The 56634-nt window shown below is 40.0% G+C and carries 71 protein-coding genes, 1 rRNA gene and 2 other annotated features (1 of these 74 only partly in view); of the genes, 2 read left to right on the forward strand and 70 right to left on the reverse strand.

What is annotated here, in order from left to right; genetic code table 11:
• Window positions 1-109 (reverse strand): 16S ribosomal RNA (locus GD441_RS08455); the annotation flags it as partial.
• Window positions 110-522: 413 nt separating this feature from the next.
• Window positions 523-765, reverse strand: coding sequence for a hypothetical protein (locus GD441_RS08460; protein WP_153125691.1), 243 nt, complete (start codon window positions 763-765; stop codon window positions 523-525).
• Between the two features lie 153 nt (window positions 766-918).
• Here GD441_RS08460 and pdaB point away from each other — a divergent pair, with 153 nt between their 5' ends.
• Entirely contained in the window at window positions 919-1671 is a 753-nt protein-coding gene (pdaB, locus tag GD441_RS08465) for a polysaccharide deacetylase family sporulation protein PdaB (protein WP_153125694.1), read from the forward strand.
• Window positions 1672-1707: 36 nt separating this feature from the next.
• On the opposite strand, the gene GD441_RS08470 is transcribed toward pdaB, so the two are convergent.
• Window positions 1708-2331, reverse strand: coding sequence for a KinB-signaling pathway activation protein (locus GD441_RS08470; protein ID WP_153125696.1), 624 nt, complete (start codon window positions 2329-2331; stop codon window positions 1708-1710).
• 142 nt (window positions 2332-2473) lie between these two features.
• Between GD441_RS08470 and gerD the strand changes: the two genes are divergently transcribed.
• Window positions 2474-3109 (forward strand): spore germination lipoprotein GerD, encoded by a 636-nt coding sequence (gerD, locus tag GD441_RS08475; RefSeq protein ID WP_153125698.1) that lies wholly within the window; start codon window positions 2474-2476, stop codon window positions 3107-3109.
• A 170-nt stretch (window positions 3110-3279) separates the two neighbouring features.
• On the opposite strand, the gene GD441_RS08480 is transcribed toward gerD, so the two are convergent.
• The 67 genes from GD441_RS08480 to clpC all read right to left on the reverse strand — a co-directional run.
• Window positions 3280-4338 carry an Mrp/NBP35 family ATP-binding protein gene (locus tag GD441_RS08480; protein WP_153125700.1) on the reverse strand — a complete coding sequence of 353 codons (1059 nt, stop codon included), beginning with the start codon at window positions 4336-4338 and terminating at the stop codon, window positions 3280-3282.
• Window positions 4339-4594: 256 nt separating this feature from the next.
• Window positions 4595-5317, reverse strand: a complete 723-nt coding sequence (gene cwlD / locus GD441_RS08485) for an N-acetylmuramoyl-L-alanine amidase CwlD (RefSeq protein ID WP_153125701.1) — start codon at window positions 5315-5317, stop codon at window positions 4595-4597.
• A 77-nt stretch (window positions 5318-5394) separates the two neighbouring features.
• Entirely contained in the window at window positions 5395-5838 is a 444-nt protein-coding gene (locus GD441_RS08490) for a YbaK family protein (RefSeq protein WP_153125703.1), read from the reverse strand.
• 231 nt (window positions 5839-6069) lie between these two features.
• Window positions 6070-6462 (reverse strand): 30S ribosomal protein S9, encoded by a 393-nt coding sequence (gene rpsI / locus GD441_RS08495; protein WP_153125705.1) that lies wholly within the window; start codon window positions 6460-6462, stop codon window positions 6070-6072.
• Window positions 6463-6482: 20 nt separating this feature from the next.
• Window positions 6483-6920: a 50S ribosomal protein L13 gene (rplM, locus tag GD441_RS08500; RefSeq protein ID WP_153125707.1), complete on the reverse strand. Its 438-nt coding sequence runs from the start codon at window positions 6918-6920 to the stop codon at window positions 6483-6485.
• Window positions 6921-7038: 118 nt separating this feature from the next.
• Window positions 7039-7821, reverse strand: a complete 783-nt coding sequence (gene truA, locus GD441_RS08505) for a tRNA pseudouridine(38-40) synthase TruA (protein WP_153125709.1) — start codon at window positions 7819-7821, stop codon at window positions 7039-7041.
• Window positions 7822-7836: 15 nt separating this feature from the next.
• Window positions 7837-8634: an energy-coupling factor transporter transmembrane component T family protein gene (locus GD441_RS08510; RefSeq protein WP_153125711.1), complete on the reverse strand. Its 798-nt coding sequence runs from the start codon at window positions 8632-8634 to the stop codon at window positions 7837-7839.
• Window positions 8631-9500 (reverse strand): energy-coupling factor ABC transporter ATP-binding protein, encoded by an 870-nt coding sequence (locus GD441_RS08515; RefSeq protein WP_153125713.1) that lies wholly within the window; start codon window positions 9498-9500, stop codon window positions 8631-8633. The genes GD441_RS08510 and GD441_RS08515 overlap by 4 nt, the downstream gene beginning before the upstream one ends.
• Complete coding sequence (locus tag GD441_RS08520) at window positions 9476-10315, reverse strand: energy-coupling factor ABC transporter ATP-binding protein (protein WP_153125715.1); 840 nt, start codon at window positions 10313-10315, stop codon at window positions 9476-9478. The genes GD441_RS08515 and GD441_RS08520 overlap by 25 nt, the downstream gene beginning before the upstream one ends.
• A gap of 357 nt (window positions 10316-10672) precedes the next feature.
• On the reverse strand, window positions 10673-11035 hold the full coding sequence (gene rplQ / locus GD441_RS08525; RefSeq protein WP_153125717.1) for a 50S ribosomal protein L17: 363 nt from the start codon (window positions 11033-11035) through the stop codon (window positions 10673-10675).
• Between the two features lie 79 nt (window positions 11036-11114).
• A complete protein-coding gene (locus tag GD441_RS08530; RefSeq protein ID WP_153125719.1) occupies window positions 11115-12059 on the reverse strand; it encodes a DNA-directed RNA polymerase subunit alpha in 945 nt (314 codons plus the stop codon).
• Window positions 12060-12242: 183 nt separating this feature from the next.
• A complete protein-coding gene (gene rpsK, locus GD441_RS08535) occupies window positions 12243-12632 on the reverse strand; it encodes a 30S ribosomal protein S11 (protein WP_153125721.1) in 390 nt (129 codons plus the stop codon).
• A gap of 22 nt (window positions 12633-12654) precedes the next feature.
• The gene (gene rpsM / locus GD441_RS08540) at window positions 12655-13020 is read right to left on the reverse strand and encodes a 30S ribosomal protein S13 (protein ID WP_153125722.1); all 366 of its coding nucleotides are present in this window, start codon (window positions 13018-13020) and stop codon (window positions 12655-12657) included.
• Between the two features lie 21 nt (window positions 13021-13041).
• Complete coding sequence (gene rpmJ / locus GD441_RS08545) at window positions 13042-13155, reverse strand: 50S ribosomal protein L36 (protein WP_000868344.1); 114 nt, start codon at window positions 13153-13155, stop codon at window positions 13042-13044.
• Between the two features lie 40 nt (window positions 13156-13195).
• Complete coding sequence (gene infA / locus GD441_RS08550) at window positions 13196-13414, reverse strand: translation initiation factor IF-1 (RefSeq protein WP_075980338.1); 219 nt, start codon at window positions 13412-13414, stop codon at window positions 13196-13198.
• Between the two features lie 66 nt (window positions 13415-13480).
• Entirely contained in the window at window positions 13481-14227 is a 747-nt protein-coding gene (gene map / locus GD441_RS08555) for a type I methionyl aminopeptidase (protein WP_153125724.1), read from the reverse strand.
• On the reverse strand, window positions 14224-14877 hold the full coding sequence (locus tag GD441_RS08560; RefSeq protein WP_153125726.1) for an adenylate kinase: 654 nt from the start codon (window positions 14875-14877) through the stop codon (window positions 14224-14226). The genes map and GD441_RS08560 overlap by 4 nt, the downstream gene beginning before the upstream one ends.
• 57 nt (window positions 14878-14934) lie before the next feature.
• On the reverse strand, window positions 14935-16227 hold the full coding sequence (secY, locus tag GD441_RS08565; RefSeq protein ID WP_153125728.1) for a preprotein translocase subunit SecY: 1293 nt from the start codon (window positions 16225-16227) through the stop codon (window positions 14935-14937).
• Window positions 16227-16667, reverse strand: coding sequence for a 50S ribosomal protein L15 (rplO, locus tag GD441_RS08570; protein WP_153125730.1), 441 nt, complete (start codon window positions 16665-16667; stop codon window positions 16227-16229). The genes secY and rplO overlap by 1 nt, the downstream gene beginning before the upstream one ends.
• Before the next feature lie 31 nt (window positions 16668-16698).
• Window positions 16699-16881 carry a 50S ribosomal protein L30 gene (gene rpmD / locus GD441_RS08575; protein WP_153125732.1) on the reverse strand — a complete coding sequence of 61 codons (183 nt, stop codon included), beginning with the start codon at window positions 16879-16881 and terminating at the stop codon, window positions 16699-16701.
• Window positions 16882-16894: 13 nt separating this feature from the next.
• A complete protein-coding gene (gene rpsE / locus GD441_RS08580) occupies window positions 16895-17395 on the reverse strand; it encodes a 30S ribosomal protein S5 (RefSeq protein ID WP_153125734.1) in 501 nt (166 codons plus the stop codon).
• A 24-nt stretch (window positions 17396-17419) separates the two neighbouring features.
• Complete coding sequence (gene rplR, locus GD441_RS08585) at window positions 17420-17782, reverse strand: 50S ribosomal protein L18 (protein WP_153125736.1); 363 nt, start codon at window positions 17780-17782, stop codon at window positions 17420-17422.
• Window positions 17783-17813: 31 nt separating this feature from the next.
• Window positions 17814-18353, reverse strand: coding sequence for a 50S ribosomal protein L6 (rplF, locus tag GD441_RS08590; protein WP_153125738.1), 540 nt, complete (start codon window positions 18351-18353; stop codon window positions 17814-17816).
• 29 nt (window positions 18354-18382) lie between these two features.
• On the reverse strand, window positions 18383-18781 hold the full coding sequence (rpsH, locus tag GD441_RS08595) for a 30S ribosomal protein S8 (RefSeq protein WP_153125740.1): 399 nt from the start codon (window positions 18779-18781) through the stop codon (window positions 18383-18385).
• Window positions 18782-18811: 30 nt separating this feature from the next.
• Window positions 18812-18997, reverse strand: a complete 186-nt coding sequence (locus GD441_RS08600) for a type Z 30S ribosomal protein S14 (RefSeq protein ID WP_050613643.1) — start codon at window positions 18995-18997, stop codon at window positions 18812-18814.
• A 24-nt stretch (window positions 18998-19021) separates the two neighbouring features.
• A complete protein-coding gene (gene rplE / locus GD441_RS08605) occupies window positions 19022-19561 on the reverse strand; it encodes a 50S ribosomal protein L5 (RefSeq protein ID WP_153125742.1) in 540 nt (179 codons plus the stop codon).
• Window positions 19562-19588: 27 nt separating this feature from the next.
• Window positions 19589-19900, reverse strand: a complete 312-nt coding sequence (rplX, locus tag GD441_RS08610) for a 50S ribosomal protein L24 (RefSeq protein ID WP_153125744.1) — start codon at window positions 19898-19900, stop codon at window positions 19589-19591.
• A 42-nt stretch (window positions 19901-19942) separates the two neighbouring features.
• A complete protein-coding gene (rplN, locus tag GD441_RS08615; protein WP_153125746.1) occupies window positions 19943-20311 on the reverse strand; it encodes a 50S ribosomal protein L14 in 369 nt (122 codons plus the stop codon).
• Window positions 20312-20355: 44 nt separating this feature from the next.
• Window positions 20356-20619 carry a 30S ribosomal protein S17 gene (gene rpsQ, locus GD441_RS08620; protein ID WP_153125748.1) on the reverse strand — a complete coding sequence of 88 codons (264 nt, stop codon included), beginning with the start codon at window positions 20617-20619 and terminating at the stop codon, window positions 20356-20358.
• Between the two features lie 19 nt (window positions 20620-20638).
• Window positions 20639-20842, reverse strand: a complete 204-nt coding sequence (rpmC, locus tag GD441_RS08625) for a 50S ribosomal protein L29 (RefSeq protein ID WP_153125750.1) — start codon at window positions 20840-20842, stop codon at window positions 20639-20641.
• Window positions 20832-21266 (reverse strand): 50S ribosomal protein L16, encoded by a 435-nt coding sequence (gene rplP, locus GD441_RS08630; protein ID WP_153125752.1) that lies wholly within the window; start codon window positions 21264-21266, stop codon window positions 20832-20834. Before rplP ends, rpmC begins: the two co-directional genes overlap by 11 nt.
• Window position 21267: 1 nt before the next feature.
• Entirely contained in the window at window positions 21268-21924 is a 657-nt protein-coding gene (gene rpsC, locus GD441_RS08635; protein WP_153125754.1) for a 30S ribosomal protein S3, read from the reverse strand.
• 3 nt (window positions 21925-21927) lie between these two features.
• Complete coding sequence (gene rplV, locus GD441_RS08640; protein WP_153125756.1) at window positions 21928-22269, reverse strand: 50S ribosomal protein L22; 342 nt, start codon at window positions 22267-22269, stop codon at window positions 21928-21930.
• Between the two features lie 17 nt (window positions 22270-22286).
• A complete protein-coding gene (rpsS, locus tag GD441_RS08645) occupies window positions 22287-22565 on the reverse strand; it encodes a 30S ribosomal protein S19 (protein ID WP_153125758.1) in 279 nt (92 codons plus the stop codon).
• Window positions 22566-22625: 60 nt separating this feature from the next.
• Window positions 22626-23456, reverse strand: coding sequence for a 50S ribosomal protein L2 (gene rplB / locus GD441_RS08650; RefSeq protein ID WP_153125760.1), 831 nt, complete (start codon window positions 23454-23456; stop codon window positions 22626-22628).
• A gap of 26 nt (window positions 23457-23482) precedes the next feature.
• On the reverse strand, window positions 23483-23767 hold the full coding sequence (rplW, locus tag GD441_RS08655) for a 50S ribosomal protein L23 (RefSeq protein WP_153125762.1): 285 nt from the start codon (window positions 23765-23767) through the stop codon (window positions 23483-23485).
• The gene (gene rplD / locus GD441_RS08660; protein ID WP_153125764.1) at window positions 23767-24390 is read right to left on the reverse strand and encodes a 50S ribosomal protein L4; all 624 of its coding nucleotides are present in this window, start codon (window positions 24388-24390) and stop codon (window positions 23767-23769) included. The genes rplW and rplD overlap by 1 nt, the downstream gene beginning before the upstream one ends.
• Before the next feature lie 29 nt (window positions 24391-24419).
• Window positions 24420-25049, reverse strand: a complete 630-nt coding sequence (gene rplC / locus GD441_RS08665; RefSeq protein WP_153125765.1) for a 50S ribosomal protein L3 — start codon at window positions 25047-25049, stop codon at window positions 24420-24422.
• 35 nt (window positions 25050-25084) lie between these two features.
• Window positions 25085-25393, reverse strand: coding sequence for a 30S ribosomal protein S10 (gene rpsJ / locus GD441_RS08670; RefSeq protein ID WP_019244375.1), 309 nt, complete (start codon window positions 25391-25393; stop codon window positions 25085-25087).
• Between the two features lie 468 nt (window positions 25394-25861).
• The gene (gene tuf, locus GD441_RS08675; protein WP_153125767.1) at window positions 25862-27049 is read right to left on the reverse strand and encodes an elongation factor Tu; all 1188 of its coding nucleotides are present in this window, start codon (window positions 27047-27049) and stop codon (window positions 25862-25864) included.
• Window positions 27050-27173: 124 nt separating this feature from the next.
• Window positions 27174-29252, reverse strand: a complete 2079-nt coding sequence (gene fusA, locus GD441_RS08680; RefSeq protein ID WP_153125769.1) for an elongation factor G — start codon at window positions 29250-29252, stop codon at window positions 27174-27176.
• A gap of 54 nt (window positions 29253-29306) precedes the next feature.
• On the reverse strand, window positions 29307-29777 hold the full coding sequence (gene rpsG / locus GD441_RS08685; RefSeq protein ID WP_153125771.1) for a 30S ribosomal protein S7: 471 nt from the start codon (window positions 29775-29777) through the stop codon (window positions 29307-29309).
• Window positions 29778-29829: 52 nt separating this feature from the next.
• Entirely contained in the window at window positions 29830-30252 is a 423-nt protein-coding gene (rpsL, locus tag GD441_RS08690) for a 30S ribosomal protein S12 (RefSeq protein ID WP_153125773.1), read from the reverse strand.
• 99 nt (window positions 30253-30351) lie between these two features.
• Window positions 30352-30600: a 50S ribosomal protein L7ae-like protein gene (locus tag GD441_RS08695; protein ID WP_153125775.1), complete on the reverse strand. Its 249-nt coding sequence runs from the start codon at window positions 30598-30600 to the stop codon at window positions 30352-30354.
• A 167-nt stretch (window positions 30601-30767) separates the two neighbouring features.
• Complete coding sequence (gene rpoC / locus GD441_RS08700) at window positions 30768-34367, reverse strand: DNA-directed RNA polymerase subunit beta' (protein WP_153125777.1); 3600 nt, start codon at window positions 34365-34367, stop codon at window positions 30768-30770.
• A gap of 76 nt (window positions 34368-34443) precedes the next feature.
• Window positions 34444-38019, reverse strand: coding sequence for a DNA-directed RNA polymerase subunit beta (gene rpoB / locus GD441_RS08705; protein WP_153125779.1), 3576 nt, complete (start codon window positions 38017-38019; stop codon window positions 34444-34446).
• Window positions 38020-38263: 244 nt separating this feature from the next.
• The gene (locus GD441_RS08710) at window positions 38264-38869 is read right to left on the reverse strand and encodes a class I SAM-dependent methyltransferase (protein ID WP_153125781.1); all 606 of its coding nucleotides are present in this window, start codon (window positions 38867-38869) and stop codon (window positions 38264-38266) included.
• A gap of 113 nt (window positions 38870-38982) precedes the next feature.
• Window positions 38983-39345, reverse strand: a complete 363-nt coding sequence (gene rplL, locus GD441_RS08715) for a 50S ribosomal protein L7/L12 (RefSeq protein ID WP_153125783.1) — start codon at window positions 39343-39345, stop codon at window positions 38983-38985.
• Window positions 39346-39409: 64 nt separating this feature from the next.
• On the reverse strand, window positions 39410-39910 hold the full coding sequence (gene rplJ / locus GD441_RS08720; protein ID WP_153125785.1) for a 50S ribosomal protein L10: 501 nt from the start codon (window positions 39908-39910) through the stop codon (window positions 39410-39412).
• A 40-nt stretch (window positions 39911-39950) separates the two neighbouring features.
• Window positions 39951-40097: a sequence feature (ribosomal protein L10 leader region), on the reverse strand.
• 65 nt (window positions 40098-40162) lie between these two features.
• The gene (gene rplA, locus GD441_RS08725; RefSeq protein ID WP_153125786.1) at window positions 40163-40864 is read right to left on the reverse strand and encodes a 50S ribosomal protein L1; all 702 of its coding nucleotides are present in this window, start codon (window positions 40862-40864) and stop codon (window positions 40163-40165) included.
• Between the two features lie 113 nt (window positions 40865-40977).
• Window positions 40978-41403 (reverse strand): 50S ribosomal protein L11, encoded by a 426-nt coding sequence (gene rplK, locus GD441_RS08730; RefSeq protein ID WP_153125788.1) that lies wholly within the window; start codon window positions 41401-41403, stop codon window positions 40978-40980.
• A gap of 178 nt (window positions 41404-41581) precedes the next feature.
• On the reverse strand, window positions 41582-42115 hold the full coding sequence (nusG, locus tag GD441_RS08735; RefSeq protein ID WP_153125790.1) for a transcription termination/antitermination protein NusG: 534 nt from the start codon (window positions 42113-42115) through the stop codon (window positions 41582-41584).
• Window positions 42116-42294: 179 nt separating this feature from the next.
• Complete coding sequence (secE, locus tag GD441_RS08740) at window positions 42295-42474, reverse strand: preprotein translocase subunit SecE (protein ID WP_153125792.1); 180 nt, start codon at window positions 42472-42474, stop codon at window positions 42295-42297.
• Window positions 42475-42517: 43 nt separating this feature from the next.
• Entirely contained in the window at window positions 42518-42667 is a 150-nt protein-coding gene (rpmG, locus tag GD441_RS08745) for a 50S ribosomal protein L33 (RefSeq protein ID WP_153125794.1), read from the reverse strand.
• A gap of 230 nt (window positions 42668-42897) precedes the next feature.
• On the reverse strand, window positions 42898-43548 hold the full coding sequence (sigH, locus tag GD441_RS08750; protein ID WP_153125796.1) for an RNA polymerase sporulation sigma factor SigH: 651 nt from the start codon (window positions 43546-43548) through the stop codon (window positions 42898-42900).
• Window positions 43549-43619: 71 nt separating this feature from the next.
• Window positions 43620-44132, reverse strand: a complete 513-nt coding sequence (locus GD441_RS08755) for an NYN domain-containing protein (protein ID WP_153125798.1) — start codon at window positions 44130-44132, stop codon at window positions 43620-43622.
• A gap of 2 nt (window positions 44133-44134) precedes the next feature.
• Entirely contained in the window at window positions 44135-44878 is a 744-nt protein-coding gene (gene rlmB / locus GD441_RS08760; RefSeq protein WP_153125800.1) for a 23S rRNA (guanosine(2251)-2'-O)-methyltransferase RlmB, read from the reverse strand.
• A complete protein-coding gene (locus GD441_RS08765) occupies window positions 44875-45300 on the reverse strand; it encodes a Mini-ribonuclease 3 (RefSeq protein ID WP_153125802.1) in 426 nt (141 codons plus the stop codon). Before GD441_RS08765 ends, rlmB begins: the two co-directional genes overlap by 4 nt.
• 2 nt (window positions 45301-45302) lie before the next feature.
• Window positions 45303-46703, reverse strand: coding sequence for a cysteine--tRNA ligase (cysS, locus tag GD441_RS08770; protein ID WP_153125804.1), 1401 nt, complete (start codon window positions 46701-46703; stop codon window positions 45303-45305).
• Window positions 46704-46707: 4 nt separating this feature from the next.
• Window positions 46708-47352 (reverse strand): serine O-acetyltransferase, encoded by a 645-nt coding sequence (cysE, locus tag GD441_RS08775; RefSeq protein ID WP_153125806.1) that lies wholly within the window; start codon window positions 47350-47352, stop codon window positions 46708-46710.
• A gap of 65 nt (window positions 47353-47417) precedes the next feature.
• Window positions 47418-47655: a binding site (T-box leader), on the reverse strand.
• Between the two features lie 57 nt (window positions 47656-47712).
• A complete protein-coding gene (gene gltX, locus GD441_RS08780; protein ID WP_153125808.1) occupies window positions 47713-49170 on the reverse strand; it encodes a glutamate--tRNA ligase in 1458 nt (485 codons plus the stop codon).
• A gap of 107 nt (window positions 49171-49277) precedes the next feature.
• Complete coding sequence (ispF, locus tag GD441_RS08785; protein ID WP_153125810.1) at window positions 49278-49775, reverse strand: 2-C-methyl-D-erythritol 2,4-cyclodiphosphate synthase; 498 nt, start codon at window positions 49773-49775, stop codon at window positions 49278-49280.
• A 12-nt stretch (window positions 49776-49787) separates the two neighbouring features.
• Complete coding sequence (gene ispD / locus GD441_RS08790; protein WP_153125812.1) at window positions 49788-50474, reverse strand: 2-C-methyl-D-erythritol 4-phosphate cytidylyltransferase; 687 nt, start codon at window positions 50472-50474, stop codon at window positions 49788-49790.
• A gap of 25 nt (window positions 50475-50499) precedes the next feature.
• On the reverse strand, window positions 50500-51591 hold the full coding sequence (locus GD441_RS08795) for a PIN/TRAM domain-containing protein (protein ID WP_153125814.1): 1092 nt from the start codon (window positions 51589-51591) through the stop codon (window positions 50500-50502).
• Window positions 51592-51754: 163 nt separating this feature from the next.
• Entirely contained in the window at window positions 51755-52810 is a 1056-nt protein-coding gene (gene disA / locus GD441_RS08800; RefSeq protein WP_153125816.1) for a DNA integrity scanning diadenylate cyclase DisA, read from the reverse strand.
• Window positions 52811-52812: 2 nt separating this feature from the next.
• Entirely contained in the window at window positions 52813-54198 is a 1386-nt protein-coding gene (gene radA, locus GD441_RS08805) for a DNA repair protein RadA (RefSeq protein WP_153125818.1), read from the reverse strand.
• Window positions 54199-54531: 333 nt separating this feature from the next.
• Window positions 54532-56634, reverse strand: partial view of an ATP-dependent protease ATP-binding subunit ClpC gene (gene clpC, locus GD441_RS08810; protein ID WP_153125820.1) — the 3' portion only. Its footprint extends 339 nt past the window's final position; the window shows 2103 of its 2442 coding nt (coding positions 340-2442); its start codon lies beyond the right edge, outside the window — the gene reads right to left on this strand; the stop codon is at window positions 54532-54534.

Genomic DNA, 56634 nt, shown 5'->3' on the forward strand with positions numbered 1-56634 from the left:
CGTCCGCCGCTAACTTCTCAAAAGCAAGCTTTTAAGAAGTCCGCTCGACTTGCATGTATTAGGCACGCCGCCAGCGTTCGTCCTGAGCCAGGATCAAACTCTCCAAAAAGTTTTATAAGCATCGAATCTCTTCGTCAGCTCCGCTCGCTCACGTCCTCATTTATCAATAATAAACTCCGGCGTTCGCTCGCTTTGCTTCCTCGACCTTCTCGCTTCTAAAACTTTTTTCGCTTTAAAAGAGAGAAAATCCGATTCTCAACTTCATCCTTTTCGAGCTTGATTTGCTCATAAATTGTGTTGCTTAAAAGCAACTAGAATTAACGTTGACGTATTGTTTTGTTTAGTTTTCAAAGTGCAATTCCAAGTTCCTGTCGCTCAGAAGCGACTTTTATATAATACCAAGTAATCAAGTTGAAGTCAACAACTTTTTTTAAATTTTTTAAGAACATTTCACAGTGTTAACAACAACGATATTTAATATACCAGCCGTTTTTAACACCGTCAACACTTTTTTAAAAAAAATTATTTTACGTCATTTTTATTCTTTCTTGTTCGGCTTTTTGTTTTCATATATTTTATACATTCCCTAGCAGGAGCGACTCTTTTGAAAAGATTAAACAATATTTTATACCTTTCATCCATTGATCTTTTTACAATATGGTCAATGCGATCATCTTGAAGATCGAATAAAATCTCGTCCATCTCTCGTTTTAAGAGATATTCTATTTCTTTTTGTTCTTTAACATTTATTAAAAAACCAAGCATATATTCACCTCAAACATTTTTTACTATTTTTACCTTAATGCATAACTTTATGTGAGTAGAAGTCGATTTATTTATTATTTTCCTATTAGCATGTCATAACTCAAGATATTAAGCATAGTATGAGACAAGAAGCAGTTGGACGAGGTGATAAATTTGGATTTTTTTTTCGTATGGAGTGGAAGAAAAATAAAGCAATATACTTTTATTGTCCTGATCGCATTTTTCACGGCATGGTTTTTCTATTTGCAAAATCTTGTTAATGAGCCCGTATTTTCAACACCAAATGGACCAAAAGCAATATACAAAGGGGAAAAAGATATTGCCCTTACTTTTAATATTGGATGGGGTGATGAAAAAGCTGTACCGATTTTGGATGAATTAAATAGACTTAACGTAAAAGCAGCCACCTTTTTTCTCTCGGGTTCTTGGGCTGAACGACACCCACATATAGTAGAGCGTATTATAAAAGATGGCTACGAAATTGGAATGCTTGGCTACAATTATAAAGACTATTCCCAACTAGAGGACAAAGAAATAATTCGGGATATTTCTAAAGCACAGGAAGTATTTAAAAAATTAAATTTAAAAAACATCGATCTACTTCGTGCACCTACCGGTCATTTTGATAAGAGGCTATTGAAAATAAGTGAACGGTTTGGATACACGGTTGTCCATTGGAGCATTGATTCGAAAGATTGGACAAATCCAGGTGTTGAACAAATCACAGCTAACGTAAATCAGGCGAAAAAAGGGGACATCATCCTTCTTCATGCCTCTGATTCAGCTAAACAAACCGCTCAGGCTCTTACATCCATTATTCAATCCATCAAAGCAAAAAACCTAAAAATGATTACAGTTTCTGAAATGATTGCAAACTCCACTTCAAGTAGTGAAGAAATAAAATAACAACCGCACACAAAAATGACTACCCAAAACGGATAGTCATTTTTGTTGTTTTTTCATAGCCAATTCTTGAGCTGATTTTTCATTTAATTTTGATAAAATCAATAACTGATAAGCATTACATAAGAGAAGAGGTATTAACATAAAATACATCCAGCTTTTATCATTTACACGTAAGACCGGTACCCACTCAACGATCGTTACTACTGTCATAAAGAATAAGGCAGGAATGAAAGCATGATGATTTGTTTGCTTCATTTTCAAATACGCAACAATTAGCCCCACAAAAAGAAGCAATAAAGCAACCAATACAAAGGAGACAATACTTTCTCCTTCTCCAAAGCTTACAAAACGGAAATAAACTAAATCAAATAATACAAATGCAATTAATACAACCTGAACGGAATTCCATAATTTAACTGATTTAAAAATACCAAGTCCAAACCGATGGACAGTTAAGTATGCAAAAAAGCCCATCTGACTAATAACACTAAAGATTAGACCAACACCAAAATACCAGAAAAATGAAGACAAAATACCACTAACCGATAAAGCTACCTGCTCCGATTCTCCCATTGGAGCTAAAAATCCTACAACTCCCGCTGTCAATCCTCCAATTAATAAAGTCGAAAAAAATAATCTGACTAAATTCCTACTATTCACGTGTGTTCCCCCAATAATTATTCTCACTCTTCTGATTGTACCAACCGATATTTTAAAAATCTACATTTTCTAACAAGAGGTATAATTTTTAGTCACAGAATCATATTAAGACTAGATATAGGTGTGAAAGGAGCTTTTCGTCATGAAAAAAAGCGCCATATTAATCCTTATTAGCATATTTGTTCTTTCTGGTTGTGCTCAAAATGAAGCCGGTGAAGAAAAAGTGAATTACGAAGAAACAAAAAAAATGGTTGTCGATATATTAAAAACAGATGACGGAAAAAAAGCAATTGAAGAAGTAATGTCTGATGAGAAAATGAAAAGTAAGTTCATTTTGGATCAGACCGTTGTAAGTGAAAGTATTGAAAAGACAATCATATCCGATAAAGGAAAGAAATTTTGGAAAAAAACATTTGAAGATCCAAAATTTGCTTCCGCCTATGCTAAAAGCATGGAAGATGAGCATAAAAAATTATTAAAAGACTTAATGAAAGATCCGACTTATAGGAAGCTGTTAGCCGAAATATTTCAAGACCCTGAGATGGAGAAAGAAATCATTTCAATCATTAAAAGCAATAAAGTTCGAGATGAAATGAAAAAAACTTTACTCGAAACAATGGATAGTCCACTGGTAAAAGTAAAGATGCAGGATATTCTTTTAAAAGCTGCAGGAGAGATGCAGCCCCAACCTCAAGAAAAAGGAGGAGAACAAGGCGGGGGTGATGGCGGAGACGGAGGTGGAGGTGAAGATGGAGAAGGAGGATCTACAGGACCATAAATAACAACAAGAGGTTGTCTTAATAAAAGAAAAGCATAAATAAAACCGGATTTTGACGATTTAAAAAATCACATTTGTGGAACCGAGTGCTGGCGCTAAAAACTGAACAACAAATACAATAGGGTGACCGTTTTTACGGTCACCCTTGATCTAATACACCATGCAACCCATTACTGTGCTTCTAAAATATTCACTACCTTCTGAGCAATTTCTTTATAAATCTTGCCCAACTTATGGTCCTCTGCGTATATGGACGGAGCAAAATCGTCTTCATTCCAGTCTGGCTGCTGTAACGGAAGTTGGCCAAGCAACTCGGTACGTAATTCTTCAGCAAGCTTCTCTCCGCCGCCTTTTCCAAAAACATATTCCTTTTCACCTGTTACTTTACTTTCAAAATAGGACATGTTTTCAATAACACCGATTACCTCATGATCTGTTTTTAGAGCCATCGCTCCTGCACGAGCCGCAACAAATGCCGCTGTAGGATGAGGTGTTGTTACGATAATTTCCTTACAAGATGGAAGCATAGAATGAACATCTAACGCCACATCTCCTGTACCTGGAGGAAGATCAAGAAGCAAGTAATCCAACTCGCCCCACTCAACCTCTTGGAAAAAGCTATTCAACATTTTTCCAAGCATCGGTCCTCTCCAAATGATTGGAGCATTATCTTCCACAAAGAATCCCATAGAAATGACCTTTACCCCAAAACGCTCTACTGGAATGATTTTGTCCCCTCTTACGACAGGTCTTTTTGTAATTCCCATCATATCTGGTACACTGAATCCATAGATATCCGCATCAATAAGACCCACTTTTTTTCCGATTCTCGCTAAAGAAGTAGCAAGGTTAACGGAGATCGTAGATTTACCTACTCCACCCTTTCCGCTTGCAATAGCTATAAAGGCTGTCTTGCTATTAGGAGAAAGCAAACCATTATCTTCTGAAGTACCTGCCACGCGATGTTTCGCCAGCTCTTCTTCCGGTAAATCTGTAAAGCGGATGCCTACCGATTCTGCTCCAGCGTTTTTTAGCAATTCTACCACTTTTGTTTGTAGTTGCAGCTGTTCTGCCGTTCCAGTCTTAGCAATTGCAAGCTTCACACTAACATGATTTTTTTCCGGTTTTACCTTTATTTCTACAATTCCGTTCGTATCCTTCAAGCTTTTATGTAAGAACGGATCGTTTAATTCACTAAGAATATTCCTGATTTGTTGTTCAGTTAACATGTTAGCACCGCCTTTATGTATTCGATTTCATAGGTAAGTATAACATATTTTCTGACTTTTATGCCTTTTCATGTTTAAATCCATGTAGTCTTATTGAAAAAACCCGTTTCAATAATACATAACTTTTTGCAATTAAGAAAACTCGCCAATTGGCGAGCCTTGCAAAGGCATAGACAGAGGCGCAGTTGCAGTTATACCAAAAAAACCGGACAAATCCGGCTTACATGCTTACTCGGCTTCTCTCTATTTATTCCGTTCATTTCTTCTCAGCCACCACATATTTTTTTTCTGTAAAATAGCGCATAACTCCTTTATAAATGGAAGCTGCTATTTTATTTTGATAAGCTTCACTGGTGAGATTTTGTCTTTCTTCTGCATTGGAAAGAAATCCTACCTCGACCAGCACTCCTGGCTTTTTCGCATTCCTCATTAAATAGACATTACTGATCGGTCTCGCCTCTCGAGATGTATTTTCTAGGGTATCCCGAATTTCCCTTTGAATAAATTTTGCGGCTCTTTCATTTTCCTCATATCTTAATGTATAAAATGTTTGAGCTCCGCTCCATCTAGAAGAGGGAAATGAATTCAAATGGATGCTAATAAATAAATCTGCTTCAGAATAGTTGATCAATTCCACTCGTTTTCGTAAATCTACTCTTTTCCGGTTACTGAATCCATTCACTCCTTCTCCAGCTAAATCCGTGTCACTTTCTCTCGTCATGATAATCATGGCTCCTTGCTGCTGCAAATAATCCCGTAACTTTTTCGCTACTGAAAGTGCAATATCTTTTTCAATAACGCCATCAGCTTCTGCTCCACCATCAGGACCTCCATGCCCCGGGTCCAAAATGATGACCCTTCCTGATAACGGTAAGTTCCAGGAGTCCCACGAATCATCTTCAATAAACTGAAAGGTCACAATCAGGAAAAGAGTTACAATACCTATTGCAATGGCTGCAAATCTTAGTCTCCTCCACATATTCCTGTCTCCTTTACGCTAGTCCTCTTTAAAAAATATGGGACAGGCGCAAAAAATAGAACCTGTAACGACGGAAATCAATGAAGTCTCAACTTATATCTCCTTTTCCCTTTTTCAAAACCATCAATCCACCAACTGTTTACATATTGCTCGCATTGGTAATACAAAGATTCATTAAATAAGTCATAATCCCCTACTTTGCCCCAGTAAAGGATAAAGTTAAAAAGTGTATCGATCAGATGCTTTTCTTCCTTTTCACAACGCTTTTTCGCTTCTTCGGCTGTCTCGCCATAATATCCGAATTTGCTGAAATTGGCACCTAATAAGAATGCTTCAATTGCCACATCAAAGCAACCCTCTTCAACAATCTCCGAATAAGTAACACCTAAACGATGATTCGAAAACAGATAAGTTTGAACTCTTTCCTTTAAGAGCTTAGGGGACATCTCTCTCAAGACCGTTCTCTCATATTTGATCTGTTTTTCCCTTTGCCTCTCCTTCAAATTCGTGATTACATTCATATTTAAGCCACCTCTATATAAAATGGGTCATACCCATTTTCGAAAGTTTATTTCCCGTTAGATGTAGTGTTTGGATTGTGAGATAGGGTATGCTTCTTTTTTATGATTAGGATGATGGGAATTATTGAGGAGGCTTAAAAAAGTGGAAAGTGCTCTTCAATCTTTGACTGAAAAAGTAGATTCATCAAAAAAACCCTGCTCCATAAGGAACAGGGTTTTTGATAACAAAAATTAACGTTTTGAGAACTGAGGAGCGCGACGTGCACCTTTAAGACCGTATTTCTTACGCTCTTTCATACGTGCATCACGAGTTAATAATCCTGCAGCTTTTAGTACTTTGCGGTATTCTGGGTCAACTTGAAGCAATGCACGAGCAATTCCGTGACGGATTGCGCCAGCTTGACCAGTGAATCCACCGCCGCTTACATTTACAAGAACATCGTAGCTGCCTGTAGTTTCAGTAGCTACTAATGGTTGTTTTACAACTAAAAGTAAAGTTTCAAATGGGAAATATTCGCTAATATCACGACCGTTAACTACGATGCGTCCGTCGCCAGGTACTAAGCGTACACGAGCAACAGAGCTCTTACGACGACCAGTGCCATAGTATTGAACCTGTGCCAAGATAGTAACCTCCTTAAAAATTATCCGCGTAATTCATATACTTCTGGTTTTTGAGCTTGGTGCTTGTGCTCTGGACCAGCGTATACGTGTAATTTTTTAAACATTTGACGACCAAGAGAGTTTTTAGGAAGCATGCCTTTGATAGCAAGCTCTAACATTTTCTCAGGGTAATTTGTTCTCATTTCAAGAGCAGTTCTTTGTTTTAAGCCGCCTGGATGCTGGCTATGACGGTAGTAAATTTTGTCTGTAAGCTTCTTACCAGTTAATTCAATTTCAGAAGCATTGATAATAATTACATGATCACCAGTATCAACGTGTGGTGTGTAAGTTGGTTTGTGTTTACCGCGTAAGATGGATGCTACTTCACTAGCTAGACGACCTAAAGTTTGGCCTTTAGCGTCTACAACGTACCATTTACGATCGATTTCATTTGCTTTCGCCATGAATGTCGTACGCATCGTTTTACCTCCTAAAAAATATGTTCCATATATTTATTTCAATCACGAATAAGTTTCCGGGGCTTATCGTGGGATTAAAATTCATACCATATTATATTATATCCTTAGCCTTATATTGTCAAGAGTATGTTACGCCAGGATTAGTTGTCATTAAACTTTTTTCATCATAAAACACTTGCCACAAATATAATCCTTGTGCAGGCGCTGTTTTTCCCGCTGCACGACGGTCTTTTGCAAGCAAAATAGCTTTGATATCTTCAGGCTGCCTCAGTCCGCTCCCAACCTCAAGAAGTGTTCCCATTACTATTCGGACCATATTATATAAAAATCCATTTCCGACAAACCGAAACATGAGCTCATCGTCATTTCGGACAAAAGAAATGTGATAGATTGTCCGAACCTTATCCTCCATTTCTGTTTTTGCCGAACAAAAGCTTGTAAAATCATGCGTTCCAATTAAATAATCAATAGCTCTTGTCATTGCTTCTTCGTTAAGTGGATAAGGGTAATGATACACATAATGACGGCGAAGCGGATCTGGTACATCTCCGGTTTGAATCCTATAGCAATATTCCTTTCCTTTCGCGTCAAACCTCGCATGAAAGTCAGGTGCCACTTCTTCTACCGACATAATGGATATATCAGCCGGTAAAATGGAATTCAACGCTTTTCTCCATCCCAAAAGTGGAATCTTCAAGTCGCTATCGAAATGAATAACCTGACCCTTTGCATGGACACCTGCATCTGTCCTGCCTGAAGCCGTGACTTTTACTTCTTTTCCTTTATGGAGCTGCTCTAGTCCATGTTCTAATTCTGCCTGCACGGTTCGTTTATTCGGTTGGATTTGATAGCCGGAAAATTGAGTTCCATCATAGGCTATTATACATTTCAATCTGCTCATAAATATGGCTCCCTACTAGCTTCTAAATAAAATCAATAGAATGGTCAATACAAGAAGCGAGCCTAACAGCAATGTATCAAAAATACTCCACTGCAACATCCGGTATTTCGTACGTCCTTCTCCCCCGCGATATCCTCTCGCTTCCATAGCAATCGCTAACTCTTCTGCCCTTTTAAAAGAGCTCACGAATAGCGGTACCAAGAGAGGTACGATCGACTGAATCCTGTCTTTAATTGGTCCAGAAGTGAAATCAACACCACGTGCAGTTTGAGCTTTCATAATTTTATCTGTCTCCTGCATCAGTGTAGGGATGAAACGTAAAGAAATGGACATCATTAAAGCAAGCTCGTGCACAGGCAACTTTAACTTCTTAAATGGATTTAATAATAGCTCCATTCCATCCGTAATTTCAATAGGTGTCGTCGTTAATGTCAGCAGAGAGGTAATGATGATTAGATACGTAAACCTTAAAGAAATGAAAATACCCTGCCTTACTCCACCCTCATAAATTTCTAACCATCCGAGCTTATATAACAGGTCTCCTTCTTTTGTAAAAAAGATATGAAGCAAAAAGGTGAAAAGAATTAACCACAATATTGGTTTTAATCCGTTATATAAAAATTTAATCGGAATTTTGGAAAGTAAAATGAGTACTAAACTAAATAGACCTAGAATCGTATAAGTAACGGCATTATTAGCCAAAAAAACGATACATACAAAAAAGAATACGAGCAATAGCTTAGAACGGGGATCCATTTGATGAAGGATGGAATCTGATGGCACATAACGTCCAAAAATCATCTTTTCCATCATGAGCGTATCCCCCTCTTTATAGCTTGCTGAATTTCCTTTGCCAAATCCGAAATAGACAAGGCTGGTTTATCAAACCTTACGCCCATTTCTTTTTGGAGAGTAAGCTGAAAACGAACAGTCTCAGGTACATCAAGACTAAGCTCAAGCAATTGCTCCGGCTGGGCAAAAATATCAGCAGGCGTCCCTTTTTTATGGATTGTCCCATTATGCATAACAACAATCTCATCTGCATATTTAGCGGCATCTTCCATGCTGTGGGTTACAAGGATGGTTGTAAGACCTCTTTCACGTTGAAGATTCGCAAACATATCCATAATTTCTTTTCGTCCTCTTGGATCCAATCCGGCCGTAGGTTCATCCAATACAATCACTTCCGGTTCCATAGCCAGCACCCCAGCGATTGCTACTCTCCTCATCTGACCGCCGGATAAGTCGAAAGGTGATTTTTTCAAAATACTTTCGTCCATTCCAACTTGTTTTATAGCCTTTCTTGCGAGAGCCTTAGCCTCTTCCTCAGAAACCCCGAAATTCATAGGACCAAAACATATATCTTTTTCAACTGTCTCATCAAACAGCTGATGCTCTGGAAACTGAAAAACAATTCCTACTTTCTTTCGAATCGGACGAAGGTTTTTTTCTTTTTTATCGGCCTCAATTACTCTGTCACCTATTATAACTTGTCCCTTCGTTGGTTTTAACAAACCATTCAAATGCTGAAGAAGAGTGGACTTACCTGAACCAGTGTGACCGATTACAGCAAGATAGCTTCCTTCTTTGATATCTAGATTTATATCGTAGATCGCTAATCTTTCAAATGGAGTATTTGCCTGATATCGGTGTTCTACTTGTTTAAGTGCAACGTGCATAGCTCTTTCACCAACTCTTCTTGTGATAAATAGCGGTCTGATAAATCGAAACCAATATCTTGTAACGCTTTTGTTAATTTCACAGAAAAAGGAATATCAAGACCGAGAGCCGTTAGTTCCTCATCCATCTTAAAAATTTCAGACGGGGTTCCCTCCCGATAGAGTTGTCCTTTATTCATAACGATGATACGATCAGCTTTTGCTGCTTCCTCTAAATCATGGGTAATCGATATAACTGTTAAAGCTTTATTTTTCTTTAATTCTCTAACTGTTTCAAGAACTTCTTCCCTGCCTCTTGGGTCCAGCATAGAAGTGGCTTCATCCAAAATAATAATACTCGGCTGAAGCGCTAACACTCCAGCAATTGCAACACGCTGCTTTTGTCCCCCTGACAGATGGTGCGGCTCTTGATTCAGAAAAGAATCCATTTTTACTTTTCTAAGTGCATCCATCACTCGCTCAACCATCGTTTCACGATCAACACCTATGTTTTCTAAACCAAAAGCCACATCATCCTGAACAGTCGTCCCCACAAACTGATTATCAGGATTTTGAAATACCATGCCGATTTCCTTACGAATTTCCCAAACGCTGGCTTCCGTTAGCTCTTGGCCTTTAACAGTGATTCTTCCTGACTGTGGATATTGAAGACCATTCAACAGCTTGGCAAGAGTGGACTTACCGGAGCCATTATGACCTACAATAGCTAGCCATTCGCCTTCCCACACTTTAAAAGAAACATCTCTTAATGCTGGTTGGTCCTGTCCTTCATATGTGAAGGAGACTTGATCTACATGAACCAGTTCAGATCTCATGTTTTACCTCCCCTAAACTCGGCTTTTCTAACTCAACTCCATCTCATTATATAAAAATTATATAAAAAAACGCTGCACCCCTCCTAAAGGAATTTATATTCCTTAGATGAATAGCAGCATCCATTCAGAAAATATCTGACATAATATTGGCTCTCCAAATGAGAGCATTGGAGGGGTGCGAGAGCTAGACGAGAAGCATTTATTTTAAATGCAGCCATCGTAACACTCAATGCGTGTTCCTTTTAGAATAAAAACTCAGTAGACTTATAAACTAAGCGTTCATCGCCTTTATTCCCTATAAAAAAAGGGCAAAGACAAGTTAGCTTTAAACTGTCCCCGCCCTTTTGTGATCGTCTATTAAACTAACTCGATAATCACCATTGGAGCTCCGTCACCGCGACGTGGACCAACTTTCATGATACGAGTGTATCCGCCTTGACGCTCTTCATAACGAGAAGCGATATCGCTGAATAGCTTTTGAACAGCATCTTGACCTTTTTCAGCATCAGCTACTTCATGACGAATGTAAGCAGCAGCTTGACGACGAGCATGTAAGTCACCGCGCTTACCAAGAGTGATCATTTTTTCAACAACAGAACGTAATTCCTTCGCACGTGCTTCTGTTGTTTCGATACGCTCATGGATAATTAGGTCAGTTGCTAAATCACGAAGTAATGCTTTACGTTGAGCGCTAGTGCGTCCTAACTTTCTGTAACCCATTGAGAGATTCCCTCCTTTGTTGAAGTCATAATCTATAATGCAGACTAAAAGTGTATATTATGGCAAATACCAATCGTTATTAGTCGTCTTTACGAAGACCTAAACCTAACTCTTCAAGCTTCGCTTTCACTTCTTCAAGTGACTTGCGGCCTAGATTACGGACTTTCATCATATCTTCTTCCGTTTTATGAGCAAGCTCTTGAACGGTATTAATACCGGCACGCTTTAAGCAGTTGTAAGAGCGAACAGAAAGATCAAGTTCTTCAATCGTCATTTCAAGAACTTTTTCTTTTTGGTCTTCTTCTTTTTCAACCATAATTTCAGCATTTTGAGCTTCGTCAGTTAAACCAACAAAGATATTTAAATGCTCTGTCAAAATCTTTGAACCAAGAGCTATTGCTTCTTTTGGGCCCGTGCTTCCGTCAGTCCAAACATCAATCGTAAGCTTATCATAGTTTGTCATTTGGCCTACACGTGTATTTTCAACTTGATAAGAAACACGTGCTACTGGAGTATAGATCGAGTCGATAGGAATAACACCGATCGGTTGATCCTCTCTCTTGTTCTGTTCAGCCGGAGTATAACCGCGTCCACGACGAGCAGTTAACCTCATACGTAAATGCCCATTTTTGGCAATGGTCGCAATGTGTAAATCTGGATTTAAGATTTCCACATCACTATCATGCGTAATGTCAGCTGCAGTAACAACTCCTTCACCCTGCACATCAATTTCCAGCGTCTTTTCCTCATCAGAGTAAATTTTAAGAGCTAGTTTTTTCACATTCAGAATAATAGAAGTAACATCTTCTACGACGCCTTCAATTGTTGAGAACTCATGCAGTACTCCATCTATCTGAATAGATGTGACAGCGGCACCTGGGAGTGAGGATAGAAGGATACGACGTAAGGAGTTACCCAAAGTTGTACCATACCCACGCTCAAGTGGCTCGACGACGAACTTACCATACTTGGCGTCATCGCTGATTTCAACCGTTTCGATTTTTGGTTTTTCTATTTCAATCATTCAATAAACCCTCCTTCAAAACGTCGAAACCCCGGCTAGAGATCAACAGATTACCAATCTAACCGAAATTCCCCATGTTTATATTCCCGATTGTGCGCAACAACTGAATTAATCATTCTGTAATAACGCAAAGTTTCTATCATATCCCATTATAGACAGGGATACAAAATCTATACAGAAAAATTAAACACGGCGACGTTTTGGTGGACGGCATCCGTTATGTGGAACTGGAGTTACGTCTTTAATAGCTGTAACTTCTAAGCCAGCCGCTTGAAGAGCACGAATAGCAGCTTCACGGCCAGAACCAGGTCCTTTTACTGTAACTTCAAGGCTTTTCATTCCATGCTCCATAGATGCTTTAGCTGCAGTTTCTGCTGCCATTTGAGCAGCGAATGGAGTAGATTTACGAGAACCTTTGAAACCAAGTGCACCTGCGCTTGACCAAGAAATAGCATTACCGTGTGGATCAGTAATCGTAACAATAGTGTTATTGAAAGTTGAGCGAATATGTGCAATACCTGATTCAATATTCTTTTTTACACGACGTTTACGAGTATTTGTTTTACGTGCCATAAGAAAGTCCCTCCTTTACCGATTATTTTTTCTTGTTAGCTACAGTACGACGAGGTCCTTTACGCGTACGAGCATTGTTCTTAGTATTTTGTCCACGAACAGGTAGACCACGACGATGACGAAGACCGCGGTAGCAGCCGATCTCCATTAAACGCTTGATGTTAAGGGATACTTCACGACGAAGGTCACCTTCAACTTTTAACTTATCAACGATATCACGAATTTTGTTTAATTCGTCTTCTGTTAAATCACGTACACGAGTATCTTCAGAGACACCAGCTTCCGCTAAGATTTTTTGAGCAGTTGGTTTACCAATACCATAGATATATGTTAATGAAATGACAACACGCTTGTCACGTGGAATATCAACACCAGCAATACGTGCCATTATAAGCGCACCTCCTTTAAATTAACCTTGTTTTTGTTTATGCTTAGGGTTTTCACAAATAACCATTACTTTACCTCTTCTGCGGATAACTTTACACTTTTCGCAGATCGGCTTAACTGATGGTCTCACTTTCATTGATACCTAACCTCCTTATACAGATCGGAGTGTAACCAGATTATTTGAATCGGTATGTGATTCTGCCGCGAGTTAGATCATACGGTGAAAGCTCGACTGTTACTTTATCACCAGGTAGAATACGAATGAAGTGCATGCGAATTTTACCTGATACATGAGCTAAAACAGTATGACCATTTTCTAATTCTACCTTAAACATTGCATTTGGCAAAGTCTCAGTGACTGTACCTTCAATTTCAATTACATCATCTTTTGCCATTTTAACGTCTCCCTTCTCTAAAAGACAAAACAGTCTCCTTAATTAATCCATTCTATACACTGGAACTTAGAGTTTTGTTAATATTTCATACCCAGTTTCTGTAATGGCAATCGTATGTTCAAAGTGAGCACACATTTTTCCGTCAACAGTTACTACAGTCCAATCATCTTCTAAGGTCTTGACGTAACGAGTGCCTGCGTTAACCATTGGTTCAACAGCCAACACCATACCAGGCTTTAATCTTGGACCTTTATTAGGTGGACCATAATGAGGAATTTGAGGATCCTCATGTAAGTCTTGACCGATTCCGTGCCCAACATACTCTCGAACAATCGAGAAACCGTTTGCCTCTACATAGGTTTGAATGGCATGGGAGATGTTTGAAAGACGCGCGCCTGGCATAGCTTCTTTCAACCCTCTATATAAGGACTCTTCCGTAACATCTAAGAGTCTTTGCGTTTCTTCATCAATTGTTCCAACCGGATATGTCCAAGCAGAGTCACCATGATAGCCATTATATTTAGCACCAATATCGATACTAATAATATCGCCATCTTTTAGTACTCGATCGCCGGGTATCCCGTGGACCAGTTCGTTATTAACAGAAGCGCAAATACTGCCGCGAAATCCATTATACCCTTTAAAAGAGGGACTAGCACCATGTTTACGAATAAAGCTTTCTGCAATTGCGTCTAACTCTTTCGTCGTGATGCCAGGAGCAATATGCTTTTGTAATTCTTGATGAGTAAGAGCTACTATTTTGCCGGCCTCACGCATGATCTCAATTTCGCGAGGGGTTTTACAAATAATCATTTATTTAATCCCCCAAGTAGTTCTTCAATATCTGCGAACACTTTATCAATATCTTGCTGACCGTTTATGTTACGAAGGTAGCCTTTATCTTCATAGAATGACAGAAGAGGCTGTGTTTGCTTCAGGTTCACTTCAAGACGGTTTTGAACCGTTTCTTCGTTATCATCCGCACGCTGGTAAAGCTCTCCGCCGCATCGGTCACATACACCTTCTTTTGAAGGAGGGTTGAATATAAGATGATACGTTGCTCCGCATTCTGTGCAAATGCGTCTTCCTGTTAATCTTTCCAATAGAATGTCTTTATCAACGTCTACGTTAATAACGTAATCGATTGGACGTTCTAATTCCGAAAGCATGTTTTCCAAAGCTTCAGCCTGAGCGACTGTTCTAGGAAAACCATCTAGCAGAAAGCCTTTTTGGCAATCTGGCTTGCTTAATCTTTCACGTACAATGCCGATTGTAACCTCATCGGGAACCAATTCGCCTTTATCTATGAATGATTTAGCTTTTAAACCGAGTTCCGTTCCATCCTTGATTGCTGCACGGAACATATCTCCAGTAGAGATATGAGGGATGTGATATTTTTCTACGATTTTTTCAGCTTGAGTGCCTTTACCTGCACCCGGTAGCCCCATTAGAACTAAATTCATTTATTTTCCCCCTCAAACTCTATAATGGGTTTGGGGAACTTAATGTTCCCAAACCTATTATTTAATAAATCCCTTATAGTGACGCTTAACTAATTGTGCTTCTAACTGCTTCATTGTTTCAAGTGCAACCCCGACTACGATCAAAAGGCTTGTTCCGCCGATTTGTGCAGATTGAGGTAGTCCTGCAAACTTAATGAAGAATACAGGAAGAACAGCAATAGCTGCAAGGAAAATAGACCCTACAAGAGTAAGTCTATATAATACGCGGGTCAAGTATTCTTCGGTATTTTTTCCTGGACGAATACCTGGTACATACCCACCTTGCTTTTTCAAGTTTTCAGCTACTTGCTCAGGATTAACCTGAATGAAAGCATAGAAATAAGAAAACGCAATAATTAAGGCAATATATAGGATCATACCAACAGGCTGTGAATAATCGAACGTTTTCTGAATCCAAAGAGTGACATCATTCGATCCAAAAAAGCCTGCAATTGTTGGTGGTGTAATAATAAACGATATCGCAAATATAACAGGAATTACTCCTGCAGCATTCACCTTTAATGGCAGATGCGTTGATTGATTACCAACAGGTGCACGCCCTGCTGCACGTTTAGCGTATTGTATCGGAATCTTACGCAATGCTTGCTGGATGAAAATCACACCAACGATAATCGCAATGACTGCTATAAGAATTAATAGTACCGTTACAATGCGTAGGAATAATTGCTCTCCAGCATTTTCAAACTGCTGTGCATAAATTTGGTTTACCGTTGAAGGAATACCTGCAACAATTCCAGCAAAAATGATAATGGAAATGCCATTTCCTACACCCTTTGATGTAATTTGTTCTCCGAGCCACATCAAAAAGGCTGTCCCAGCAGTTAAAACTGTTGCAATGAGTAAATATGTGCTGATTCCGGGATCTTCAATAAGCATCCCGTTAGCCATATTATTAAATCCGTAAGACATACCAAGAGCTTGGATAAATCCAAGCACGATAGTTCCATAGCGGGTAAACTGAGCTAATTTACGGCGACCCACTTCTCCTTGCTTAGACCATTCAGTAAACTTTGGCACTACGTCCATTTGAAGAAGCTGAATGATAATGGATGCCGTAATATACGGCATAATACCCATTGCAAAGATAGAGAAATTTTTAAGAGCTCCACCACCAAATGTATTTAGAATACCAAATACATTTAACTTATCCTGCATTCTTAGAAAATCGGCATTTACATGCGGTACTGGAATGAAAGTACCAATACGGAAAACGATCAGCATTAAAAGGGTGAATAAGATCTTTTTTCGAATATCACCCACACGCATAAAATTGGAGATCGTGCGGAACATTAAATCACCTCAGTTTGACCGCCAGCAGCTTCAATTGCTTCTTTCGCAGCAGAGGAAAATTTGTGAGCTTTAACAGTAAGTTTCTTTTCAAGCTTACCGTTAGCAAGAATTTTAATTCCTGCTTTTTCTTTCTTCACAACACCAGTTTCTACAAGTAGAGCTGGAGTAACTTCAGTTCCGTCTTCGAAACGATTTAGTGTTTCTAAGTTAACAACAGCATACTCTTTGCGGTTAACGTTTGTGAAACCGCGTTTTGGTAAACGTCTGAATAGAGGAGTTTGACCTCCTTCAAATCCAGGACGAACGCCACCGCCGGAACGAGCGTTTTGACCTTTATGACCTTTACCAGCTGTCTTACCGTTACCAGAACCGATACCGCGACCTACACGCTTTCGTTCTTTACGAGAACCTTCTGCAGGTTTTAATTCATGAAGTTTCATATTGGCACCTCCTTGTTAAGAAAAAATAAAATTATTGTTCTTTGACAGTAACAAGGTGAGAAACCTTATTAATCATACCGCGAATCGCAGGATTATCATCATGAACAACTGTTTGATGCAATTTGCGTAAACCAAGAGTTCTTACTGTAACGCGTTGGTCTTCAGGACGACCAATTAAGCTGCGAGTGAGGGTAATTTCTAATTTCTTTGCCATTGATTTTCCCTCCTTATCCTAACAGTTCTTCTACTGATTTACCACGTAACTTCGCTACGTCCTCAGCACGTTTTAATTGCTTTAATCCGTCAATAGTAGCACGAACCATGTTAATAGGCGTGTTAGAGCCTAGAGATTTAGAAAGAATATCGCTTATGCCAGCTAATTCTAATACCGCACGAACTGGACCTCCAGCGATAACCCCAGTACCTTCAGAAGCAGGCTTTAAAAGAATTTCACCAGCTCCAAAGTGTCCAAGAACTTCGTGTGGGATTGTTGTACCAACCATAGGTACAGTGATTAGGTTTTTCTTAGCATCCTCAATTGCTTTGCGGATTGCATCAGGTACCTCTTGAGCTTTACCAGTACCAAAACCTACGTGACCGTTTTTGTCACCGACAACTACTAGTGCAGAGAAACGGAAACGACGTCCACCTTTTACAACCTTCGCTACGCGGTTAACCGTAACTACACGTTCTTCAAGTTCTAATTTATTAGGATCAATACGACGCATCTTTATTTGTCCCTCCTTTTTCCATTAAAATTCTAAGCCGTTTTCACGAGCAGCGTCTGCTAAAGCTTTTACACGACCATGGTAGAGGTATCCGCCGCGGTCAAATACCACGGATTTGTAACCTTTTTCTGATGCGCGTTTTGCAATCAATTCGCCGACTTTTTGAGCTGCTTCGATGTTGCCAGTAGCTTCAAGACCTAATTCTTTATCCAACGTTGAAGCGCTAGCAAGAGTTACGCCGTTCACATCATCGATTAATTGTGCATAAATGTGCTTGTTAGAACGAAACACATTTAAACGAGGACGAGCTTCAGTTCCAGAAAGCTTTGCACGAACACGTGCGTGTCTTTTCTTACGAACAGAATTTTTATCAAGCTTCGTAATCATTTACGTCACTCCTTTCGTTTACCTATGCGGCTTACTTACCTGTTTTACCTTCTTTACGACGTACAAATTCACCTTCATAGCGAATACCTTTGCCTTTATATGGCTCAGGAGGACGAACTCCACGGATGTTTGCTGCTAAAGCACCAACACGCTCCTTGTTCGCACCTTTTACAATAATCTTAGTGTTTGAAGGAACTTCAATCTCAAGTCCTTGTTCTGGTTCAATCTCAACTGGATGAGAGTAACCTACGTTAAGAACAAGTTTGTTTCCTTGTTTTTGAGCACGGTAACCGACCCCGATTAGCTCAAGGCCTCTTTCAAAGCCTTTGGAAACACCTTCGATCATATTTGCTAAAACAGCACGAGTTGTACCGTGTAATGCACGGTATGCTTTCTCGTCAGAAGGACGGGATACTGTGATCACGTTCTCTTCTAAGGTGATTGTAATATCTTTATTGAAAGAACGAGTTAATTCGCCTTTTGGTCCTTTTACAGTAACTGTATTGTCATCTGCAATTGTAACTGTAACTCCAGATGGAATTTCAATAGGTTTTTTACCTACGCGAGACATCTAGTGCACCTCCATTCGTCTAAAAATGATTACCAAATGTATGCTAATACTTCTCCACCGATTTTCTTAGCGCGAGCTTCTTTATCAGTTAAAACTCCTTGAGAAGTAGAAACGATTGCGATACCTAAACCGTTAAGAACACGTGGTACTTCACCAGCTTTAGCATATACACGTAAACCAGGTTTACTAATACGTTTTAATCCAGTGATAACGCGTTCGTTGTTTGGACCGTACTTCAAGAAAATACGGATGATACCTTGTTTGTTGTCTTCGATTAATTCAACGTCACGTACGAAGCCTTCACGCTTCAAGATTTCAGCGATTTCTGTCTTAATCTTTGAAGCAGGGATTTCTAGCTTCTCGTGACGAACCATGTTCGCATTACGGATGCGAGTAAGCATATCTGCAATAGGATCTGTCATGACCATTTAATTTTACCTCCTTCCCAAACTCGGGTTTTACCAGCTTGCTTTTTTCACGCCAGGAATTTGACCTTTATATGCAAGTTCACGGAAACAAATACGGCACAGCTTAAATTTACGGTATACAGAGTGTGGACGTCCGCAACGTTCGCAGCGTGTATACTCTTGTACTTTAAACTTAGGTCCGCGCTTTTGCTTCACAACCATTGATTTTTTAGCCACGTTTACGCCTCCCTTTTTTATTGATTACTTTTGGAACGGCATTCCGAATTGAGTTAATAGTTCACGAGCTTCTTCATCAGTGTTTGCAGTCGTTACGATAACGATATCCATACCACGGACTTTGCTCACTTTATCGTAGTCAATTTCAGGGAAGATTAATTGTTCTTTAACACCAAGAGTGTAGTTTCCGCGGCCATCAAATGCTTTCTTAGAAACTCCACGGAAGTCACGTACACGTGGTAAAGAAACAGAAATAAGCTTGTCTAGGAATTCATACATGCGCTCACCGCGAAGTGTTACTTTCGCACCGATTGGCATACCTTCACGTAGACGGAAGCCTGCGATTGATTTTTTAGCTCTAGTGATCAATGGTTTTTGACCAGTGATTAGAGATAATTCTTCCACTGCATTGTCAAGAGCTTTAGCGTTAGCTACTGCATCACCAACACCCATATTGACAACGATTTTCTCGATTTTTGGAGCTTGCATTACTGATTTATATCCAAACTTGCTCATTAGAGCAGGAACGATTTCTTTTGTATACTTTTCCTTTAGGCGGTTCATATATTGTACCTCCCTTCGCTAAATGACTTATTTATCTAAGGATTCACCTGATTTTACAGCAATACGTACTTTTTTACCGTCAACTGTTTTGTAGCCAACACGTGTTGGTTTTCCAGTCTTAGGATCAATCGGCATAACGTTTGAAACGTGAATTGGAGCCTCTTGGCTAATGATTCCACCTTGTGGATTAGCTTGAGAAGGCTTTGAGTGCTTTTTAACAATATTCACACCTTCAACCAATACACGGTTTTTCTTAGGGTATGCTTCAAGGATTACTCCTTGTTTGCCTTTATCCTTACCAGAGATGACTACAACTTTGTCACCTTTTTTTACATGCATGAGATTCGCACCTCCTTGAAAGGCGTTTTACAATTATTTACATTACAGAACTTCTGGAGCAAGAGAAACGATCTTCATGAAGTTGTTGTCACGAAGTTCACGTGCAACAGGTCCGAAGATACGAGTACCACGTGGGCTCTTGTCGTCACGGATAATTACACAAGCATTTTCGTCAAAGCGGATGTAAGAACCGTCAGGACGACGTACACCAGACTTAGTTCGAACAACAACGGCTTTTACAACATCACCTTTTTTAACAACGCCACCTGGTGTTGCTTGTTTTACTGTGCACACGATGATATCACCGATGTTAGCAGTCTTACGGCCTGAACCACCAAGAACTTTGATTGTTAAAACTTCACGAGCACCTGAGTTGTCAGCTACTTTTAAACGTGATTCTTGTTGAATCATGTACGAAACCTCCTTTCGGAATTAACGTAATCCGAACAGTTATATTATATAATAACAGCTTTTTCTACTACTTCTACTAGACGGAAGCGTTTAGTTGCAGAAAGTGGACGAGTCTCCATAATTTTAACGATATCGCCAACTTTTGCTTCGTTATGCTCATCGTGAGCTTTGAACTTTTTAGAGTACTTCACGCGCTTACCGTATAGAGAATGTTTCTTATAGGTTTCTACCAGAACAGTGATCGTCTTATCCATTTTGTCGGAAACTACGCGACCTGTGTATACTTTGCGTTGGTTGCGTTCACTCATTCAGCAAACCTCCCCTCAATTATCGATTGTTAGCACTGATCTCTCTTTCGCGAATAACGGTTTTCATACGAGCGATCGATTTGCGCACTTGACGGATACGAGCAGTATTTTCAAGTTGTCCAGTAGCAAGCTGGAAACGCAGGTTAAACAATTCTTCTTTAAGTGATTTTACTTTTTGTTCAATTTCGGCAGTGGTAAGTTCTCTAATTTCATTAGCTTTCATTTGATTCACCACCAATTTCTTCTCGTTTTACAAACTTACATTTTACTGGAAGTTTGTGTGAAGCAAGACGTAATGCTTCGCGAGCGATCTCTTCAGATACACCAGCAACTTCAAACATTACCTTGCCAGGCTTAACTACAGCCACCCATCCTTCAGGAGCACCTTTACCGGAACCCATGCGGACTTCAAGTGGTTTAGCAGTATACGGCTTGCTTGGGAAAATTTTAATCCAAACTTTACCGCCACGTTTCATATAACGAGTCATTGCAATACGAGCAGCCTCGATTTGACGGTTTGTAATCCAAGAAGCTTCAAGTGCTTGCAAACCGAACTCACCAAAATGCACTTCAGTACCGCCTTTTGCACGGCCTCTCATTTTACCGCGATGTTCACGACGATATTTTACGCGTTTAGGCATTAACATATTATTTTCCTCCTTCCTCGGATTTCTTCTTAGTAGGAAGGACCTCTCCACGATAAATCCAAACTTTCACGCCAAGCTTACCATAAGTTGTGTCAGCTTCAGCAGTAGCATAGTCAATATCAGCGCGAAGTGTGTGTAGTGGAACTGTTCCTTCGCTGTAGTGTTCGGAACGAGCGATGTCTGCTCCGCCAAGACGACCAGATACCATTGTTTTGATACCTTTAGCTCCAGCGCGCATAGTACGTTGAATAGCTTGCTTTTGAGCACGACGGAAAGATACGCGGTTTTCTAATTGACGAGCAATGTTTTCCGCAACAAGTTTCGCGTCAAGATCAGCCTTTTTAATTTCGATAATGTTGATATGAACACGTTTGCCAGTTAATTGGTTAAGAGCTTTACGTAGAGCTTCAACTTCTGTACCACCCTTACCGATAACCATACCAGGCTTCGCAGTGTGAATAGAAATGTTGATGCGATTTGCAGCACGTTCGATTTCAACCTTTGATACAGAAGCATCACTTAAACGTTTCGCGATGTATTCGCGAACTTTAAGGTCTTCGTGTAAAAGATCTGCGTAGTCTTTGTCTGCGTACCATTTAGATTCCCAATCACGGATAACACCGATACGCAAACCGACTGGATTTACCTTTTGACCCACAGATTATCCCTCCTTCTTCTCTGATAAAACGATAGTAATATGGCTAGTACGTTTATTAATTGCGCTCGCACGACCCATAGCGCGCGGACGGAAACGTTTCAATGTTGGTCCTTCGTTTACATATGCTTCCTTAACTACTAAATTGTTAATGTCCATTTCGTAGTTATGCTCTGCGTTTGCCATAGCAGATTTTAAAACTTTCTCTACTACTGGAGATGCAGATTTTGGAGTATGACGAAGGATAGCGATCGCTTCACCTACTTGCTTGCCTCGAATTAGATCTACAACTAAACGAACTTTACGAGGAGCAATACGAACTGTTCTTGCAACAGCTTTAGCTTGCATGAGATGCCCTCCTCTCATTAACGTCTTGTTTTCTTGTCATCACTTGCGTGACCTTTGTAAGTGCGTGTTGGTGCAAATTCACCAAGCTTGTGCCCTACCATATCTTCTGTGATGTAGACTGGCACATGTTTGCGGCCATCGTACACAGCGATTGTGTGACCGATAAATTGTGGGAAGATTGTAGAACGACGAGACCAAGTTTTGATAACTTGCTTCTTGTCTGCTTCATTTAACTTCTCAACTTTTTTCATTAAATGATCATCAACAAAAGGTCCTTTTTTCAGGCTGCGACCCATGAGTGTACCTCCCTTCGTGATTGCTCTACGGTTCGTCTGTTGAACCGTAGCTCAACCCCGTTATTTTTTACGACGACGTACAATAAACTTGTCGGATTTGTTTTTCTTCTTGCGTGTTTTAGCACCAAGAGTTGGTTTACCCCAAGGTGACATTGGTGATTTACGTCCGATTGGAGCACGTCCTTCACCACCACCGTGCGGGTGATCAACTGGGTTCATTACAGAACCACGGACAGTAGGACGCTTACCTAACCAGCGTGAACGACCTGCTTTACCAATATTGATAAGCTCGTGTTGTTCGTTACCTACTTGACCGATAGAAGCACGGCATGTTGCTAAGATCATGCGAACTTCACCAGAAGATAGACGCACAAGAACGTAACGTCCTTCTTTACCAAGTAATTGAGCGGAAGTACCAGCAGAACGAACTAGCTGACCACCTTTACCTGGTTTTAACTCGATGTTGTGGATTACAGTACCCACTGGAATATTAGCTAATGGAAGTGCGTTACCTACTTTAATGTCGGCATTTGGACCAGACATAACCTCCATACCTACTTCTAGGTTTTTAGGAGCTAAAATGTAACGTTTTTCTCCATCAACGTAGTTGATTAATGCAATATTAGCAGAACGGTTTGGATCGTATTCGATAGTGGCAACGCGTCCTGGTATACCATCTTTATCACGTTTAAAGTCGATAATACGGTATTGGCGCTTATGACCGCCACCTTGATGACGAACAGTTAACTTACCTTGGTTGTTACGGCCACCCTTTTTCTTTAAAGGTGCAAGCAATGACTTTTCTGGTTTGTCAGTAGTAATTTCTGCAAAGTCAGAAACAGACATGTTGCGTCGACCGTTAGAGGTAGGTTTGTACTTTTTAATCGCCATTTGTATTTCCCTCCTTCTCTAGTAAATTATGCTTCAAAAAATTCGATTTCTTTGCTGTCAGCTGTTAAAGTAACAATTGCTTTACGGCGCTTGTTCGTATAGCCTGCATGACGGCCCATACGCTTATATTTGCCCTTGTAGTTCATGATGTTCACTTTTTCAACTTTCACACCAAAGATTTCTTGAATAGCATCTTTCACTTGTGTTTTGTTTGCTTTCACGTCAACTTCGAATGTGTATTTCTTTTCACCCATTAAATCGGAAGAACGTTCAGTAATTACGGGGCGCTTAATGATATCACGAGCATCCATTATGCAAGCACCTCCTCTACTTTTTCAACAGCTGCTTTTGTGATGATTAGCTTGTTGTGACCAACAAGATCTAATACGTTTAAACCAGCTGCTTCTACTACAGTAACTCCTGGGATGTTACGAGCAGAAAGCGCAACATTTTCATCAAGTTTATCAGTTACAACAAGTGCTTTTGTATCTACTGATAATCCTTTAAGAAATGCTACGAATTCTTTTGTTTTTGGAGCTTCGAAAGTTAGGTTTTCTAATACTAAAATATTATCTTCTGCAACTTTAGCAGATAGAGCAGATTTAAGTGCTAGACGACGCATTTTTTTAGGAAGTTTGTAGCTGTATGATCTTGGTTGAGGACCAAATACAGTACCTCCGCCACGCCATTGTGGAGAACGGATAGATCCTTGACGAGCACGTCCAGTACCTTTTTGACGCCATGGTTTGCGTCCACCGCCTGATACTTCAGAACGATTTTTTACTTTATGAGTTCCTTGACGTAAAGAAGCTCTTTGCATGATAATCGCTTCAAATAATACGTGCTTATTAGGTTCAATACCAAAAACGGAATCATTTAATTCGATTTCGCCTTTTTTAGATCCCATTTGGTCAAATAATGTAACTTTTGGCATTTTCTAATGCTCCTCCTTTCCTTTGAAAATTACTTTGCTTTAACCGCACTTTTTACTTGTACTAGGGATTTTTTCGCACCAGGTACGTTACCTTTAACTAATAGTAGGTTGCGTTCTGTATCTACTTTTACTACTTGTAGGTTTTGAACTGTAACTTTTTCTCCACCCATACGACCTGGTAATTCTTTAGATTTGAATACACGGTTTGGAGCAATCGGTCCCATTGAACCAGGGCGACGATGATAACGAGAACCGTGAGACATAGGTCCACGAGATTGTCCGTGGCGCTTGATTGCACCTTGGAATCCTTTACCCTTTGATACTCCTGTTACATCTACTAATTCGCCTTCAGCGAAAATGTCAACTTTGACTTCTTGACCAACTTCATAGTCTGCAAGGTTTACTCCGCGAATTTCGCGAATGAAGCGCTTAGGTGCAGTATTTGCTTTAGCAGCGTGTCCTTTTTCAGGTTTGTTAGCAAGCTTTTCACGCTTATCTTCAAAACCCAATTGGATCGCTTCGTAGCCATCAACCTCAACTGTTTTCTTTTGAAGGACTACGTTTCCAGCCGCTTCAATAACAGTTACAGGAATAAGCTCACCATTTTCAGCAAAAATCTGCGTCATGCCGATCTTTCTTCCTAAGATTCCTTTGGTCATAAGTCACACCTCCTGATAATTTATCGATTTATTTATTATAATTTGATTTCAATGTCTACGCCTGATGGCAAGTCTAAACGCATTAATGAATCAACTGTTTGTGGAGTTGGGTTCACGATGTCGATTAGACGTTTGTGTGTACGCATCTCGAATTGCTCACGAGAATCTTTGTACTTATGAACCGCACGTAGGATTGTGTATACTGATCTTTCAGTTGGTAACGGAATCGGACCAGATACAGCAGCTCCAGAACGTTTTGCAGTTTCAACAATTTTCTCAGCAGATTGATCAAGGATTCTGTGATCATATGCTTTCAAGCGGATACGAATTTTTTGTTTTGCCATTATTTTCCCTCCTTTTCGCCTATTTTCAAAATAGACATTTCTCCGTGGAAATTTCCCACACACTCGCCATGGCAAAGCGGCCGGGTGTGTCAGCAACCTCCCACTTCATCGCGGCCAAAGACCAACATTGTCTATTATACATAAAACATAAAGAAGTTGCAACTAAAACTTAGGCAAGTTCTCTATGTCGCACACTTTTTCTATTATACATATCTGATACATATTTTTCAAGATAATGTTTATTTTTATCGATGATCAGATATTGGATTGACGAGTTACTTCTATTATATAGTTTTTTCCATTCATCACTTCATCGGTACCTTTTCTTTGAGCATAGTCTTTCAAGAATAAATAAGGAAACGAATGATACATGCACTGGAAGTATAATGAGAAAATCTAAAAAAAAAAGCAGAGGTTTTCACCTCTGCTTTTTACGGAGAGCGTCCTCTCCTTTATGTTAGGCTGATATTACTCAATGATTGTAGATACTACACCAGCACCAACAGTACGTCCACCCTCACGGATAGAGAACTTTGTACCTTCTTCGATCGCGATTGGTGCGATTAGCTCAACAGTCATTTCGATGTTGTCGCCAGGCATAACCATTTCTGTACCTTCTGGTAATTGGATGATACCAGTTACGTCAGTTGTACGGAAATAGAATTGTGGGCGGTAGTTAGAGAAGAATGGAGTGTGACGTCCACCTTCTTCTTTAGAAAGAACGTAAACTTCCGCTTTGAATTTTGTGTGTGGAGTGATAGAACCTGGCTTAGCAAGTACTTGTCCACGTTGAACTTCTTCACGAGATACACCACGAAGAAGTGCACCAATGTTGTCACCAGCTTCTGCATAGTCAAGAAGCTTACGGAACATTTCTACACCAGTAACAGTTGTAGATTTTGGCTCTTCAGTTAAACCGATGATTTCAACAACGTCACCAACTTTAACTTGTCCACGCTCAACGCGTCCAGTAGCAACTGTACCACGACCAGTGATTGAGAATACGTCCTCAACTGGCATCATGAATGGCTTATCGTTGTCACGTTGTGGAGTTGGGATGTACTCATCAACAGCGTTCATAAGCTCGATGATTTTTTCTTCCCAAGCTGCGTCTCCTTCAAGAGCTTTAAGAGCAGAACCTTTGATTACTGGTACTTCGTCACCAGGGAATTCGTATTCAGAAAGAAGATCACGAACTTCCATTTCAACTAGTTCAAGAAGCTCTTCGTCGTCTACCATGTCGCACTTGTTTAAGAATACAACAAGGTATGGTACACCTACCTGACGAGAAAGAAGGATGTGCTCACGAGTTTGTGGCATTGGACCGTCAGCAGCAGATACTACTAGGATCGCACCGTCCATTTGAGCAGCACCAGTGATCATGTTTTTAACGTAGTCAGCGTGACCTGGGCAGTCAACGTGTGCATAGTGGCGAGCATCAGTTTCGTACTCAACGTGTGCAGTTGAGATTGTGATTCCGCGCTCACGCTCTTCTGGAGCACCGTCGATTTGATCGTATGCGCGAGCTTCTGCTTTACCTTGCTTAGCAAGTACAGTAGTGATAGCAGCTGTTAAAGTAGTTTTACCATGGTCAACGTGACCGATTGTTCCAACGTTAACGTGTGGCTTCGTACGGTCGAATTTAGCTTTTGCCATTAGGAATTCCTCCTTGATTATTGTTTTAAGTAATATAAAAAAGTATATGCTGCTATGAAAGTGAACCTAGTCCACTTTCATAGCTTACATAAGTAGTTATACTTTAATGAAGAATGAAAATCAATTATTCGCCTTTATTTTTTTTGATAATTTCATCAGCAATTGATTTTGGTACTTCTTCGTAGTGATCAAAGTGCATTGTGAATACACCGCGTCCTTGAGTGTTAGAACGTAAAGAAGTTGCATAACCGAACATTTCAGAAAGTGGAACCATCGCTTTAACAACTTGTGCGTTACCGCGAGCTTCCATACCTTCTACACGTCCGCGACGAGCAGTGATACCGCCCATGATGTCTCCCATGTATTCTTCAGGGATTACAACTTCAACTCTCATAACAGGCTCTAGAAGGACTGGATCACATTTAGCAGCAGCATTTTTAAGCGCTAAAGAAGCAGCGATTTTAAATGCCATTTCACTGGAGTCAACATCATGGTAAGAACCGTCGAATAATTTCGCTTTGATGTCAACCATTGGGTATCCTGCAAGAACTCCTTTTTGAAGAGCATCTTCAAGACCAGCTTGAACCGCAGGAATGTATTCACGTGGTACTACACCACCAACAATAGCATTTTCAAATTCGAATCCTTTTCCTTCTTCGTTAGGAGAGAATTCGATCCAAACGTGACCGTATTGTCCACGACCACCGGATTGACGAGCAAATTTACCTTCAACTTGCGCGCTTTTACGGAATGTTTCACGATATGCTACTTGTGGCGCACCTACGTTAGCTTCTACTTTGAATTCGCGTCTCATACGATCCACGATGATATCAAGGTGAAGCTCACCCATACCTGCAATAATAGTTTGACCTGTTTCTTGGTCAGTATGAGCACGGAATGTTGGATCTTCCTCTTGAAGCTTTTGAAGAGCAGTTGCCATTTTGTCTTGGTCTGCTTTAGACTTCGGCTCAACAGAAAGTTGGATAACCGGCTCAGGGAATTGCATAGACTCAAGAATTACAGGAGCTTTTTCATCACAGAGTGTATCACCTGTTGTAGTATCTTTAAGACCTACAGCAGCTGCGATGTCACCCGCATATACCATTGAAATCTCTTCACGGTGATTTGCGTGCATTTGAAGAATACGTCCAATACGCTCGCGCTTACCTTTTGTAGAGTTTTGTACATAAGAACCCGAACTTAATGTACCAGAGTATACACGGAAGAATGTTAATTTACCAACATATGGGTCAGTCATTACTTTGAACGCAAGAGCTGCAAACGGCTCATCGTCACTTGATGGACGAGTAACTTCTTCGTCAGTGTCAGGTAGAGTACCTTTAATTGGTGGTATGTCTACCGGAGACGGAAGATAATCGATTACTGCGTCAAGCATTTTCTGAACACCTTTGTTTTTGAATGCTGATCCACAGATTACTGGGAAGAATTCAACGTTTACAGTACCTTTACGAATTGCTGCTTTAAGCTCTTCGTTTGTAATTTCTTCACCGCCAAGGTACTTCTCCATTAGTTCTTCATCTAGTTCAGCAACTGCTTCAACAAGCTTTTCACGGTATTCTTCTGCTTGAGCTTTATACTCTTCAGGAATTTCGCGCACTTGAATATCTGTTCCAAGGTCATTGCCATAGAAAGTTGCGTTCATTTCTACTAAGTCAATGATACCTTCGAATTGATCTTCAGCACCGATTGGTAACTGAATCGGATGTGCATTCGCTTGAAGACGGTCGTGCAGAGTCTTTACAGAATAAAGGAAGTCTGCACCGATTTTATCCATCTTGTTAACGAAAACGATACGAGGAACTCCATAAGTTGTTGCTTGGCGCCAAACTGTTTCAGTTTGTGGCTCAACCCCAGATTGAGCGTCAAGTACCGCTACAGCACCATCTAATACACGAAGTGAACGTTCTACTTCAACTGTGAAGTCTACGTGTCCTGGTGTATCGATGATGTTTACGCGGTGACCTTTCCACTGTGCAGTTGTTGCTGCAGAAGTGATCGTGATACCACGTTCTTGTTCTTGTTCCATCCAGTCCATTTGAGACGCACCTTCGTGCGTTTCTCCAATTTTATGAATACGACCAGTGTAATAAAGAACACGCTCAGTTGTTGTTGTTTTACCAGCATCAATGTGAGCCATGATACCAATATTACGAGTTTTTTCTAAGGAGAACTCTCTTGCCATTGGGTCTTTCTCCTTCCTTATATGAGTATAATTTTAGGAATGTTGTTTCGAATATTACCAACGATAGTGAGCAAATGCTTTGTTTGCTTCTGCCATTTTGTGAGTGTCTTCGCGCTTCTTAACAGATGCACCTGTGTTGTTAGCAGCATCAAGAATTTCGTTAGCTAAACGCTCTTCCATTGTTTTTTCACCACGTAGACGAGCGTAGTTTACTAACCAGCGAAGACCTAAAGTAGTACGGCGGTCTGGGCGCACCTCAACTGGTACTTGGTAGTTTGCACCACCTACACGGCGTGCTCTAACCTCTAATACTGGCATAATATTCTTAAGAGCTTGATCGAAAACTTCCATTGGATCTTTTCCTGTACGCTCTTTAATAATTTCAAATGCTGAATAAAGAATTTGTTGCGCTTTACCTCTTTTACCGTCAATCATTAATTTATTAATTAATCGAGTAACAAGCTTAGAGTTATAAAGCGGATCTGGTAATACATCTCTCTTTGCAACTGGACCTTTACGAGGCATGTTTTTTCCTCCTTTCAAAGAAATCTTATTTCAAGTTAATTGTTGTTTTACATTATTTTTTTGCTGCTTTAGGACGCTTAGTACCGTACTTAGAACGGCCTTGCATACGGTTGTTAACACCAGCTGTATCTAAAGCACCACGAACGATGTGATAACGTACCCCTGGTAAGTCTTTTACACGTCCGCCACGGATTAGAACAACACTGTGCTCTTGTAGGTTGTGACCAATACCAGGAATGTATGCAGTCACCTCGATACCGTTTGTTAAGCGTACACGGGCATACTTACGCAACGCAGAGTTTGGCTTCTTTGGTGTCATTGTACCAACACGAGTACAAACACCGCGTTTTTGTGGAGATGATACGTTAGTTTGAACTTTTTTAAAGCTGTTGTAGCCTTTATTAAGTGCTGGAGACTTAGATTTAGTTTCCTTGGACTCACGTCCTTTGCGCACTAATTGGTTAATAGTAGGCATGTTTTTTCCTCCTTTCACTAGTTGGTTCTAGACCCACACATCCAGGTGGTTCATAAATGAGCAAAAACAAAGTTTTTGTGGTATGCCACAAAAACAGTTTTACTTTTTAATTGCAACAGCCGCAGCTTTCACATCAATCCGACTAGCTTTTCCAAGCTTTTTCATCGAATCAACGTAATGTATAGGCACCTTTAGGTCTGAAGCAATAGTAACGATATCTTCTAGAAGTTTAGGATCTGCATCCTCTGCTAAAATTACTTCAGCGACTTCCTGGTTCCTTAATGCCTTGACTGTTTGTTTTGTTCCTATAATGATCTTTTTAGCCTGTAAGACTTTTTCATAAGACATATAACTATCCTCCAAAGTTACAGGTAATCATAGGAGCACCTTTGCTATAATATCACCTTTTAATATTTCATGTCAACCATGCATTAAAAATTTTCTTAAACAGATTTATACAATGGTAAGTTTATATTCTATAAAAAGACCGGTGAATTTTCACCGGTCTTTGTTATTTAGTCAACAGATACAGTATCTTCTTCTGTTTCTTGAACAAGAACTGGCGTTGCTTTTCTGTATCGTTGCATACCTGTTCCAGCAGGTACTAGCTTACCAATAATAACATTCTCTTTAAGACCAAGAAGTTCGTCGCGTTTTCCTTTAATTGCTGCATCTGTAAGAACTCTTGTTGTTTCTTGGAAGGATGCTGCAGATAAGAACGAATCTGTTTCAAGCGACGCTTTTGTGATACCAAGTAAAACCGGACGCCCTGTTGCAGGAATTTTTCCTTCAAGAAGCGCTGCTTTATTGGCATCAGTAAATTGGTGGATATCCAAAAGAGTTCCAGGTAATACATCTGTTTCTCCCGCATCAATTACACGGATTTTACGCAGCATTTGTCTTACCATTACCTCGATATGCTTATCACCAATTTCAACCCCTTGCATGCGGTAAACTTTTTGTACCTCACGAAGCAGGTATTCTTGAACAGCTAGTATGTCTTTTACTTTCAAGAGTTCTTTCGGATCAATAGAACCTTCTGTTAATTCTTGACCTCTTGAAACTTGAGAACCTACTGTTACTTTCAGTCTTGCAGTATATGGAGCTGTGTAAGTGCGTGTTTCCACTTCACCTTGAACGACAATCTCCTGCTGTCTGTCTCTTCCTTCATTGATCGCAATTACTGTACCATCAATTTCAGAGATTACTGCTTGACCTTTTGGATTACGAGCTTCAAACAACTCTTGAATACGCGGCAAACCTTGTGTAATATCGTCTCCCGCAACACCACCAGTGTGGAATGTACGCATCGTTAACTGTGTACCAGGCTCACCGATTGATTGGGCAGCGATAATACCAACAGCTTCACCCACTTCAACCTCTTGACCTGTTGCCAGGTTACGACCGTAACATTTTTTACATACACCGTGACGAGTGTTACATGTAAATGCAGAACGAATCCAAACTGAAGTAATACCAGCTTCTTCAATTTGCTTAGCTAAGTCTTCAGTAATGATTTCATTTTCACGAACAATTACGTCGCCTGTTTCTGGGTGTTTAATTGTTTTACGAGCATAACGACCAATTAAACGTTCTTCTAAACGTTCGATAATTTCAGTTCCATCTTTTAATGCCTCTACACGTAGACCACGATCTGTACCGCAATCATCTTCACGAACAATGACATCTTGTGCCACATCAACAAGACGACGAGTTAAGTATCCTGAGTCAGCCGTTTTGAGGGCAGTATCCGCAAGACCTTTACGAGCACCGTGTGTAGAGATAAAGTACTCTAATACAGTTAGACCTTCACGGAAGCTTGATTTGATTGGAAGTTCGATAATACGACCGGCTGGGTTAGCCATCAAACCGCGCATACCAGCAAGCTGAGTGAAGTTTGATGCGTTACCACGGGCACCAGAATCACTCATCATGAAGATCGGGTTTCGTTTATCCAAGGATTTCATAAGTTTTGCTTGGATTTCGTCTTTAGCTGCACTCCAGATGGAAATCACGCGATCATAGCGCTCATCTTCTGTGATAAGACCACGTCTGAACTGCTTAAGAACTGTATCTACTTTCTTCTGTGCTTCATCGATGATTTGTTTCTTTTCTTGTAATACAACGATATCTGCTACACCAACCGTAATACCGGCTTTTGTAGAGTATTTGAAACCAAGGTCTTTCATGCGGTCAAGCATCTTAGATGTTTCAGTAATTTTGAAGCGTTTGAATACTTCCGCAATGATATTCCCAAGGATTTTCTTTTTAAACGGTTCAATAATCGGTTGAGCTTTAATGACTTCTTTAACATTTTTACCCTTTTCAACGAAGAAACGCTCTGGAGTTTTAACCTCTAAATTTTCTTTTGTAGGCTCGTTGATATATGGGAATGTTTCCGGCAGGATTTCGTTAAATATTAATTTTCCTACCGTTGTAATGAGAAGCATTTTATTTTGCTCTTCTGTGAATGTTTGGTTGTTTAATGATGAAGCATGAACAGCTATACGGGAATGCAAGTGCACATATCCGTTTTGATAAGCAATTAACGCTTCATTTGTATCTTTAAACACCATACCTTCTCCAACAGCACCTTCTCTTTCCATAGTCAGGTAGTAGTTACCTAATACCATGTCCTGAGATGGTGTAACAACTGGTTTTCCATCTTTCGGATTCAAGATGTTTTGTGCTGCCAGCATTAAAAGACGAGCTTCGGCTTGTGCTTCCGCAGAAAGTGGAACGTGTACCGCCATTTGGTCACCGTCGAAGTCAGCATTGTAAGCTGTACATACAAGCGGGTGAAGACGAATTGCACGTCCTTCGACTAATGTTGGTTCGAATGCCTGGATTCCCAATCTGTGTAAAGTTGGGGCACGGTTTAGAAGCACTGGATGTTCTTTAATAACAGACTCTAATACGTCCCAAACCTCAGGCTGTAATCTTTCGATTTTTCTCTTAGCAGACTTAATGTTGTGTGCCAATCCTTTGCCGACTAGCTCTTTCATGACAAATGGCTTGAATAGTTCTAAAGCCATTTCTTTTGGAAGTCCGCATTGGTACATTTTCAAGTTAGGTCCTACTACGATAACAGAACGACCAGAATAGTCTACACGTTTACCTAGCAGGTTTTGACGGAAACGTCCTTGCTTACCTTTTAACATATGAGAAAGTGATTTTAACGGACGATTTCCTGGTCCTGTTACCGGACGACCGCGACGACCGTTGTCAATCAACGCATCAACAGCTTCTTGTAGCATGCGTTTTTCGTTTTGGACGATAATGCTTGGTGCACCAAGATCCAATAAACGCTTTAAGCGATTGTTACGGTTAATGACACGACGATACAGATCATTCAAGTCAGAAGTTGCGAAACGTCCACCATCTAACTGAACCATCGGACGAAGCTCAGGCGGAATTACCGGTAATACTTCAAGGATCATCCATGAAGGTTCATTTCCAGAGTTCCGGAACGCTTCTAATACCTCTAAACGTTTGATTGCTCTTGTACGGCGTTGTCCTTGTGCTGTTTTTAGCTCTTCTTTTAACATCTCTACTTCTTTTTCAGTGTCAATGTCTTGAAGAAGCTTTCTAATTGCCTCAGCTCCCATGGAAGCTTGGAACTTATTGCCGTATTTCTCACGATAAGTTCGATACTCTTTTTCAGAAAGTAATTGTTTCTTTTCAAGAGGAGTGTCTCCAGCATCGGTTACTACGTAAGATGCAAAGTAAATAACCTCTTCGAGCGCGCGTGGGGACATGTCTAAAACAAGTCCCATACGGCTCGGAATACCTTTGAAATACCAAATGTGAGAGACAGGAGCAGCAAGCTCGATGTGTCCCATGCGTTCACGTCTTACCTTTGCACGTGTTACTTCTACACCACATCGATCACAGACTACGCCTTTGTAACGAACACGTTTATACTTTCCGCAATGACACTCCCAGTCTTTTGTAGGACCGAAAATTCTCTCACAGAATAACCCGTCTTTTTCAGGTTTTAAAGTACGATAGTTAATGGTTTCAGGTTTTTTTACTTCTCCAAAAGACCACGAACGAATCTTATCAGGTGAAGCCAGACCAATTTTCATATACTCAAAATTATTAACGTCTAGCAAGGGGCCTACCTCCCTTTTAATCTACAGGTTTTACCCTTATTGCCTATATCAAAGAAGTGAATTTGCAATTTGCTGTTTATTTACTTGTGTTTAATTCTGTCTCTTCATAAGCGGCAGAGTCAGATTTAATTTCAGGCTCTAATGATAACGCATCTGCTTGATGGATATCATCATCATCCTCTAAATCGCGCATTTCAATCTCTTTATCATCGCTTGATAGGATTTTTACATCCATACCTAAGCTTTGAAGTTCTTTAATCAATACCTTGAATGATTCAGGAACGCCAGGTTCTGGTACGTTTTCGCCTTTTACGATTGCTTCGTACGTTTTAACACGTCCGACAACATCGTCAGACTTAACTGTAAGAATTTCCTGAAGCGTATAAGCAGCACCGTATGCTTCGAGCGCCCATACCTCCATCTCACCGAAACGCTGTCCACCGAACTGAGCTTTACCTCCAAGTGGCTGCTGAGTTACTAGTGAGTAAGGTCCTGTTGAACGTGCATGAAGCTTGTCATCAACCATGTGAGCCAGCTTAATCATGTACATGACACCGACAGAAACACGGTTATCAAACGGTTCACCTGTACGTCCATCATAAAGAACGGTTTTAGCATCTCTCGCCATACCAGCTTCTTCAATTGTATTCCAAACATCTTCTTCACGCGCTCCGTCGAATACCGGAGAAGCAACGTGAATTCCCAGCTTACGTGCCGCCATACCAAGATGGAGCTCAAGCACCTGACCAATGTTCATACGAGATGGAACGCCCAGCGGGTTTAACATGATGTCTACAGGAGTACCATCAGGTAAATATGGCATATCTTCTTCAGGAAGGATACGGGAAATTACCCCTTTGTTACCATGGCGTCCCGCCATTTTATCCCCTTCAGAGATTTTACGTTTTTGAACGATATAAACACGAACTAATTGGTTTACACCCGGAGGAAGTTCGTCGCCATCTTCGCGGTTGAAGACTTTAACGTCTAAGACAATTCCGCCACCGCCATGAGGTACACGTAGCGAAGTATCACGTACTTCACGAGCTTTCTCACCAAAAATGGCATGGAGCAGACGCTCTTCCGCTGTTAATTCTGTCACACCTTTTGGCGTAACTTTACCAACTAGCAGGTCACCGTCTTTTACCTCGGCACCAATTCGGATAATTCCTCTTTCGTCTAGGTTTCGAAGCGCATCTTCCCCTACATTCGGAATATCTCGAGTAATTTCCTCAGGGCCAAGTTTCGTGTCACGAGATTCAGATTCATATTCTTCAATATGAATAGATGTATACACATCATCTTTAACAAGACGCTCGCTCATAATGATGGCATCCTCGTAGTTGTAGCCGTCCCAAGTCATGAAGGCAACAAGTACGTTTCGACCTAAAGCAAGCTCACCCTTATCCATGGACGGACCGTCAGCCAGGATCTCACCTTTTACTACACGATCTCCAACACTTACAATTGGGCGTTGATTATAACAAGTTCCTTGGTTGGAACGGACAAACTTTAATAATCGATATTTATCAAGGTCACCTTTTACTTCTTGACCATCAATTTCTTTCACACGGCGAACCCAAATCTCACGGGATTCTACATGTTCAACAATACCATCATGCTTACAAATGACTGCAGCACCAGAATCTTTTGCAGATACATATTCCATACCAGTACCTACAATCGGAGCTTCAGGCTGCATCAAAGGAACAGCTTGTCGTTGCATGTTCGCTCCCATTAGGGCACGGTTGGAGTCATCGTTTTCCAAGAACGGTATACATGCGGTAGCAGCAGATACTACTTGCTTAGGAGAAACATCCATGTAATCTACGCGATCTTTTTTAACCACCGTATTTTCTCCACGGAAACGAGCTACCACTTCATCATCCAAGAAGGTTCCGTCTTCAGCTAGACGGGCATTTGCTTGAGCCACCACATAGTTATCTTCCTCATCGGCTGTAAGGTAATCAATTCGATCCGTCACCTTACCTGTTTCAGGATCTACACGTCTATAAGGTGTCTCAATAAACCCGAATCGGTTTACTTTTGCAAAGCTTGATAGAGAGTTGATCAAACCAATGTTTGGACCCTCTGGTGTTTCGATCGGACACATACGACCATAATGGGAATAGTGAACGTCACGCACTTCAAAGCCAGCTCGTTCACGAGTCAATCCACCAGGTCCCAATGCAGAAAGACGACGCTTATGTGTAAGCTCAGCAAGAGGATTCGTTTGATCCATGAACTGTGATAATTGCGAACTACCAAAGAATTCTTTAATAGATGCAATAACAGGACGTATATTAATTAGCTGCTGAGGTGTTATTGTGTTCGTATCTTGAATAGACATTCTTTCACGAACTACACGTTCCATACGAGAAAGACCAATTCGGAATTGGTTCTGTAATAGTTCACCAACAGAACGCAAACGACGGTTTCCTAGATGGTCGATATCATCTGTATCTCCAACAGAGTATAGTAAATTAAAGAAATAGCTAATAGAAGCAATAATATCTGCAGGAGAAATATTCTTAACATGCTCAGCTACATTAGCGTTACCGATAATATTAATTTCTTTTTCACCGTCTGATTCTCCAGGAGCGAAGATCTTAATAGATTGAACTAGAACTTCCTCTTCAACTACACCACCGACAGGATGAAGGGTTTTAAAACCAATTCCTTTTTCCAAATATGGAAGAATTCTATCAAGTGTACGGCGGTCTAAAAGAGTCCCTTTTTCTACAAGAATCTCGCCTGTTTCAGGATCTACCAATGTTTCAGCAATACGCTGATTGAATAGACGGTTTTTAATATGAAGCTTTTTGTTAATTTTATAGCGCCCAACGTTTGCTAAATCATAACGTTTAGGGTCAAAGAAACGAGACACTAGAAGGCTTTTGGCATTTTCTACTGTCGGCGGCTCGCCCGGACGTAAGCGTTCATAGATTTCAAGAAGCGCTTTTTCCGTGCTCCCCGTATTGTCCTTTTCAAGGGTATTTCTTATATATTCATTGTCACCGATTAAATCAATGATTTCTTGATCAGAGCCAAATCCAAGCGCACGTAACAAAACTGTTACCGGAAGCTTTCTAGTACGGTCAATTCGTACATACACTACATCTTTGGCATCTGTTTCATACTCAAGCCATGCGCCACGGTTTGGAATCACCGTAGCATTAAAGCCTTGTTTACCATTTTTATCGATTTTCTTGCTATAGTACACACTTGGTGAACGAACTAACTGAGATACAATAACACGTTCTGCCCCATTGATAACAAATGTGCCTGTTTCCGTCATTAAAGGAAAGTCACCCATGAAAACATCCTGGTCTTTTACTTCCCCTGTCTCTTTATTAACAAGACGGACCTTCACACGAAGCGGTGCAGAATATGTAACATCTCGCTCTTTTGACTCTTCAACGGAGTATTTTGGTTCCCCGAGGCTGTAATCAATAAATTCAAGCGAAAGATTACCAGTGAAATCCTCGATAGGAGAAATGTCTTGGAACATCTCTCTTAAACCTTCATCTAAAAACCATTGATAGGAAGAGGTTTGGATTTCAATAAGGTTTGGTAGTTCTAAAACCTCGCTAATTCGTGCATAACTTCTGCGTTGGCGGTGTCGTCCATACTGAACAAGTTGACCTGTCAACAGATTCACCCCTCAAATCAAGCGTAATAAAGATCTATTATCTAAGAGAATTCAATCCCCTTAGACAAAAAGAAAATGGTTTTTATTTAAAAACCATAATTCACATAAAACGAACTATTATTTATATATTTTCCCCATTAATACCATGATCTATTCAAAAAATGATCAAATAAGTATAAAAATGTACAGTACGAGGAAATTATATATATGCATTTTATAATATTAACATAGTCAACAAATAGAGTCAAACTTTTTTAGAAGAAAGAATATAATATCCTTTCTTTTTTTCAATAACTTCGACGTTCCCGAATACTTTCTCCATTTTTGCCATAGCAGATGGAGCACCCTGCTTTTTTTGAATGACAATCCAAAGTGTACCGTTCTGAGCTAAATAATCGTAGCTCAATGCTAAAATATCATGAACAACCTTCTTCCCAGCACGGATAGGAGGATTTGATAAAATCGCTGCGAATTCTTTATTTTTAACTGAAGCGAATAGATCACTCGTGTAAATTTTTACATTTCGGATACCATTAGCTTCAGCATTTTCCCTTGCTAGCTTTATAGCTCTTTCATTGACATCTATCATTTCGATTTGTCTTTCAGGATATGCGTGAGCTAAAGAAAGACCAATTGCACCATAACCACAACCCACATCAAGAATGTTACCACTCACCTCGTTGTCCATAAAAAAGGTTTCAATTAATAAACGGGAACCAAAATCTACTTCATTCTTTGAGAAAACACCATTATCCGTTTTAAACCTAAACTTTTTTCCTCTTAATGTAAAATCCCAATATTTCGGATCGCTTTGAATACTTGGATTTTTGGAGTAATAATGCTCTGCCATGCGCAGCCCTCCTTTTGAAAGGATCGTGAAGAATTCTAATTGAAGATAAAGCGATGGAGAAGAATCAGAGTGAAAAAAAGCCCGCTGAAAACAGCGAGCTTCTTTATGCAACATTACTTAACTTCAACGCTTGCTCCAACTTCTTCAAGCTTAGCTTTGATATCTTCAGCTTCTTCTTTAGAAACGCCTTCTTTAAGAGGTTTTGGAGTGTTGTCAACAAGTTCTTTTGCTTCTTTAAGGCCAAGACCTGTAATTTCGCGAACAACTTTGATAACTTTAATTTTTTGGTCACCAGCAGAAGCTAGTACTACGTCGAATTCAGTTTTCTCAGCAGCAGCTTCACCAGCAGCAGCACCAACAACAGCTACAGGAGCAGCAGCAGTTACGCCAAATTCTTCTTCAATTGCTTTTACAAGGTCATTTAATTCTAAAACAGTCATATTTTTAACTGCTTCAATGATTTGTTCTTTAGTCATTGTTTATTTCCTCCTTAGTTTTTCAAATAATTTTTATCGAATCTAAATAAATGCGAATTGGTTATTACGCACCTTGTTCTTCTTTTTGATCTGCAACAGCTTTCGCTGCAAGAGCGAAGTTGCGGATTGGAGCTTGAAGAACGCTAAGCAACATAGAAAGTAAGCCTTCGCGTGAAGGAAGTTCTGCAAGAGCTTTAATTTCTTCAACAGAAGCGATGTTTCCTTCAATTACACCAGCTTTGATTTCTAATGCTTCGTGTTTCTTTGCGAAATCATTAAGGATTTTCGCAGGTGCAACTACGTCTTCTGGAGAGAACGCAATCGCATTCGGACCAGTTAAAGCTTCGTTTAATCCACCAAGCTCAACCGCTTCCGCAGCACGACGAGTTAGCGTATTTTTGTAAACTTTGAATTCGATTCCCGCTTCACGAAGCTGCTTACGAAGTTCAGTCACTTCAGCTACGTTTAATCCACGGTAGTCAACAACAACAGTTGTTTTACTAGATTTAAACTTTTCAGCAATCTCTTCAACGATTTGCTTTTTAGTTTCAATAGCGCTGCTCATCTTTACACCTCCTGTAGATTTTGCTTGAAACACATTTATACCGCACATTAGAAAGCCCTCATGTCAACGCAGACATGAGGGCAGTAAATTCAAATTCATAGCACAAGACTATATATCGAAATTACCTCGGTAGGAAATTAAGCTAGTTTTTAGCACCTACTGTCTACGGTACAAATGGTATTCATTTATTTACAACAAGACTTAGTATATAAAAACAACCTTGTAATGTCAAATACTATTTTTTGTTAATGATTAGTTTTTCACAGCAAATGAAGCTGGATCTACTTTTACACCAGGGCCCATAGTAGTCGTAACAGTGATGTTTTTCATGTAAGTACCTTTTGCAGCCGCTGGTTTAACTTTTAGTAAAGTTTCGAAGATTGTAGTGAAGTTCTCAACTAGCTTTTGGTCTTCGAAAGAAACTTTACCGATTGGTACATGGATGTTACCAGTTTTATCTACACGGTATTCAACTTTACCGGCTTTGATTTCGTTAACAGCTTTTGCTACATCAAATGTAACTGTTCCAGTTTTAGGGTTTGGCATTAAGCCTTTAGGTCCCAATACGCGACCAAGCTTACCAACTTCACCCATCATGTCTGGAGTTGCAACGATTACATCAAAGTCAAACCAACCTTGTTGAATTTTGTTGATGTAATCAGAATCGCCTACGTAATCTGCTCCTGCAGCTTCAGCTTCTTTAGCTTTTTCACCTTTAGCGAATACTAAAACACGTTGAGTTTTACCAGTACCGTTTGGAAGTACAACAGCACCACGAATTTGTTGGTCAGCTTTCTTAGGGTCAACTCCTAAGCGGAAAGCAACTTCAACAGTTGCATCGAATTTAGTATAATTTGCTTTTTTTACAAGCTCGATCGCTTCAGCTACTGAGTAAGCTTTTGAACGATCTACAAGCTTAGCAGCTTCTAGATACTTTTTACCTTTTTTAGCCATTTCATTTTCCTCCTATATGTGGTTTTAGCGGAATAACCTCCCACGAATAAAGGTTGCGAGTAATCATTTCAACATCGCAACCCCCGTAGCAACTAATAGCTTTTCTACATGGATTAGTCTTCGATAACGATACCCATGCTTCGTGCAGTACCTTCAACCATACGCATTGCAGCCTCAACACTTGCAGCGTTTAGGTCAGGCATTTTTGTTTCAGCAATCTCACGTACCTTGTCACGTTTGACTGTTGCAACCTTTTTACGATTTGGTTCACCAGAACCAGACTCGATACCAGCAGCTTTCTTAAGAAGAACAGCAGCAGGTGGAGTTTTCGTAATGAATGTAAAAGAACGGTCTTCGAATACCGTAATTTCAACAGGGATAATTAAACCAGCTTGATCTGCCGTGCGAGCATTGAACTCTTTACAGAATCCCATGATGTTAACACCCGCTTGACCTAGAGCAGGACCAACCGGCGGCGCTGGGTTTGCTTTACCTGCAGGAATTTGAAGTTTTACAATCTTGATAACTTTTTTAGCCACGAGACACACCTCCTTATAGTCCGTGATGTGGTAATAGGGGGTATTCCCCTCCCACTCATACACAATTCTTTATATGCTAAATAAAGAACTAAACAATTTGTTCAGGCCTCTAAAACTTGAGACATACTGACCTATGAAATATTATCATTTTTTACAATGCATTTCAAGTTTTTTTAGATTATAATTTTTCGACCTGATCAAAGTCAAGCTCTACTTTTGTATCGCGTCCAAACATATCTACGAGCACTTTAAGCTTCGCTCTGTCTTTATCAAGTTCTTCAATTGACCCAGTGAAATTAGCAAACGGACCTTCCTTGACCTTCACGGTTTCACCCAATTCAAAGTCGATTTCCACACGTTTTTCTTCCATACCCATGCGCTTAAGAATCGCATTCACTTCTTCCGGAAGCAATGGTGTTGGTTTAGATCCGGATCCAGCAGAGCCTACAAAACCTGTCACACCTGGAGTATTACGAACTACATACCATGAGTCATCCGTCATAATAAGTTCAACAAGAACATATCCAGGAAATACCTTCTTTTTTACTACTTTCTTTTTACCATTCTTTAAATCCATTTCTTCTTCCTCAGGAACGACAACACGGAATATTTTATCTTGCATTCCCATGGATTCAACTCGTTTCTCAAGATTCGCTTTTACCTTATTCTCATAGCCTGAATAAGTGTGAACTACATACCAATTCTTTTCCATCTTTTAGGACGTTTAAGTCCTTCCCTCCCTGCCTCATTTTCTTTTATTAGGCTAATGCACTATACCAGTTTTCGATTACGATTATGCGTATTTTTCCCAAATTAAAAAACCCGTTTAACGGGCTTTTACGAGTTACATATTATTCTAACACTATTATAGCTATTTTTAGAATAACTTATTCACGGAATAAGGCGAATAAGTTGAGAAATTCCAAGATCAACAACAGCAAAGAAGAGTGCCATAATAACTACGGTTGTAAGAACTGTAATTGTGTATCTAGTAAGCTCTTTTCTTTTTGGCCAGCTTACTTTTTTCATCTCACGTACAACACCGCGGAAAAATTCGGTCAAGCGCTGCATGTTCGTAACCTCCAACTTGTATAAATACATCTATTAGAAAACTTTATTTGGTTTCTTTGTGAAGAGTATGAGTATTACATACCTTGCAAAATTTATTGATTTCAAACCGCTCTTGTTTATTAGCTTTATTATTTTCGGTTGAGTAGTTTCGAGATCCACATTCTGTGCAAGCAAGAATTACTTTATTTCTCATCATGTACACCTGCTTATTTACTTTTACGTCCATAAAACTTTATCATAGCCTTACTTTTATTGTCAATCTATTTTGAGAAATCTGTCCTATAGACCGAAAGGCTTACACAACACGAAATCATATCTTTCAAAGTTAGAGAACTAGATCGTGCTAGGAGTTGGACATAATAATAAAAACCGGACAGTTGCTAAACCTCGTTTCCTGCAACAGCCGGTTTTTCAATAATGCTTTTACAGTGTTATTTCTCGAACTTCCAAATATCGCTCCAGTTTTCTTTTTACTCGCTGAAGCGCATTATCAATCGATTTCACGTGTCTATTTAGTTCTTCAGATATTTCTTGATAGGTCTGACCATCCAAGTAGAGTGCCAACACTTTTCTCTCTAAATCGCTTAGTAGTTCAGCCATCTTCAATTCAATGTCATCAAATTCTTCTTGGTTAATAATCAATTCTTCAGGATCCATAACCTTTGCACCTGATATAACATCAAGAAGTGTGCGGTCTGATTCTTCATCATAAATCGGTTTGTCGAGTGATACGTATGAGTTCAAAGGAATATGCTTTTGACGTGTTGCCGTTTTGATTGCTGTGATAATTTGCCTGGTAATACATAGCTCTGCAAAAGCTTTAAATGATGTCAGCTTGTCCTCTTTAAAGTCGCGAATTGCTTTGTATAAACCAATCATACCTTCTTGCACAATATCTTCCTTGTCCGCCCCAATAAGAAAGTAGGTTCTCGCTTTGGCGCGAACAAAATTGCGATATTTTTGAATTAAATAATCCAACGCTTCACTTTCACCACTATGTACAAGCTCAAGCAGCTCATCATCTTCGAGCTGTGCATACCTATCGCTTATCTTATTCCCGAAATCTGCACTCAATACCTATCTCCTCCGCCCGAAAACAATAGATAGAATTATTATACATTAGGGAATTTTTTGAAGTCAACCGCTCACAGCTTGCCTCTGCGCCATTTTTCAAAAATTTCTGCCACTTCCTCACTAAGCGGTATTTTTGAAATGGGCTTCTTGTTGATTTGTTTTTTTACTTTTTTCTCAATTTCCTTATCAATATATTGAGTTTCGTTGTACAGCTCCCTTGCTGATTTACGCAAGGCACCTTGTCCAAAAATGGCCCATTGTTCAGTAAAATCTGATGTCGCTACATAAACCTGTGTTTTAATGTTGTTTAATTGAATGGCAAGCTTTTCAATTCTTTCATCTGCTGTTTCGTTTTCTCGAGTATAGATCACTTCTACTTTGTAATTTTTGTACTTTCTCTCAATACCTTGGACAAAATGAGCATCAAAAATGACAATCACGCGATACCCAGTAAAAGCTTGATATTCAGCCATTATTTCTATAAGTCGATCTCTTGCTGCAGAAAGGTCCTTATCTCGTAAATCCCTTAGCTCCGGCCAAGCTCCAATAATATTGTAACCATCAACTAATAGGACGTTATTCATTGCTATTTCCCTAATGGATTTCGTCTGCGGTAAACCTCATACATGAGCAATCCGGCTGCTACTGAGGCATTTAAAGATGTAACCTTCCCGACCATTGGCATATGAACAAGGAAATCACATTTTTCTTTCAAGATACGACTTATGCCCTTTCCTTCGCTGCCAATAATAATTCCAATAGGCATCGTACCATCTAAAGTACGGTAATCATCACTGCCCTTGGCATCCGTACCGACAATCCAAACACCACGATTTTTTAATTCATCAATCGTTCTAGAAAGATTCGTAACTCGTGCAACCGGAATATATTCAATCGCACCGGTTGAAGCTTTTGCAACTGTTGAGGTGAGACCGACCGCTCTTCTTTTCGGGATGATGATACCATGAGCACCGGTTGCATCCGCTGTTCTCATAATTGAACCGAGATTATGAGGATCTTCAATTTCATCCAAAATCAAAAAGAAAGGCGCCTCGCCCCGCTTTTCAGCCAAAGAAAAAAGATCATCAAGCTCTGCATATTGATAGGCTGCCACCTGAGCGATTACACCCTGATGATTTCCTTCAGCCATTTGATCGATTTTCTTCTTAGGTACAAACTGCACAAAAACCTTCGATTCTTTTGCCAGTGCAATAATTTGCTGCATAGATCCTTTTTGGGAACCTTCTGCAATCCAGATTTTATTAATATCTCTCTTTGATCGTAGTGCCTCTAATACTGGGTTACGCCCCATGATGATTTCCTGACTCACGGTTTCGTGCCCCCTTTCTGTTCTTCCGTATATTCAATAGCTAGATCTATGATGCTTTCAAGTCGATCTGTTTGTTCTGATAAAAATAAGAATCCCAACAATGCCTCAAAGGCTGTACTGTAGCGGTAGGTTTGAACATCCGTATTTTTTGGAACTGTACCCGATTTAGCATTTCTACCTCTTCGGACCACTGCTTGTTCCTCTTCCGTAAGGTGCTTCTGCTCGAGCAGAAAATGAATCACCTTACTTTGAGCCTTTGCAGACACAAACCGGGTAGATTCTTTATGAAGTAAATGGGGCTTAACCCCACCTTTTTGAAGAAGGAAGTGCCTGATATATGTTTCATATACAGCATCTCCCATATAAGCAAGCGCTAAGCTGTTAAGAAGCAAAGGATTTACATTATTTTCGAAACGAAGCATGCTTATCCTCTTTTCCATCTTGTACCCTGTGGTGTGTCTTCTAAAATGATATTCATCGCTTTTAGTTGATCACGAATTTCGTCTGAGCGGCTGAAATTACGTTCTTTTCTAGCTTGGTTTCTCTCTTGTATCAATCGTTCGATTTCCTCATCGAGCAAACCTTCTTCTGCTTCAAGTTCTAATCCTAATACAGAGAATAATGTTTCGAACTCATTCATAAAGGCTTTCAGCACTTCTTCATGTGTGTTTTTCTCCATGAGATAATAGTTCGCTTGCTTGGATAGTTCAAATAGAACGGAAATCGCGTTAGCTGTATTAAAGTCATCATCCATTTCTTTAATGAATTGCTCGCGAAGATCTTGGATCTTATTCAGCCATTCTTCATTATGATCTGTCAAACCGCTGCTTGAGCTTAGACGATGCTTTATATTTTGATAAGAAGTCGTTAGCCGCTCTAAACCTGCCTTCATATTTTCAAGCAATTCTTCACTATAATTGATTGGATGGCGATAATGAACAGAAAGCATAAAAAATCTGAGTACTTTCGGATCGTGCTTTTTAATAATATCGTGGACTAACACAAAGTTACCTAAAGACTTCGACATTTTTTCATTATCAATATTAATATAACCATTATGCATCCAGTATTTCGCAAAAGGCTTGCCTGTTAGGGCCTCTGATTGAGCAATCTCATTTTCATGATGAGGAAACGCTAAGTCTTGCCCTCCTGCATGAATATCAATACTTTCTCCCAAATATTTTTTTGCCATTGCGGAGCACTCAATATGCCACCCTGGACGACCTTTGCCCCATGGGCTATCCCAGGAGATTTCTCCTTCTTTCGCCGCTTTCCAAAGAGCAAAATCAAGGGCATCCTGTTTCTTTTCCCCGACTTCAATGCGCGCTCCTGCTTTTAAATCATCGATCGATTGATGTGAAAGCTTGCCATACCCTTCAAACTTCCGTGTTCGATAATACACATCGCCTTCCGATTCATAGGCATATCCTTTATCGATAAGGGCTTGAATAAAATCGATAATGATATCCATACTTTCCATAACTCTTGGGTGGACGTCTGCTTTCCGGCAACCTAACGCCGAAATATCCTCAAAATAGGCATCAATAAAACGCTGAGCAATTGTCGGAACATCTTCTCCTAACTCGTTTGCCGCACGAATGAGTTTGTCATCCACATCTGTAAAATTGGATACATAGCTCACTTCATAACCACGAAATTCTAAATATCTTCTAACAGTATCAAAAACAATAGCCGGACGAGCGTTTCCAATATGAATATAGTTATATACTGTTGGACCACAGACATACATTTTGACCTTACCCTCTTCTAAGGGCTGAAACTCTTCTTTTTTTCGGCTTAATGTGTTATAGATTTTTATACTCATTGTTTTACTCCTTTCTATTCTTCAAATGCTCCATTTCCTTCTTTAAACGTTCGATTTCTTTTTCCAACTCTTTGAATCGATCGGCTGTCGGATCCGGCAAGTCGGAATGATTTAAATCGCGGGAAATGCGGACTCCGTCACGAATCACGACTTTTCCTGGAATTCCTACAACCGTTGAGTTTGGTGGAACCTCTTTTAAGACAACTGATCCAGCTCCAATCTTTGAATTCTCTCCAATCGTTATGGATCCAAGTACCTTTGCTCCTGTCGCAATCAATACATTATCTTTAATGGTTGGATGCCGCTTTCCTTTTTCTTTCCCCGTCCCCCCGAGGGTGACACCCTGAAAAACTGTGACATTATCCCCTATTTCACATGTTTCTCCAATCACCACTCCCATGCCGTGGTCTATAAAGAATCTCCTTCCGATTTTAGCGCCAGGATGAATTTCAATTCCTGTAAAAAAACGGCTGATTTGAGAAATCACTCGCGCTAGGAAAAACAATTTTCTTTTGTATAACGCGTGTGCAAGACGATGAGCCCAAATGGCATGTAATCCAGAATAGGTTAATATAACTTCCAAATAACTTCGGGCTGCAGGGTCTTGCTCAAATACAACCTCTACGTCTTCCTTTAAAACCCTAAACATAGATCAATCCCCTCCTTAATCTATTTAAAAAATCTGTTGAAATAAAAAGCGCCCCTGTCAAAACTGACAGAGACGCTTGATCGCGCGGTTCCACTCTGTTTGAACAATCCGTTAAAAACAGAACTGTTCCAACTTAATCCTGATAACGGCAGGTGCCCGCCTTTGCCTAGCAGAATTCAAATCTGGTTCAGCAAGGAACTCCGGGGTGCATTTCAAAGTTCGAGAGGCTTAAACCACTTTCAGCCGGTGATGGTTCTCTCTTTTAAGCTTCGCCCTTTTACTTCTCCCCATCTTCGTTAAACATATAAATTCATTCATGTATATAGATATTCTTTACTATATAATATTTTATCAAATTTGTTAATGTAAAATACTCTCTAAACGATTTTTTATTTTTTCCTTTCCTAATAAAGCAATTGCCTGAGGCAAATCTGGTCCGTGTGTCTGCCCTGTTGTGGCTACACGAATCGGCATGAAGAGCTTTTTGCCTTTTTGACCAGTAGATTTTTGGACAGCTTTCATTGCAGCTTTAATACCTTCCGCATCAAAAACTTCAAGCTCCTCTATCTCTTTTAAGAACGCAGAAAGCACTTCTGGTACTTGTTCTTCCTTCAATACTTCTTTCGCTTCTTCTTCAAATTCTACTTCATCTTTGAAGAATAACTCTGAAAGCTCTACAATCTCTGCACCATAACTCATTTTTTCCTGATACAGTGCTGATAAATCTCTTACCCACTTTTTGTCTTGTTCAGATAAAGGCTCAGAAATTCTGCCTGCTTTAATAAGCTGTGGAAGAGTTAATTCAACTAGTTTGTCGATATCAAGCTGCTTTAAGTATTGATTGTTCATCCAAGTAAGCTTTTGCTTATCGAATAAAGCCGGGGATTTGGATAATCTTTTTGGATCAAAGATTTTGATGAATTCTTCTTTAGTAAAAATTTCTTCTTCTCCGCCAGGTGCCCAGCCAAGAAGTGCGATAAAATTAAACAAAGCTTCTGGTAAGTATCCTAATTCTTCATACTGCTCAATAAATTGGATAATCGATTCATCCCGCTTACTTAGTTTCTTCCGGCTTTCATTCACAATCAAAGTCATGTGTCCGAATATTGGCGGCTCCCATCCGAATGCTTCATAAATCATTAACTGTTTCGGAGTATTGGAAATATGATCATCACCTCGTAACACATGGGAGATTTTCATTAAATGATCGTCGACTGTTACAGCAAAATTATAAGTAGGTGTTCCGTCTTTTTTTACAATAACATGATCACCAATGCCATCGGATTCAAAAGACACTTCACCCTTAACCATGTCATTGAAAGCATAAATTTTTCCTGCTGGAACAGCAAAACGAATGCTTGGCTTACGTCCTTCTTCTTCTAGCCTAGCGCGCTCTTCCTCAGATAAATGGCGGCATTTACCGGAGTATTTTGGTGTTTCTCCTTTTGCCAATTGAGCTTCCCGCTCTGCTTCCAGCTCTTCTTCCGTACAATAGCATTTATAAGCTAAGCCCTTCTCTAAAAGCTCATTATAATACTTTTGATAAATATCATTCCGCTCTGACTGACGATATGGGCCGTACTCTCCTGGCTTATCTACACTTTCATCCCAGTCGATTCCAAGCCACTTCAAGTATTTCAGCTGGCTTTCTTCGCCGCCCTCGATATTTCTTTTTTTGTCCGTATCTTCAATACGGATAATGAATTTTCCACCTTGATTACGGGCAAAAAGATAATTAAAAAGTGCAGTTCGCGCATTTCCTATATGTAAATGTCCTGTGGGACTTGGTGCATAACGAACACGAATTTCACTGCTCATACATACGCCTCCTTGAGGGGTTATTGTCTTTTAACATACATTAAATCATTTTACCATTTCAACAATTTGTAATAAACCATTCTTGTAAAAGCCGATAGCAGGTTTATTTAAGAATCCCGCGATCCATTTCTTTTCTTTACAAGCAAAACAGTCGCTTGAGAAGCAATTCCTTCTTCCCTACCTGTAAAACCTAATTTTTCGGTAGTTGTCGCTTTTACATTGACCTGCTCTATATTCGCCTCGAGCAATTCAGCAATCCTGGATCTCATTTGGTCAATATAAGGGCGCATTTTCGGTTTTTGGGCAATGATTGTGCAGTCAATGTTCCCTAATTCATATCCTGCTGCTTTTACAAGTTCCCAAACATGTTGTAAAAGTATGGCAGAATCAGCATTCTTAAAGGCAGGGTCCGTATCAGGGAAATGTTTCCCAATGTCGCCCGCTGCAATGGCCCCCAAACAAGCGTCTGCCACAGTATGCAATAACACATCCGCATCTGAGTGACCTAATAATCCTTTTTCATAAGGGATCTTGATGCCTCCAATAATTAATGGTCTACCTTCAACCAGCTGATGTACATCAAATCCTTGTCCAATTCGAAACATTGTTTTTCTCCTTTATTTTTGTAATTGCTTTTGTAAAATAGCTTCAGCAAACAATAAATCTTCTGGAGTTGTTATTTTGATATTATGGTAGTCTCCCTCAACGATTACTACTTCCTCGTTGATCCTTTCGACTAAGCTTGCATCATCTGTTCCAAGAAATCCTTCCTCTGCCGCTTTTTCATGAGCTTTTCTGAGCACCGACACACGAAAAGCCTGTGGTGTTTGCACAGCCCACAAGCAAGAACGTTCAACCGTTTCCACAACAGTTGTTCCTTTTGCCTTTTTTACTGTATCCTTGACTGGAACAGCCGGGATCGCACTTCCCCTTTCGACAGCAGTCTTGATCAACTTAGTAAGTAAGTCAGCTTGAACAAAAGGACGTGCACCATCATGAACTAGCACAATCTCAGTATTTTGAATTTCCTTCAAGCCGTTATAGACGCTATGCTGTCGTTCAGCTCCGCCTGATACAAACACTATGGGCTTATGAATAGAATAAGACTGAAGAAGAGATGTGAAAATCTCTTCTTCAGCCGGATTAATTGCCAAAATCATTTTTTTGCATTGCGGATCTCGATCAAACACTTGTAAAGTGTAAATGATGAGCGGTGTGCCAGATAATTCGAGAAAAAGCTTATTTCTTCCTGTTTTCATTCTTTTACCTTGTCCGGCAGCGGGAATGACAACTTCATATTGCATAGGTTTTTTCTCCCGTCTTTCTAACTTAAAGTGCCTTTTCCAATAGCTTTGGCTTCGCAAAAATCATGCGACCAGCTGAAGTCTGAAGTACGCTTGTTACTAGGACTTCAATCTGTTTTCCAATATAATCACGGCCATCCTCCACAACAATCATCGTACCGTCATCTAGGTAAGCAACACCTTGGTTCTGTTCTTTTCCATCTTTAATGACAAGAACACTCATCTCTTCCCCTGGAATGACAACTGGCTTCACAGCGTTGGCTAAGTCATTAATATTTAATACCGGTACGTTTTGAAATTCACAAACTTTATTTAAATTAAAATCGTTCGTCACAACAACTCCGCCCATTACTTTTGCAAGCTTTACAAGCTTAGAGTCCACCTCTTGAATATCATCGAAATTGCCTTCGTAAAATTCTACCTTTACAGCTATTTCTTTTTGAATACGATTTAAAATATCAAGGCCTCTTCTGCCTCTTGTTCTTTTCAAGGCATCCGAGGAATCGGCAATATGCTGCAGCTCTTCCAAAACGAATTGCGGAATCACAATCGTTCCTTCGATAAAGCCTGTTTGACAAATATCTGCTATTCTTCCATCAATAATAACGCTCGTATCTAAAATTTTATAGGAAGATTGATTGTCATCTTTTGCCTCGTCTTCAGAATCAAACGATTTCTTTTTATTATTTTTTGCCAATAAATGAAGAAGCTCATCTCTCTTTTTAAACCCTACTTGAAAGCCAAGATAACCAAATAATAGAGTCAATAGAATCGGAGCTACCGTATTGACAATAGGTACTTGAATCGCATTTAAAGCGTAACCAATCAAGAAGGCAACAAACAAACCAACAAGAAGTCCCACACTTCCAAAAATAATGTCTGTAATAGGAGCTTTTACAAGAAGCTCTTCTACCCACTTAATAAAATTCACCACATAATCGATTGTCCAAAAAGTAAAAAGATAAAAGATAAGTGCACCTAAAATAGCCGTTACATAAGGATTATTAATAAAACCAAGATCATCAGCATTCATTAAGAATAATAATTGGGGTAAGAGAAAGATTCCCAGTGTACCCCCTATTATCAGAAAGCATGCTTGTATAATGCGTTTTAACATCCTTTCACCTCCTTTTAATCATTATAAACAAAATATAGAAATTGAAACCTCAAGAAGCATTTTTTCTACTTTGCCACTAACAAAAAGTCTCCACTCTGTACTTTTAGGCTAGCACTGTATAAAAGAACGTGTCAAATAAAGTCTTGTAAAATAAGAATGTAGATTATTTTAGTTGGTTTTTTAATTGCCGTAAGCCTTCTTTAATTTTTTTGGCTCTAACTTCGCCTATCCCTTCTACATCATCCAGCTCTTCTTCAGAAGCCTTCGTGATATTGGGAAAATTTTTAAACTCCTCTACAAGATTTTCAATAATAAGACTAGGTAGTCGCGGTATTTTATTTAATATTCGATATCCGCGCGGAATGACGGTTTCATCTGATTGGATATAGCCATTGTAGCCCATAACCTTTAATAGAGTACTATCCTCAAGAAATTCCTGCTGAGATAATTCTTGGAGCTTTAAAAGAATATCCTTAGAATTTATTCGCTTATCACTTATATAATCTCGAATAATCAAATCGCCTTCTTCTTCAAGTGAAGAGATTAGTTCATTCATTTGTAAACGAATTAATCTGCCCTCTGTACCGAGTTCTGTCAAATAAGAAAGCAGTTCCCCTTTTATACGAAGAAACATAACAAAACGTTGCAAGACCCGTAGCAAATCGGAAAAAGTAACAACCTCTTCAAACTCTAAAACACTGAGCTCATCAATACTTTGATCGAGGACTGTCTTATATTTTTCAAGCGTTTGAATAGCTTGATTGGCCTTCGTTAAAATGACACCCATGTCCTTTAATGAGTAACGAAAATTCCCTTGATAAAGGGTAATAACGTTTCTTCTTTGTGAAATAGCAATAACCAGAGCCTTTGTTTCTTTGGCGACCCGCTCAGCTGTGCGATGACGCATACCTGTTTCGGAGGACGGAATGGCCGGATCAGGGGCAAGTTGGGCATTGGCTAAAAGAATTCGGTCTCCTGTTTCGTTAAGCACAATTGCACCGTCCATTTTAGCCAGCTCATAAAGATTACTTGGTGTACACGGGCAATCAATTTTAAAACCGCCGTCTACAATTTCTCTAACCTTTTCATTATACCCAACTAAAATAAGCCCTCCTGTATTCGCCCGAAGTACATTGTCGATCCCTTCTCTTAGCGGGGTTCCAGGTGATACCAACTGCAAAATATCGGATTTTACTTTGTCTGCTTTTTTTTCACTCATGCTTATCCTCCTAAAGCATACATTAAAGCCTCAGAAACAGTGGTGACACCAATGACCTCTATCCCTTTTGGAGGATTCCAGCCCCCGAGATTGTTAGATGGAAGAATCACTCTTTCAAATCCAAGCTTGGCTGCTTCCTGTACCCGCTGTTCAATCCTTGAGACTCTCCGAACCTCTCCTGTTAACCCTACTTCTCCTATTATGCAATCTGTTTGACGCGTGGGCTTATCGCGAAAGCTTGATGCGATACTAACTGCAATAGCCAGGTCGATTGCTGGCTCATCAAGCTTGACTCCTCCTGCTACCTTCAAATACGCGTCTTGATTTTGCAAAAGCATGCCTACTCTTTTTTCTAAAACAGCCATTAAAAGAGAAACTCGATTATGGTCAATACCTGTAGCCATTCTGCGAGGATTTCCGAAGCTGGTCGGGGAAATTAATGCTTGAATTTCCACTAAAACAGGTCTCGTACCTTCCATAGAAGCAACTACAGTTGAGCCTGAAGCGCCTTGTGAACGCTCTTCCAAAAAGATTTCAGACGGATTTTCTACTTCCTCTAGACCCTGTTCTTTCATTTCAAAAATTCCCATTTCATTCGTAGATCCAAACCGGTTTTTAACAGCTCGTAATATTCTATATGTATGATGCCGTTCACCTTCAAAATAAAGGACTGTATCAACCATATGCTCCAAGAGTCTTGGACCGGCAATTGCCCCTTCTTTCGTCACATGACCCACGATAAAAATAGCAATGCCTTTTGTTTTTGCAATACGCATCAAGGTAGCTGTACATTCTCTCACCTGCGAAACGCTCCCAGGTGCAGATGTCACTTCTGGCTGAAAAACGGTTTGAATGGAGTCAATAATAACTAGCTGTGGCTGCACATCTGTAATGGCCTGCTCAATAAAATCCATATCCGTCTCAGAGTATACAAATAAATTTTCCGAAACCGTTCCTAGTCGGTCAGCCCGTAACTTTGTTTGCTTTACTGATTCCTCTCCGGAAATATAAAGAACTTTTTTCTGTTTACGGGCAAGCTGAGCGGACACTTGAAGAAGCAAAGTCGATTTTCCGATTCCCGGGTCTCCACCAATTAGTACGAGTGAACCGTAAACAACGCCTCCACCTAAAGCTCTGTTCAGTTCTTTAAGGTCAGTAAGCATACGAGGCTCTTGTGATGCTTCAATTGTGGTAATGGGTGTTGCTTTTTGTCTAATACCACCTGCAGCCGTTTCACTGTGAGTAAAAGCTCCTCTTCTTCCGGACTTAACAATTTCCGTTTCTTCCACCATCTTATTCCACTCACTGCAGCCTGGACATTTCCCCATCCATTTTGGAGACTCGTAACCACAAGACTGACATATAAATTTTGTTTTCTTTTTTACCATTTGATCCCCCCTCCTTAGGTTTATTCTTGGCTTTATCCAAGAATGATGTCTCTCCAGATTCAGAATGAAGCGAATCCGTTGCATTCACAATCCATTTCTATTCATACAATTATAGATGGTCTATGTATTTTCCTTCTTAAAACCTGTAATAAAACCATGTTATCCCCTTCACAAATATGGGACAAGAAAAACTCGGCTATGGTTGATTAGCCGAGTTTTTCACTTTGGCTAAAGCAGAATGAATAAAAATTACATAGCGATCTTACATACGAAGTACATCGTAAAACGTTTCAAGATCCTATGAAAGTTTATTCGATTCTACGCCAATTTGATTTATGATTGGGAAGTAGCTTCTTCCTTTGGTTTTACCGTAAACTGTCCATCCACTACGTCGATGACAACGGATTGCCCTTTTTGGATTGTGCCTTTTAGCAGTTCCTCTGAGAGGAAATCTTCAACATGCTTTTGGATGGCACGGCGTAAAGGACGCGCCCCATATTCCGGATCAAAGCCTTCTTCAGCGATTTTTTCTTTCGCTGCCTCTGAAATCTCAAGATCAATCTCATGCTCTTTCAGACGCTTAACTAACTGGTCAACCATTAAAGTTACAATTTCTTTCAAGTGCTTCTTCTCAAGAGCATGGAAGACGATAATTTCATCAATACGATTTAGGAACTCCGGACGGAAGGCACGTTTTAGCTCTTCCATCACTTTGCTCTTCATATCTTTATAGCCTTCGTTTTCATCTTGAATATTAAAGCCAACATATTTATTTCGCTGGAGAGCAGACGCTCCTACGTTTGATGTCATGATTAAAATAGTATTTCTAAAGTCGACTGTACGTCCTTTTGAATCTGTTAAACGGCCATCCTCGAGAACTTGTAAAAGAATGTTAAATACATCTGGATGTGCTTTTTCAATTTCATCTAAAAGCACAACAGAATATGGCTTTCTGCGGACCTTCTCTGTCAATTGGCCACCTTCTTCATATCCTACATATCCAGGAGGAGAACCAACTAAACGTGAAGTGGAGTGCTTCTCCATGTATTCAGACATGTCAATGCGAATCATCGCATCTTCATCTCCGAAAATAGATTCAGCTAGCGCTCTCGCAAGCTCCGTTTTCCCCACACCTGTAGGTCCTAAGAAAATAAAGGAACCAATCGGCCGTTTTGGATCTTTCAACCCAGCTCTTGCACGACGAACAGCTTTCGCAACAGCTTTTACCGCTTCTTCTTGACCAATCACACGCTTATGCAGGATCTCTTCCATATTCAGAAGTTTTTCGGATTCTGTTTGCGCCAGTTTTGTAACTGGAATACCCGTCCAGTTAGATACAACTGTTGCGATATCTTCTACTGTCACTTCACTGTTTTCTTGCCCTTGTTTTTCCTTCCAAGTCTTCTTCGTTTCTTCCAACTCTTCTCTTAACCGTTGTTCAGTATCGCGTAGAGAAGCTGCTTTTTCAAATTCTTGGCTTTGAACTGCTGCATCCTTTTCCTTACGAACTTCCTCAAGCTTCATTTCAAGCTCTTTTAAATTCGGTGGTGTTGTATAAGAACGCAGTCTAACCTTGGAACCAGCTTCATCAATTAAATCAATAGCTTTATCCGGTAAGAAACGATCTGAAATATAACGATCTGAAAGCTTAACAGCCGCTTCAATTGCTTCGTCTGAAATGGATACTCGGTGATGCGCTTCATAACGGTCGCGGAGACCCTGTAAAATTTGAATAGACTCCTCTACAGTCGGCTCATCCACCTGAATTGGTTGGAAGCGTCTTTCTAATGCAGCATCTTTTTCAATGTACTTACGATACTCATCTAATGTAGTGGCACCAATACATTGCAATTCACCACGAGCTAAGGATGGTTTTAAGATATTGGACGCATCGATTGCTCCTTCTGCCCCGCCTGCACCGATTAATGTATGCAGCTCATCAATGAACAGAATGATATTACCTGCCTGGCGAATTTCATCCATCACTTTCTTCAGACGATCTTCAAATTCACCACGATATTTAGTTCCCGCTACAACCGTTCCCATATCAAGGGTCATTACACGCTTGTCGCGAAGAATTTCAGGAACTTCATTATTAACAATTTGCTGTGCCAATCCTTCGGCAATCGCTGTTTTACCAACACCCGGCTCCCCGATTAGAACAGGGTTGTTTTTGGTTCGACGGCTTAGTACCTCAATCACACGTTGAATTTCTTTACTGCGCCCAATAACAGGATCTAAGCTACCTTCTCTTGCAATAGCAGTCAGGTCACGCGCCAAACTATCAAGTGTCGGCGTGCTAGCAGTTGAAGATGTATTCCCTTGGTGCCCCGCACTTTCATTGCTTCCTAACAACTGAAGCACTTGTTGTCGTGCTTTGTTGAGGCTCACACCTAAGTTATTAAGTACTCGTGCTGCAACACCTTCACCCTCACG

This window comes from Peribacillus tepidiphilus, from assembly GCF_009466385.1.
Classification (GTDB): Bacteria; Bacillota; Bacilli; order Bacillales; family DSM-1321; genus Bacillus_BN; species Bacillus_BN tepidiphilus.

Coding starts and splice junctions, on each gene's coding strand:
- GD441_RS08460 (WP_153125691.1), bottom strand. CDS start 765: ATGCTTGGTTTTTTAATAAATGTTAAAGAACAAAAAGAAATAGAATAT.
- gerD (WP_153125698.1), top strand. CDS start 2,474: ATGAAAAAAAGCGCCATATTAATCCTTATTAGCATATTTGTTCTTTCT.
- GD441_RS08480 (WP_153125700.1), bottom strand. CDS start 4,338: ATGTTAACTGAACAACAAATCAGGAATATTCTTAGTGAATTAAACGAT.
- cwlD (WP_153125701.1), bottom strand. CDS start 5,317: ATGTGGAGGAGACTAAGATTTGCAGCCATTGCAATAGGTATTGTAACT.
- GD441_RS08490 (WP_153125703.1), bottom strand. CDS start 5,838: ATGAATGTAATCACGAATTTGAAGGAGAGGCAAAGGGAAAAACAGATC.
- rplM (WP_153125707.1), bottom strand. CDS start 6,920: ATGCGTACGACATTCATGGCGAAAGCAAATGAAATCGATCGTAAATGG.
- truA (WP_153125709.1), bottom strand. CDS start 7,821: ATGAGCAGATTGAAATGTATAATAGCCTATGATGGAACTCAATTTTCC.
- GD441_RS08510 (WP_153125711.1), bottom strand. CDS start 8,634: ATGATGGAAAAGATGATTTTTGGACGTTATGTGCCATCAGATTCCATC.
- GD441_RS08515 (WP_153125713.1), bottom strand. CDS start 9,500: ATGCACGTTGCACTTAAACAAGTAGAACACCGATATCAGGCAAATACT.
- GD441_RS08520 (WP_153125715.1), bottom strand. CDS start 10,315: ATGAGATCTGAACTGGTTCATGTAGATCAAGTCTCCTTCACATATGAA.
- rplQ (WP_153125717.1), bottom strand. CDS start 11,035: ATGGGTTACAGAAAGTTAGGACGCACTAGCGCTCAACGTAAAGCATTA.
- GD441_RS08530 (WP_153125719.1), bottom strand. CDS start 12,059: ATGATTGAAATAGAAAAACCAAAAATCGAAACGGTTGAAATCAGCGAT.
- rpsK (WP_153125721.1), bottom strand. CDS start 12,632: ATGGCACGTAAAACAAATACTCGTAAACGTCGTGTAAAAAAGAATATT.
- rpsM (WP_153125722.1), bottom strand. CDS start 13,020: ATGGCACGTATTGCTGGTGTTGATATTCCACGTGACAAGCGTGTTGTC.
- rpmJ (WP_000868344.1), bottom strand. CDS start 13,155: ATGAAAGTGAGACCATCAGTTAAGCCGATCTGCGAAAAGTGTAAAGTT.
- infA (WP_075980338.1), bottom strand. CDS start 13,414: ATGGCAAAAGATGATGTAATTGAAATTGAAGGTACAGTCACTGAGACT.
- map (WP_153125724.1), bottom strand. CDS start 14,227: ATGATTATTTGTAAAACCCCTCGCGAAATTGAGATCATGCGTGAGGCC.
- GD441_RS08560 (WP_153125726.1), bottom strand. CDS start 14,877: ATGAATTTAGTTCTAATGGGGCTACCGGGTGCAGGTAAAGGCACTCAA.
- secY (WP_153125728.1), bottom strand. CDS start 16,227: ATGTTCCGCACGATCTCCAATTTTATGCGTGTGGGTGATATTCGAAAA.
- rplO (WP_153125730.1), bottom strand. CDS start 16,667: ATGAAACTTCATGAATTAAAACCTGCAGAAGGTTCTCGTAAAGAACGA.
- rpmD (WP_153125732.1), bottom strand. CDS start 16,881: ATGGCAAAGAAATTAGAAATTACCCTCACTCGCAGCTTAATTGGTCGT.
- rpsE (WP_153125734.1), bottom strand. CDS start 17,395: ATGCGTCGTATTGATCCTAATAAATTAGAACTTGAAGAACGTGTAGTT.
- rplR (WP_153125736.1), bottom strand. CDS start 17,782: ATGATTACGAAGCTTGATAAAAATTCTGTTCGTAAGAAAAGACACGCA.
- rplF (WP_153125738.1), bottom strand. CDS start 18,353: ATGTCTCGCGTAGGTAAAAAACCTATTGAAATTCCATCTGGAGTTACA.
- rpsH (WP_153125740.1), bottom strand. CDS start 18,781: ATGGTCATGACAGATCCTATTGCAGATATGCTTACTCGCATCCGTAAT.
- rplE (WP_153125742.1), bottom strand. CDS start 19,561: ATGAACCGCCTAAAGGAAAAGTATACAAAAGAAATCGTTCCTGCTCTA.
- rplX (WP_153125744.1), bottom strand. CDS start 19,900: ATGCATGTAAAAAAAGGTGACAAAGTTGTAGTCATCTCTGGTAAGGAT.
- rplN (WP_153125746.1), bottom strand. CDS start 20,311: ATGATTCAACAAGAATCACGTTTAAAAGTAGCTGACAACTCAGGTGCT.
- rpsQ (WP_153125748.1), bottom strand. CDS start 20,619: ATGAGTGAACGCAACCAACGCAAAGTATACACAGGTCGCGTAGTTTCC.
- rpmC (WP_153125750.1), bottom strand. CDS start 20,842: ATGAAAGCTAATGAAATTAGAGAACTTACCACTGCCGAAATTGAACAA.
- rplP (WP_153125752.1), bottom strand. CDS start 21,266: ATGTTAATGCCTAAACGCGTAAAATATCGTCGTGAACATCGCGGTAAA.
- rplV (WP_153125756.1), bottom strand. CDS start 22,269: ATGCAAGCTAAAGCTGTTGCAAGAACAGTTCGTATTGCTCCTCGTAAA.
- rpsS (WP_153125758.1), bottom strand. CDS start 22,565: ATGGGTCGCAGCCTGAAAAAAGGACCTTTTGTTGATGATCATTTAATG.
- rplB (WP_153125760.1), bottom strand. CDS start 23,456: ATGGCGATTAAAAAGTACAAACCTACCTCTAACGGTCGACGCAACATG.
- rplW (WP_153125762.1), bottom strand. CDS start 23,767: ATGGATGCTCGTGATATCATTAAGCGCCCCGTAATTACTGAACGTTCT.
- rplD (WP_153125764.1), bottom strand. CDS start 24,390: ATGCCAAAAGTTACATTATTTGACCAAATGGGATCTAAAAAAGGCGAA.
- rplC (WP_153125765.1), bottom strand. CDS start 25,049: ATGACCAAAGGAATCTTAGGAAGAAAGATCGGCATGACGCAGATTTTT.
- rpsJ (WP_019244375.1), bottom strand. CDS start 25,393: ATGGCAAAACAAAAAATTCGTATCCGCTTGAAAGCATATGATCACAGA.
- tuf (WP_153125767.1), bottom strand. CDS start 27,049: ATGGCAAAAGCTAAATTCGACCGTACGAAGCCACACGTTAACGTTGGA.
- fusA (WP_153125769.1), bottom strand. CDS start 29,252: ATGGCAAGAGAGTTCTCCTTAGAAAAAACTCGTAATATTGGTATCATG.
- rpsG (WP_153125771.1), bottom strand. CDS start 29,777: ATGCCTCGTAAAGGTCCAGTTGCAAAGAGAGATGTATTACCAGATCCG.
- rpsL (WP_153125773.1), bottom strand. CDS start 30,252: ATGCCTACTATTAACCAATTAGTGCGCAAAGGACGTGAGTCCAAGGAA.
- GD441_RS08695 (WP_153125775.1), bottom strand. CDS start 30,600: ATGTCTTATGAAAAAGTCTTACAGGCTAAAAAGATCATTATAGGAACA.
- GD441_RS08710 (WP_153125781.1), bottom strand. CDS start 38,869: ATGGCAGAGCATTATTACTCCAAAAATCCAAGTATTCAAAGCGATCCG.
- rplL (WP_153125783.1), bottom strand. CDS start 39,345: ATGACTAAAGAACAAATCATTGAAGCAGTTAAAAATATGACTGTTTTA.
- rplJ (WP_153125785.1), bottom strand. CDS start 39,910: ATGAGCAGCGCTATTGAAACTAAAAAGCAAATCGTTGAAGAGATTGCT.
- rplA (WP_153125786.1), bottom strand. CDS start 40,864: ATGGCTAAAAAAGGTAAAAAGTATCTAGAAGCTGCTAAGCTTGTAGAT.
- nusG (WP_153125790.1), bottom strand. CDS start 42,115: ATGGAAAAGAATTGGTATGTAGTTCACACTTATTCAGGCTATGAGAAT.
- secE (WP_153125792.1), bottom strand. CDS start 42,474: ATGCAGCGCTTGACCGAATTTTTCCGCGGTGTTGTACGTGAGATGAAA.
- rpmG (WP_153125794.1), bottom strand. CDS start 42,667: ATGAGAAATAAAGTAATTCTTGCTTGCACAGAATGTGGATCTCGAAAC.
- GD441_RS08755 (WP_153125798.1), bottom strand. CDS start 44,132: ATGAATAACGTCCTATTAGTTGATGGTTACAATATTATTGGAGCTTGG.
- GD441_RS08765 (WP_153125802.1), bottom strand. CDS start 45,300: ATGCTTCGTTTCGAAAATAATGTAAATCCTTTGCTTCTTAACAGCTTA.
- cysS (WP_153125804.1), bottom strand. CDS start 46,703: ATGAGTATAAAAATCTATAACACATTAAGCCGAAAAAAAGAAGAGTTT.
- cysE (WP_153125806.1), bottom strand. CDS start 47,352: ATGTTTAGGGTTTTAAAGGAAGACGTAGAGGTTGTATTTGAGCAAGAC.
- gltX (WP_153125808.1), bottom strand. CDS start 49,170: ATGAGCAGTGAAATTCGTGTTCGTTATGCACCAAGTCCCACAGGACAT.
- ispF (WP_153125810.1), bottom strand. CDS start 49,775: ATGTTTCGAATTGGACAAGGATTTGATGTACATCAGCTGGTTGAAGGT.
- ispD (WP_153125812.1), bottom strand. CDS start 50,474: ATGCAATATGAAGTTGTCATTCCCGCTGCCGGACAAGGTAAAAGAATG.
- GD441_RS08795 (WP_153125814.1), bottom strand. CDS start 51,591: ATGTTAAAACGCATTATACAAGCATGCTTTCTGATAATAGGGGGTACA.
- disA (WP_153125816.1), bottom strand. CDS start 52,810: ATGAGTGAAAAAAAAGCAGACAAAGTAAAATCCGATATTTTGCAGTTG.
- radA (WP_153125818.1), bottom strand. CDS start 54,198: ATGGTAAAAAAGAAAACAAAATTTATATGTCAGTCTTGTGGTTACGAG.